This is a genomic window from Pseudomonas sp. NPDC096917 (assembly GCF_044762555.1).
Classification (GTDB): Bacteria; Pseudomonadota; Gammaproteobacteria; order Pseudomonadales; family Pseudomonadaceae; genus Aquipseudomonas.
Genome location: NZ_JBIWEO010000005.1, coordinates 360 through 58,030, shown reverse-complemented (window position 1 = coordinate 58,030; position 57,671 = coordinate 360). Strand labels below are relative to the sequence as shown.

The following is a 57,671-nucleotide window of genomic DNA, read 5'->3' as shown; positions in this document are numbered from 1 at the left end:
AGTCGGTCAGGTCGCGCTGCCAGCGGGAGATTGGCAGTTTGCTGGCCAGGTGCTGGAACAAGGCGTTGGCGATACCCAGGTTGCCTTCGGAGTTTTCGAAGTCGATTGGGTTGACCTTGTGCGGCATGGTCGAGGAGCCGATTTCGCCAGCGATGGTGCGCTGCTTGAAGTAGCCCAGCGAGATGTAGCCCCAGATATCGCGATCGAAGTCGATCAGGATGGTGTTGAAGCGCGCGATGGCGTCGAACAGCTCGGCGATGTAGTCGTGCGGTTCGATCTGCGTGGTGTACGGGTTGAAGCCCAGGCCCAGCTCATCTTCGATGAAGGCGCGGGCGTTGGCTTCCCAGTCGATCTGCGGGTAGGCCGACAGGTGAGCGTTGTAGTTGCCTACGGCGCCGTTGATTTTGCCCAGCAGCGGAACGGCGGCAACTTGAGCGATTTGACGCTCCAGGCGGTAAACCACGTTGGCCAGCTCTTTGCCCAGTGTGGTAGGCGAAGCCGGTTGGCCGTGGGTGCGGGACAGCATCGGCACGTCAGCGAAGCGGATTGCCAGCTCACGGATGGCTTCGGCAGTTTGGCGCATCAGTGGCAGCATCACGTCATCGCGGCCTTCACGCAGCATCAGGGCGTGGGACAGGTTGTTGATGTCCTCGCTGGTGCACGCAAAGTGGATGAACTCACTGACGTTGGCCAGTTCAGGCAGCTTGGCAGCCTGTTCTTTGAGCAGGTACTCAATGGCTTTTACGTCGTGGTTAGTGGTGCGCTCGATCTCTTTGACGCGTTCGGCGTGCTCCAGAGAGAAGTTTTCGGCCAGTTCATTGAGAACGGCGTTCGCTTGCGCGGAGAAGGCCGGGACTTCAGGGATGGCAGCGTGAGCGGCCAAACGCTGGAGCCAGCGAACCTCAACCAGGACGCGGGCGCGGATTAAGCCGTACTCGCTGAAAATGGGGCGCAGGGCCTGGGTTTTGCCGGCGTAGCGGCCGTCAACAGGGGAAACCGCAGTGAGCGAAGAAAGCTGCATGGGGTGTTCTCGGACAGTCGGGCAACGAAATGGGGCGCGTATCATACATGAAAAAAACGGCCGGTCCGTTGCCAACTGACCGGCGTCTTACGCGTAACGAACTTACAACGTGTGTGTGCTCAGGTGTTTGCGTTGCCGCGCATCATCGGATAAAGCTCTTTGAGCAGCTTGCGGCGGCTAAATACCAGTTGCCAGCGATGCCCGCCCAATTGGCGCCAGAGCCGCGCGGAGCGGATGCCGGCCAGCAGCAGGGCGCGAATTTTTGCCGCATTGTTCGGTTGTTGCAGGTTGCGCATGTCGCCATGCACCTGAATGCGTTGGCGCAGTGTGCTCAGGGTGTCCTGATACAACCCGCCGCATGCCGCAACCACGTTTTCATGGGCGGGACCAAAATGCTCAACCTGTGACTGGATCTGCGGCAGGCGTTTGCCGATCAACTCAAGCATGTCATCGCGCTTGGCCAGTTGACGTTCAAGGCCCAGCATCGACAGTGCATAGCGCAAGGGCTCGCGTTGCAGGGTGTTGGGGTCACGCTCAAGCGCGCCAATCAGAGCGCGATAGCCTTCGCGCAAGTTGATGTCGTCACCACCGTAGACTTCAAGTGTGTCCTTGGGGTCGCGCACCAACAAGCTGCCGAGCATGCAGGCCAGATCGGCTTCACTGATCTGGCCGGTCTTGGCGATCTTGTCGACCAGCACGGCGGCGAAAAACACGCCGCCAAGGGCAATCAGTTGCTCCTGAGTGGGGCTCATGCGTGCTTGCCCTTGCTGGTCCATGGCTCGGCCACTTCGATAACGCCGCCGCCCAGGCAGATTTCACCGTCGTAGAACACCACGGACTGGCCGGGCGTCACGGCGCGTTGCGGGTCATCGAAGGTCGCGCGGTAGCCGGTAGCGGTTTTCTCAAGGGTGCACGGCTGGTCGCTTTGGCGATACCGGACCTTGGCCGTCAGGCGCAATGGCGTGCTCAGGTCGATCGGGTTGACCCAGTAGATCTCGGAGGCGAGCAGGGCGCGTGAGAACAGCCATGGGTGATCGTTGCCTTGGCCAACGATCAGTTCGTTGTGCTCCAGGTCTTTGATCAGCACGTACCAAGGCTCGTCGCTGGCGTCTTTCAGGCCGCCAATGCCCAGGCCCTGGCGTTGACCGATGGTGTGGTACATCAGGCCGTGGTGACGGCCAATGACTTCACCTTCTGTGGTTTTGATTTCGCCCGGCTGTGCAGGCAGGTACTGCTTGAGGAAGTCGCTGAAGCGGCGTTCGCCAATGAAGCAGATACCGGTGGAGTCTTTTTTCTTGGCGGTGGCCAGGCCGTGTTTTTCGGCAATACGGCGTACTTCCGGCTTTTCCAGTTCGCCGACCGGGAACAAGGTCTTGGCGATCTGTTCGCCGCCAACGGCGTGCAGGAAGTAGCTTTGATCCTTGTTCGGATCAAGGCCCTTGAGCAGCTCTGTGCGGCCGTCCATGTCGCGACGGCGCACGTAGTGGCCGGTAGCGATCAGGTCGGCACCCAACATCAGGGCGTAGTCAAGGAACGCCTTGAACTTGATTTCGCGGTTGCACAGGATGTCCGGGTTGGGCGTACGCCCGGCCTTGTATTCGGCCAGGAAGTGCTCAAACACGTTGTCCCAGTATTCGGCGGCAAAGTTGGCGGTGTGCAGCTTGATGCCAATTTTGTCGCACACGGCCTGAGCGTCTGCCAGATCATCCATGGCGGTGCAGTAATCCGTTCCGTCGTCTTCCTCCCAGTTCTTCATGAACAGGCCTTCCACCTGATAGCCCTGCTCGATGAGCAGAACGGCGGAAACGGAAGAGTCTACACCGCCGGACATGCCGACAATGACGCGCTGTTGTTCGGGGGCGACTAAGGCTGGATCACGCATAAGGTTTCAATGAGTGTCTTGAAAAAGGACGCGATTCTATCAGGCCCGAGCGCTCAAGGCTAAACCGAAGGGCGGATTAGCGAGAGGTTGAACAATTGACCGCTCAGATAATCGTCGATGCATTGCAGGGTCAATTCGCTGCGCCAGCGCAGGCGTTGCTCTATTAACTCATCCCGGGTCAGCCAGCGCGGGCCGATGATGCCGGTGTCCAGTGTGTATTCAGGGTGATACTTGACGGCTTTGCCAGCAAAACAAACGCGCTGATACGTCACTCCATTGCTAGGCGCGGTATACAAATAAATACCGATGACCCCGGTCAGTTCTACGTCGTAGCCGGTTTCTTCGAGGGTTTCGCGAATGGCGGCTTGTATCAGGGTTTCGTTCGGGTCCAGATGCCCGGCGGGCTGATTGAGCACGGCGCGTTCACCGCTGAATTCTTCAACCATCAAAAAACGGCCGTTGTCTTCGACGACCGTAGCAACGGTGATATGGGGTTTCCATTCCATGAAGTAGATCTCGTTTTTTTGGGGGATTGTGTTCGATGCTACCTAAAATGGGTGCCAAGCCCAAAACTGTAGCCGCTGCCGAAGGCTGCGATCGGTTGCGAAGCGACCGTAAACGCCAGCAACACAGCGCCGCTTTGCGTCGGTTTTGCTGTCACAGGATTCAGGTGGCCCAAAAACACAAACCCCGGCGTCGTGGGCCGGGGTTTGTGGTGTTACGTGTTGCTCTTACACAGAGGCGATGATCGCGTTCAGTGTTGCGCTAGGGCGCATTACGGTGCTCACCTTGTCGGCATCTGCGTGGTAGTAACCACCGATGTCGACAGGCTTGCCCTGCACGGCGTTGAGTTCGGCAACAATTTTTGCCTCGTTCTCGGCCATGGCTTTTGCCACAGGGGCAAATTGGGCTTGCAGCTCTTTGTCTTCAGTCTGGGCAGCCAGGGCTTGAGCCCAGTACAGCGCCAGGTAGAAGTGGCTACCGCGGTTATCGATGTTGCCGACTTTGCGCGATGGCGATTTGTTGTTATCCAGGAATTGGCCTGTCGCCTGGTCCAGGGTCTTTGCCAGCACCAACGCTTTGGGGTTGTTGTAGGTCGTGCCCAGGTGCTCAAGGGAAGCAGCCAGTGCCAGGAACTCACCCAGTGAGTCCCAGCGCAGGAAGTTTTCTTCCAGCAGTTGCTGAACGTGCTTCGGAGCCGAACCGCCTGCACCTGTTTCGAACAGGCCGCCGCCATTCATCAGCGGTACGATCGACAGCATTTTGGCGCTGGTGCCCAGTTCCATGATCGGGAACAGGTCGGTCAGGTAGTCACGCAGTACGTTGCCGGTCACCGAGATGGTATCCAGGCCTGCACGGGTGCGCTCCAGAGTGAACTTCATGGCCTCAACCGGCGACATGATGCGAATGTCCAGGCCGCTGGTGTCGTGATCCTTCAGGTAAGCCTGAACTTTCTTGATCATCAGTGCGTCGTGGCTACGCTTTGGGTCCAGCCAGAACACGGCCGGGGTGTTGCTGGCGCGAGCGCGGTTAACGGCCAGTTTGACCCAGTCGCGGATCGGGGCGTCTTTGGCCTGGCACATGCGCCAGATGTCGCCTTCTTCTACTTTCTGTTCCATCAGCACGTTGCCGTTGTTGTCGGTTACGCGAACAACGCCAGGCGTCTTGATCTGGAAGGTTTTGTCGTGAGAGCCGTACTCTTCGGCCTTTTGCGCCATCAGGCCAACGTTCGGCACGCTGCCCATGGTGGTTGGATCGAAAGCACCATGTTTTTTGCAGTCTTCGATCGTGGCCTGGTAGATGGTTGCGTAGCAGCGATCCGGGATCACAGCCTTGGTGTCGTGCAGTTGACCGTCAGTACCCCACATTTTGCCTGAGTCGCGGATCATTGCAGGCATCGAGGCGTCGACGATCACGTCGCTCGGGACATGCAGGTTGGTGATGCCTTTGTCGGAGTTCACCATCGCCAGTGCGGGGCGATCAGCGTAGACAGCCTGGATGTCAGCTTCGATTTCAGCTTGCTTCTCGGCTGGCAGCGCCTTGATACGGGCGTACAGGTCGCCAATACCGTTGTTCAGGTTGAAGCCGATTTCTTTCAGGACGTCAGCGTGTTTTTCCAGCGCATCCTTGTAGAATTCAGCCACGATCTGGCCAAACATGATCGGGTCGGAGACCTTCATCATGGTGGCTTTCAAGTGAACCGAGAACAGTACGCCTTGTTTCTTGGCGTCTTCGATTTCGGCCGCTACGAACTGGCGCAGGGCTTTTTTGCTCATGACCGAGCAATCGATGATCTCACCCGCTTGCACGGTGGTTTTTTCTTTCAGGACGGTGGTGGTGCCGTCTTGAGCGATCAATTCGATTTTAACGCTGGTCGGGGCTTCGATCAGGGCTGCTTTTTCGCTGCCGTAGAAATCGCCTTCGCTCATGTGGGCAACGTGAGACTTGGAGTCTGCGGCCCAGGCGCCCATTTTGTGTGGGTGCTTGCGCGCGTAGTTTTTAACCGAAAGAGGAGCGCGGCGGTCAGAGTTGCCTTCGCGCAGTACCGGGTTAACGGCGCTGCCCATCACTTTGCTGTAACGCGCCTTGGTTTCTTTTTCGGCGTCAGTAGTGACAGTTTCCGGGTAGTCCGGAATGTTAAAGCCTTGCGCTTGCAGTTCTTTGATCGCGGCCTGCAATTGCGGGACCGAGGCGCTGATGTTAGGCAGCTTGATGATGTTGGCTTCAGGGGTAACGGCCAGGGCGCCCAGTTCGGCGAGGTGGTCTGCTACAGCCTTGTCACCCAATTGCTCAGGGAAGCTTGCGAGGATGCGGCCTGCCAGAGAGATGTCGCGCGTCTCAACGTCGATATCAGCGCTGGCGGTAAAGGCCTCGATGATAGGCAGCAGTGAATAGGTGGCGAGCGCCGGAGCTTCGTCGGTGAAGGTATAGATGATCTTCGAACGGTTGGGCATTTCGGATTAACTCTCTTCTTTGCTGAGCGTGCTCAGATACTCGAGATGCGCAGGGTAGGCGCTTTCGTTCACAGTGAACAATGAGCCGAAAGTCGAGGTTCTTCGCGGTGATGTGAATGCATCAGTAGAGCGTCAAGCGGTCGAGCCGGGGTAACGGCTCAGCCTTTCTAGGCCTGAAAGACTCATTCCAGTAGGTGTTTCTGGGTGACTCCATGGTCACCGGCGCAGTATACATAGGTCACTAAGGTTGCTGCGAGGGGGGCGGCGTATCACAAATCATCCATTGGTCTAAGAGCCTGCGTCAAAATGCCCTGATTTTTGGCGTTATGCCCCGTGTTTACGGGGGTTAAAGGGGGTGGTGGGGCTGGGCGTGTTTGGAATATTCTGTTTGCGCAGCGATTTCACTGGCGACGTCTGGGGCCGCATGATGCTTCCCAAAGGTGCCTTCAAGGCATGAGCCCATGAAGTGGCAGCCCAAGGGTTTGGCGCTTTTGGCTCGATGGCGCCACGCGGGTGTCGTCTTCAGGCTTTGGAGGGGACACTGATCGCTCACATGGGAGCTGATCCAAAATAAAAACGGCCGATTCATCAATCTGAGCCGGCCGTATTTTTGTAACTGGTTTTTACCTTGCAGGTTCAGACCGAGAGACTCTTGACCTCTGGCGCAGGTACCGATTTCAGGGTTTGCACCTTTGCATCGGTAATCGCTACGGCATGCAGGCCCTTGGGGCCTTGGGTTATTTCGAAGCTCACAGGTTGGCCCGCTTTCAGTGTTTTATAGCCATCCATCTGAATGGCTGAAAAATGGGCGAAGAAGTCAATTGGATGTCCTTGCTCGTCGATGCCTTCCTTGGCTTCCGTATTGATAAAGCCGAAGCCTTTGGCGTTATTGAACCATTTGACCTTGCCTTGCATACTCATCTCCCTCTGCTGCAAACAACTCCATCACTGGAGTATCATCCAGTTCACTCGCACAGAAACCATTAATTATGGTTGACTGCGCGGACCTTTATTCCCCACTGTGGGTTCTAATGGTTGTAACACCGTTTTACCGATAGTCAAGGTCACGCGGCGGCACAGTTGAAATTTGACATGCCTGCCTCCATCACTGTAATCGCTCAATGACGAACCTTTCTTTCCATGCATGCAATCAGCCAGATTCGACTAACATTCAATCAGGACCAGCCCGGTTTTGATGACGAAGACTCCGCTGGCTTGGCTGTGCAAGAGGCTAAGCCTGCGCTTCAGGCGCCGCCGATGTACAAGGTGGTTTTGTTCAACGATGACTACACACCCATGGATTTCGTTGTCGAAGTGCTTGAGGTGTTTTTTAACTTGAATCGCGAATTGGCGACCAAGGTCATGCTGGCCGTCCATACAGAAGGACGGGCCGTATGCGGCATTTTTACCCGCGACATAGCCGAGACCAAGGCCGCGCAGGTAAACCAGTACGCACGCGAAAGCCAGCATCCGCTACTCTGTGAAATCGAGAAGGACGGTTAACGCCGACCACTTGGGTATGAGGTGAAGCCATGTTAAATCGCGAGCTCGAAGTCACCCTCAATCTTGCCTTCAAGGAGGCCCGCTCAAAGCGTCATGAATTCATGACGGTCGAGCACCTCCTTTTAGCGCTCCTGGATAATGAGGCGGCCGCAACCGTTCTACGCGCCTGTGGCGCAAACCTCGACAAACTCAAGCATGATCTGCAAGAGTTTATTGATTCCACGACTCCCCTGATCCCCGTCCACGACGAAGACCGTGAAACTCAGCCAACCCTGGGCTTTCAGCGTGTTTTGCAGCGTGCCGTATTCCACGTGCAAAGCTCCGGCAAGCGTGAAGTGACGGGCGCTAACGTACTGGTTGCGATTTTCAGCGAGCAAGAAAGCCAGGCGGTGTTCCTGCTCAAGCAGCAGAGCGTTGCGCGCATTGACGTCGTTAACTTTATTGCTCACGGCATCTCCAAAGTGCCGGGCCATGGCGATCACTCCGAAAATGAGCATGAAATGCAGGATGAAGAGGGCGGTGAATCGTCGTCTTCAAGCAATCCTCTTGATGCTTATGCCAGCAACCTGAACGAGTTGGCCCGTCAGGGTCGCATTGATCCGCTGGTGGGGCGCGAAATGGAAGTTGAGCGCGTTGCTCAGATCCTGGCGCGTCGCCGCAAAAACAACCCGCTGCTGGTGGGCGAGGCAGGCGTGGGTAAAACTGCGATTGCTGAAGGCCTTGCCAAGCGTATCGTCGATAATCAAGTGCCTGACTTGCTGGCTAACAGCATCGTCTACTCCCTTGATCTCGGCGCCTTGCTGGCGGGTACCAAGTACCGCGGCGATTTCGAAAAACGCTTCAAGGCGTTGCTCGGTGAGCTCAAAAAACGCCCTCAGGCGATTTTGTTCATTGATGAAATCCACACCATCATCGGTGCGGGTGCGGCGTCTGGTGGCGTGATGGACGCTTCTAACCTGCTCAAGCCATTGTTGTCCTCGGGTGACATTCGCTGCATTGGTTCGACCACGTTCCAGGAGTTTCGCGGGATCTTCGAAAAAGACCGTGCCTTGGCACGCCGTTTCCAGAAAGTTGACGTGTCCGAGCCTTCGGTTGAAGACACCATCGGCATTCTGCGTGGCCTCAAAGGTCGCTTCGAGCAACATCATGGTATCGAATACAGTGATGAGGCTCTGCGCGCTGCGGCTGAACTGGCTTCGCGTTACATCAATGATCGGCACATGCCGGACAAGGCTATTGATGTGATCGATGAGGCGGGTGCTTACCAGCGTCTGCAACCGGTTGAAAAACGCGTCAAACGGATCGAAGTGGAGCAGGTTGAAGACATCGTGGCGAAAATCGCCCGTATTCCGCCTAAGCACGTATCGAGCTCTGATAAAGAACTGCTGCGTAACCTTGAGCGCGACCTCAAGCTGACGGTGTTTGGTCAGGATGCGGCGATTGATTCCCTGTCGACGGCCATCAAGCTGTCGCGTGCCGGGCTTAAGTCGCCTGACAAGCCTGTCGGTTCGTTCCTGTTTGCGGGCCCGACCGGTGTGGGTAAAACCGAAGCAGCCCGTCAGTTGGCCAAGGCGCTGGGCGTCGATCTGATTCGCTTTGACATGTCCGAGTACATGGAGCGCCACACCGTATCGCGTCTGATCGGTGCACCTCCAGGCTATGTGGGCTTTGATCAGGGCGGTCTGTTGACCGAAGCCATCACCAAGCAGCCGCACTGCGTATTGCTGCTTGATGAAATCGAGAAGGCACACCCGGAAGTCTTTAACCTGCTGCTGCAGGTCATGGACCACGGTACGCTGACCGATAACAACGGGCGCAAGGCTGACTTCCGTAACGTAATCATCATCATGACCACCAACGCGGGTGCTGAAACGGCTTCGCGGGCATCGATCGGGTTTACGTTCCAGGACCACGCCTCCGATGCGATGGAAGCAATCAAGAAGAGCTTCACCCCTGAGTTCCGCAACCGCCTGGACACCATCATCCAATTTGGTCGCCTCAGTCATGAGGTTATCAAGCATGTGGTGGACAAGTTCCTCACCGAGCTGCAAGCGCAGCTGGAAGACAAGCATGTACAGCTTGTGGTGACGGACGCCGCTCGCGGCTGGCTGGCTGCTGGAGGCTACGACGTGCAAATGGGCGCACGCCCAATGGCGCGTCTGATTCAGGACAAAATCAAGCGTCCGCTGGCTGAAGAAATTCTCTTTGGTGAACTGGCTGATCATGGTGGTGTAGTCAACATCGACCTGAAGGACGGCGAGTTGACCTTTGAGTTTGAAACAGCGGTTGAAATGGCTTGATGTGACAACGCAGTAAAAAAGCGCCGAAAGGCGCTTTTTTTTGCTGAGTCAAAAGTCCTTGCTCCAAGGCGCCAGGTGTTCACGCTCGCTCCTGGAAAAACCGAGTTAGCCGACCTCATCGCTGGCAAGCCAGCTCCCACCATCCGAGACGCTAGTCACAAATCGCAGACGAACAAAAACGCCCGGCAGAACCGGGCGTTTTGTATTGACTTGATTAACGAGCGCGGTAAGTGATACGCCCTTTGCTCAAGTCATAGGGCGTCAGCTCGACGCGCACTTTGTCGCCGGTAAGAATACGAATGTAGTTCTTGCGCATCTTGCCGGAAATATGCGCGGTTACGACGTGCCCATTTTCCAACTCCACACGAAACAGGGGGTTGGGCAGGGTGTCGACGACAGTGCCTTCCATTTCGAAGCTGTCTTCTTTCGACATGCAGTAAAGCCCTCGGTGTCCAATGAATGGCCCGGTGCAACTGCGCCAGGCAAAAGCGGCGTGCATTGTGCCCGAAAAATGGGGTTTAAGCCAAGGGGTTCAGTTAAGAGTGCTCCATCTCTGATTAATCAGCAGCTCAATGGGCCTGTATTCGGTCTTGTAATTCATCTTTTTGCAGTTCTTGATCCAGTACCCCAGGTACAACGCATCCAGCCCCAGGCGACTGGCTTCGGCGATCTGCCACAGAATGCCGTAGCGCCCCAGACTACGGCGCTCTTCGCCAGGTTCGTAGAAGGTATAAACCGCCGATAATCCATTGGGCAAAACATCGGTGACAGCTACTGCCAACAGGCGCCCGTCGAGCCGAAACTCGTAGAATGTCGAAAACGGCAGGTCGCGTACTAAAAATGTTGAAAATTGCTCGCGGCTCGGCGGAAACATGTCGCCATCAGCATGCCGTTGCTCGATATAGCGCTGGTAAAGATCAAAGTATTCGTCGCTGAAACTTGGCTTGGCGGCTTGCACGTGCAAGTCGGCATTGCGCTTGAAAATACGTTTTTGCTGACGGTTGGGGGTAAAGAGCGCCACGGGTATGCGCGCAGGGGTACAAGCGTCGCATTTCAAGCAATGGGGTCGGTAGAGATGGTCGCCACTGCGCCGAAAGCCCATTTCGGACAAGTCGGCGTAGACCTGCACATCCATCGGCTGGCTGGGGTCGAGGAACAGCGTAGTGGCCTGTTCTCCGGGCAGGTAGCTGCAAGCGTGAGGTTGAGTGGCAAAAAACTTCAAACGCGCCAGCTCGGTCATGATTGGCCCTCGGGAAATCTTTGAGTTGAGTGTAAGCCAGCTAGAAAAACTCGCCTACAAAACCCACTGCGCGGTCGTAGGCTGATCTAAATGTTTTTGTAGGTAATCTGAGAATTGCTGGCGGGGAATTGAGCGTGCACCCAGGCTTTCGAGGTGGCTGGTCGGCATTTGGCAGTCAATTAGCACAAATCCCCAAGCCTTCAATTGCTTGACCAGTGTGGCAAAACCAAACTTCGAGGCATTGTCGGCACGACTGAACATGGACTCGCCAAAGAATAGCTGGCCCATCGCCAGCCCATATAGGCCTCCCACCAGTTCGTCGTTATCCCAGACCTCAACCGAGTGCGCATGCCCGCGAGCGTGCAGCTCGATGTAGGCATTCTGCATTTTTTCGGTAATCCAGGTTCCTTGCGCATAGCTGCGCGGTGCGGCACAGGCTTGAATAACCCCCGCAAAGTCACGGTCAAAGCTCACTTGGTAGCGTTGCTGGCGTAACAATTTACCCAGGCTGCGTGAGACGTGCAGTTCTTCGGGGAACAGCACGGTGCGTGGGTCGGGCGACCACCAGAGAATCGGCTGGCCCTCGGAAAACCATGGGAAGCAGCCATGGCGATAGGCCTGGATCAGCCGATCTGCCGACAGGTCGCCACCTGCCGCCAGCAGCCCGTTGGGCTCGCGCATGGCCTTTGTCAGAGGAGGGAATGTCAGGGTGTCGCGTTTTAACCAGGTCAGCATGGCAATCAGTCTTACAGAAGAGGGGAGGGTGGCTGCAACTCTGTCGCGTTAATGCGGTCTCAGTCGATCTGGCCCGTGGCTGTTGTGACAGTGGTATAAGTCTTTGTCACAAAAGGCAATGCATGCTCAAATTGGCGGTTCTAGGGCCGGCGCGTGGCCTAACCGGTCGCCGCAGGCGCCAGCGTGGCATCAACGGCTTAAACCCGTACAATGGCCCGCCTGTTTGAGCTGTTCTAAACTGCACAACATTCATCGTATTCCCTGGCGGGCTGGTCATGGAGTGCGAGTCATATTACAAGGCTGTGTGCAAGGCTAGTCCAGTTTCATGTCTGAACTTGTCACCTGCTCGATTTGAGCAGTATTTTGCAGTCAATCAATAGTTGGGCGCGCCACAGGCGCAGGAAAAGACGCGTTTTGAAGAAATCCACAGCAGCACCTAAAACAGTTCCACTCTGGCGTCAGCAACTGCACTACCGGCTCAAGGAAGGTGCACTGCTTGCTATTGGCGCTTTATGCCTGTTTCTGATGATGGCCTTGCTTACCTACGGCAAGGACGATCCCGGCTGGAGCCACAACAGCCGCGTTGTGGACGTGCAGAACTTCGGCGGGCCTGCGGGCTCCTACAGCGCGGACATTCTGTTCATGGTGCTGGGCTATTTTGCCTACATTTTCCCGCTGCTGCTGGCGATCAAGGCGTATCAGATCTTCCGCGAGCGGCATCAGCCCTGGCAGTGGAGCGGCCTGCTGTTTTCGTGGCGTTTGGTGGGGCTGCTATTTCTGGTCATTTCAGGCGCCGCCTTGGCGCACATTCATTTCCACTCTGCCAGTGGCTTGCCCGCAGGCGCTGGCGGCGCACTGGGTGAAAGCCTGGGGGATCTGGCGAAAAACGCCCTGAATATCCAAGGCAGCACCTTGCTGCTGATTGCCTTGTTCCTGTTCGGTTTGACGGTATTTACCGATTTGTCGTGGTTCAAGGTCATGGACATGACCGGCAAAATTACCCTCGACCTGTTTGAACTGATTCAGGGCGCGGCCAATCGCTGGTGGTCGGAACGCAATGAGCGCAAGCAATTGGTTGCTCAATTGCGCGAGGTCGATACCCGCGTCAACGAAGTTGTGGTCCCAAGTGTTCCCGACAAGCGCGAGCAGGCCAAGGCTAAAGAGCGCCTGATCGAACGCGAGCAGGCGTTGACCAAGCACATGTCCGAGCGTGAAAAACACGTACCGGCAGTGATTACGCCCGTGCAGGCCAAAGCGCCTGAGCCGAGCAAGCGTGTCCAGAAAGAGAAGCAGGTGCCGCTGTTTGTCGACAGCGCAGTTGAAGGCACGTTGCCGCCGATTTCGATTCTCGACCCGGCTGAGAAGAAACAACTCAATTACTCCCCTGAATCCCTGGCGGCCGTTGGCCACTTGCTTGAAATCAAGCTCAAGGAGTTCGGGGTCGAGGTGACAGTTGACTCGATCCATCCTGGCCCGGTGATTACCCGTTACGAAATCCAGCCGGCTGCCGGGGTCAAGGTCAGCCGTATCGCCAACCTCGCCAAAGACCTGGCACGCTCGCTGGCCGTGACCAGTGTGCGGGTGGTTGAAGTGATCCCCGGTAAAACCACGGTGGGTATCGAGATCCCTAACGAAGATCGCCAGATCGTGCGTTTCTCCGAGGTATTGTCGACGCCTGAGTTTGATGATGCCAAGTCGCCTGTGACGTTAGCCCTGGGCCATGACATTGGCGGCAAGCCGGTCATCACCGACTTGGCGAAAATGCCGCACTTGCTGGTCGCCGGTACTACCGGTTCCGGTAAGTCGGTAGGCGTGAACGCCATGATCCTGTCGATTCTGTTCAAGTCGGGGCCGGAAGACGCCAAGCTGATCATGATCGACCCGAAAATGCTTGAGCTGTCGATCTACGAAGGCATCCCGCATTTGCTGTGCCCGGTGGTGACTGACATGAAGGATGCGGCCAACGCCTTGCGCTGGAGCGTTGCCGAGATGGAGCGCCGCTACAAGCTGATGGCTAAGATGGGCGTGCGTAACCTGGCCGGCTTCAACCAGAAGATCAAAGACGCCGAAGCCGCTGGCGAGCCGCTAAGCGACCCGCTGTACAAGCGCGAAAGCATTCATGACGAAGCGCCGCTGCTGACCAAGTTGCCGACCATCGTGGTGGTGGTCGACGAATTTGCCGACATGATGATGATCGTCGGCAAGAAGGTTGAAGAACTGATCGCCCGTATCGCCCAGAAGGCGCGGGCTGCAGGGATTCACTTGATCCTTGCGACCCAGCGCCCTTCGGTGGACGTGATCACGGGCCTGATCAAGGCCAACATTCCGACTCGTATGGCGTTCCAGGTGTCGAGCAAAATTGACTCGCGGACCATTATCGACCAGGGCGGCGCCGAACAACTGCTGGGGCACGGTGACATGCTCTACATGCCGCCCGGCACCAGCCTGCCGATTCGGGTACACGGCGCGTTCGTCTCGGACGATGAAGTACACCGTGTGGTTGAAGCGTGGAAGCAGCGTGGCACCCCGGACTACAACGAAGACATCCTGGCGGGCGTTGAAGAGCCGGGCAGTGGCTTTGACGGCGGCAGCAGTGAGGGTAGCGATGACGCTGAAACCGATGCGCTGTATGACGAGGCCGTCCAGTTTGTTCTGGAAAGCCGCCGTGCTTCGATCTCTGCGGTTCAACGCAAATTGAAGATCGGCTACAACCGCGCGGCGCGTATGATCGAGTCCATGGAAATGGCCGGGGTAGTGACCTCGATGAACACCAACGGCTCGCGCGAAGTACTGGCACCTGCCCCGATGCGCGACTGACCTGCTCGCGGACAACCCGCGAGCAGCATTCAACTAATCAATGAGGATTTTCATGCGTCTTACCAGCATGTTGTTGCTGCCAGTATTGGCTTTTTCTTCCCTTTCGGCTCATGCAGACGCAGAAAGCGTGAAACGTCTTGGCCAATTGCTCGGTGCTTCTAACACCATCACGGCACGTTTCTCACAGCTCACGCAGGATGGTAGCGGCACGCAACTGCAGGAAACAGCCGGTGAAATGTCGGTCAAGCGCCCAGGATTGTTCTATTGGCACACTGATGCTCCCAACGAGCAGACGATGATCTCCGATGGTCAGAAAGTCACCCTGTGGGACCCTGATCTTGAGCAGGCCACCATCAAGAAGCTCGACCAGCGTCTGACCCAGACGCCAGCCTTGTTGTTGTCGGGCGACGTGTCGAAAATCAGCGAGAGCTTTGACATCACCTCGGATTCAGCGGGCGAAGTCATGAACTTCACGCTTAAGCCAAAAACCAAAGACACTTTGTTTGATAGCCTGCGCCTGTCCTTTCGCGGCGGCAAAATCAATGACATGCAGCTGGTAGATAGCGTCGGCCAGCGCACCAACATCCTGTTCAATGGGGTCAAGGTCAACGAAGACATTCCGGCTTCCAAGTTCAAGTTCGACATCCCGAAAGGGGCTGATGTGATTCAGGAATAAAGCGCAAGACCTGTGGGGGCGACGACCCACAAAACCTGCCAGAGGTTTCGTAAGTAGTGATGGATCTGTTTCGAAGTGCCCCGATTGCCCAACCCTTGGCTGCCCGTTTGCGTGCAGCCAATCTGGATGAGTACGTCGGTCAGGAACACCTGCTCGCGCGCGGCAAGCCCCTGCGTGAAGCGCTGGAGCAGGGCGCATTGCATTCGATGATCTTCTGGGGCCCGCCGGGGGTGGGTAAAACCACCTTGGCGCGACTGCTCGCAGAAGTGTCGGATGCGCATTTTGAAACGGTCTCGGCAGTGCTGGCCGGGGTCAAGGAAATCCGTCAGGCGGTTGAAATCGCCAAGCAGCAAGCTGGCCAATACGGGCGCCGGACCATTCTGTTTGTCGACGAAGTGCATCGCTTCAACAAGTCTCAGCAAGATGCGTTTTTGCCCTATGTCGAAGACGGCACCTTGATCTTTATCGGCGCTACTACCGAAAACCCCTCCTTTGAGCTGAACAATGCATTGCTGTCGCGGGCGCGGGTGTACGTACTCAAAAGCCTGGACGAAGCGGCGTTGCGCAAGTTGGTACACCGTGCGTTGACCGAAGACAAAGGCCTGGGTAAGCGTGGTTTGACCCTCAGTGATGAGGGTTTTCAAATCCTGCTCCGCGCTGGCGATGGGGATGGCCGGCGTTTGCTCAACCTGCTGGAAAACGCCTCGGACCTGGCCGAAGACCACAGTGAAATCGGGGTCGACCTGCTGCACAACCTGTTGGGCGACACTCAGCGTCGTTTCGACAAGGGCGGCGAAGCGTTTTACGACCAGATCTCGGCCTTGCACAAATCGGTACGCGGTTCCAATCCGGATGGGGCGCTGTACTGGTTTGCCAGAATGATCGATGGCGGTTGCGACCCGCTGTATATCGCCCGGCGAGTGGTGCGCATGGCCAGCGAAGACATCGGTAACGCCGACCCGCGGGCCTTGAGTCTGTGTTTATCGGCCTGGGATGTGCAAGAACGTCTCGGCAGCCCGGAAGGCGAGCTGGCCGTGGCGCAAGCCATCACCTACCTGGCCTGCGCGCCCAAAAGCAATGCAGTGTACATGGGCTTCAAGGCCGCGCTGCGTAGCGCTGCCGAATACGGTTCGCTGGAAGTCCCGTTGCATTTGCGCAACGCGCCGACCAAGCTGATGAAGCAATTGGGTTATGGCGATGAGTACCGCTACGCCCACGATGAACCTGATGCTTATGCCGCCGGAGAAGACTACTACCCCGACGAACTTGAACCGTTGCAGCTCTATCAGCCTGTGCCCCGTGGGTTGGAGCTCAAGATCGGCGAGAAACTCAAGCACTTGGCCGCATTGGACCAAGCCAGCCCCAGACAGCGGAGAAAACCGTGATTCCCTTGATCGCTGCGGTATCGGTCGGCGGCATAGCAGGCACATTATTGCGATTCGCTACGGGTAATTGGATCAACGCCAATTGGCCAAAGCACTTCTATACCGCGACATTGGCCGTTAATATCGTGGGCTGCCTGCTGATTGGCGCCCTTTACGGACTATTTTTGATCCGCCCGGAAGTACCGATTGAAGTCCGTGCCGGACTGATGGTCGGTTTCCTGGGTGGCTTGACCACTTTTTCATCCTTTTCACTGGATACGGTGCGCCTGCTTGAAAGCGGGCAAGTGCCATTGGCACTGGGCTATGCGGCCCTCAGCGTATTCGGCGGGCTGCTCGCGACCTGGGCTGGCCTGTCCCTGACCAAACTTTGATAAACGAGAAACCGACATGCTCGATTCCAAACTGTTACGTACCAACCTTCAGGACGTAGCGGATCGCCTGGCATCCCGTGGCTTCAAGCTGGACGTGGCGCGCATCGACGCGCTGGAAGCCAAGCGTAAAGAAGTTCAGACCCTGACCGAGCGCCTGCAGGCTGAGCGCAATGCCATCTCTAAAAGCATTGGCCAGGCCAAGGCGCGCGGTGAAGACATTGCACCCCTGATGGCCAGTGTTGAAACCATGGGCAGTGACTTGGCCAATGGCAAGGTCGAGCTGGACGCGATCCAGACCGAGCTGGACGCGATCCTGTTGAGCCTGCCGAACCTGCCACACGAATCGGTACCGGTCGGTGCAGATGAAGACGACAACGTCGAAATTCGTCGTTGGGGCACACCTAAAACCTTTGATTTCGAGATCAAGGATCACGTAGCACTGGGCGAGCAATACGGCTGGCTGGATTTTGAAACCGCCGCCAAGCTGTCCGGCGCCCGTTTCGCCTTGTTGCGCGGGCCGATCGCTCGCCTGCACCGTGCCCTGGCGCAATTCATGATCAACCTGCACATCAACGAACACGGCTATGAAGAGGCTTACACGCCTTACCTGGTTCAAGCGCCTGCGCTGCAGGGCACTGGCCAGTTGCCTAAGTTCGAAGAAGACCTGTTCAAGATCAGCCGCGAAGGCGAAGCCGATCTGTACCTGATCCCCACGGCTGAGGTGTCGCTGACCAACATCGTGTCGGGCGAAATCGTCGATCACAAATCGCTGCCGATCAAGTTCGTGGCGCATACCCCATGCTTCCGTAGCGAAGCGGGTGCATCGGGCCGTGACACCCGCGGCATGATCCGTCAGCACCAGTTCGACAAAGTTGAAATGGTACAGATCGTTGAGCCGTCGACCTCGATGGACGCGCTGGAAGGTTTGGTGGGCAACGCTGAAAAAGTGCTGCAACTGCTTGAGTTGCCTTATCGCACCTTGGCGCTGTGCACCGGCGACATGGGTTTCAGTGCCGTTAAAACCTACGATCTGGAAGTGTGGATCCCGAGCCAGGACAAGTACCGCGAAATTTCGTCGTGCTCCAATTGCGGTGATTTCCAGGCCCGTCGCATGCAAGCGCGTTTTCGCAACCCGCAAACCGGCAAGCCTGAGCTGGTTCACACCCTCAACGGTTCCGGTCTGGCTGTAGGCCGTACCCTGGTTGCCGTGTTGGAAAACTACCAGCAAGCAGACGGTTCAATCCGTGTGCCAGAAGTGCTCAAGCCTTACATGGGCGGCATTGAGGTCATCGGCTAAATGGAGTTTCTGCCGCTGTTTCATAACCTGCGTGGCAGCCGTGTACTGGTGGTCGGTGGTGGGGAGATTGCCTTGCGCAAATCCCGGCTGCTGGCCGATGCCGGTGCGGTGTTGCGGGTCGTTGCACCCGCTATAGAGCCCCAGCTGTGCGAGTTGGTAAACAGTAGCGGCGGTGAGCAGGTGTTGCGGGGTTATGTTGAGGCTGACATTGACGGGTGTGTGCTGATCATCGCCGCCACTGACGATGAGCCGCTCAACGCCCAAGTGTCTGCGGATGCCCATCGACGTTGTGTGCCGGTCAACGTAGTGGACGCGCCAGCGCTGTGCAGCGTGATCTTTCCGGCCATCGTTGATCGTTCTCCGTTGGTGATTGCCATCTCCAGTGGTGGCGACGCGCCAGTGCTGGCACGCCTGATCCGCGCCAAGATCGAAACCTGGATTCCCTCGACCTACGGTCAGTTGGCGGGCCTTGCCGCGCGCTTTCGGACACAGGTCAAAGGCTTGTTCCCGGATGTGCAGCAGCGTCGTGGTTTCTGGGAAGACGTATTTCAGGGCCCGATTGGTGAGCGTCAACTGGCCGGGCAGGGCGCCGAAGCCGAGCGTTTGCTGCGGGCCAAGATCAACGGCGAAGCGGCTCAGACCACCGGCGAGGTTTACCTCGTGGGTGCCGGGCCGGGTGATCCAGACCTGCTGACCTTTCGTGCGCTGCGCCTGATGCAACAGGCGGATGTGGTGCTGTATGACCGTTTGGTGGCCCCGGCCATTCTGGAACTGTGCCGTCGCGATGCTGAGCGCGTCTATGTCGGCAAGCGTCGTGCTGATCACGCGGTGCCGCAAGACCAGATCAACCAGCAATTGGTGGACTTGGCCAAACAAGGCAAGCGCGTGGTGCGGCTTAAAGGTGGCGATCCGTTCATTTTTGGTCGTGGCGGCGAAGAAATCGAAGAGCTGGCCGCTCACGGGATTCCGTTCCAGGTAGTACCGGGCATTACCGCTGCCAGTGGTTGCGCAGCTTACGCCGGGATACCGTTGACACATCGCGATTACGCGCAGTCCGTGCGTTTCGTGACGGGACACTTAAAGGATGGCACCAGCAATTTGCCGTGGAACGACCTGGTTGCTCCGGCGCAAACGTTGGTGTTCTACATGGGCCTGATCGGCTTGCCGATGATCTGTGAGCAATTGATTGCCCATGGTCGTTCGGCGGATACCCCGGCGGCGCTGATTCAGCAGGGCACGACGTCTAATCAGCGTGTGTTTACAGGGACCCTGAAGGATTTGCCGACCTTGGTCGCGGAGCATGAAGTGCATGCACCTACCTTGGTGATCGTCGGCGAAGTGGTGTTGCTGCGTGAGAAACTGGCGTGGTTTGAAGGGGCGCAGTCTCAGGTCTGAATGACTGAAGGTTTTTACTGTATTTCTGAGTACCTATCCGGCCTTCGTTTTTAGCTGAAGTATGGGTTTGGTTTAGATAGCGAGCCCCATCACAGCGCCTGCGCTTGGCCGCCTGTCATGGGCCTGTGTGTAGGCGCGAGCCAGTCTCGCGATCTTTTAAAGATCAAAAGATCGCGAGGCAGGCTCGCTCCTGCAGGGGGCTTAGGGGCGTGTCAAAAGCAGGTTTGCTCTCAGACCGCTGGGCTTTTGATCTTAGGCGCCCAATTGGATGGGCACTGAGCCCCAGCTCACATGCCTTTCAACCTCTGTTATCCCCCACCAGACTCTCAACCGGCGGTACCCGTGTGTCGCTTTCCATTTGCGCATCGTGCTCCAGCTGATGGCTAAACCGATCCAGTGAACCTTGTGCAGGCTGCGCATCACTGGCAAATACCGGCGGGCTCAGCATGTAGGCACCCAGCAAACGGCTCAAGGCCGCCAGGCTATCAATGTGGGTCCGCTCGTACCCATGCGTCGCATCACAACCGAACGCCAGCAACGCACACCGAATATCATGTCCGGCCGTCACCGCCGAATGCGCATCGCTGAAGTAATAGCGGAACATGTCGCGCCGCACCGGCAACTCGTTGTTAGTCGCCAAACTCAATAAATGCCGTGACAAGTGGTAGTCATAGGGGCCGCCCGAATCCTGCATGGCCACGCTTACTGCATGCTCGCTGGAGTGCTGGCCCGGTGCGACCGGGGCAATATCTATCCCGACAAACTCACTCACATCCCACGGCAATGCGGCTGCCGCGCCGCTGCCGGTTTCCTCCGTGATGGTGAACAGCGGGTGACAGTCGATCAGCGGCTGCTCACCACTGTCAACGATGGCTTTGAGCGCCGCCAGCAACGCGGCAACCCCGGCCTTGTCGTCCAGGTGCCGTGCGCTGATATGCCCGCTTTCGGTAAATTCAGGCAATGGATCAAACGCAACGAAGTCGCCAATGTTGACCCCCAGCGAATCGCAGTCCGCGCGGGTAGCGCAGTAAGCGTCCAGGCGCAGTTCGATGTGGTCCCAGCTCACCGGTAATTCGTCCACTCTCGTATTGAATGCGTGGCCCGATGCCATTAATGGCAATACGCTTCCGCGAATCACGCCATTGTCGGTAAACAAACTGACCCGGCTGCCTTCGGCAAAACGGCTTGACCAGCACCCCACCGGCGCCAGCACCAACCGGCCGTTGTCTTTGATCGCCCGCACGCTGGCGCCAATGGTGTCCAAGTGCGCAGAGACGGCGCGATCAGGGCTGCTCTGCTGGCCTTTGAGGGTGGCGCGCAAAGTGCCGCGACGCGTCAGTTCGAACGCAATGCCCAATTCGTCCAGCCGCTCGGCAACATAGCGCACGATGGTGTCGGTAAAACCGGTCGGGCTAGGGATGGCGAGCATTTCCAGCAGAACTCGTTGCAGGTACTCGAGGTCGGGTTCAGGCAGGGTGCGATTCATAAGTACTCCTTTTTGTAGGGGCTGGCGCAGGCTGCGATCGTTTGAGGTCGATGTCGTTGTGAAGACCAACAGATCGCAGGCAGCGCCAGCGCCTACGTAATTTTGGGGTCAGGGCGCGGGCTGACTGTGGGGAAACAACAAATCAATAAAGCGCTCGGCGGTGGGCTGGGGTTCATGATTGGCCAAGCCTGCACGTTCGTTGGCTTCGATAAAGACGTAATCGGGTTGGTCGGCGGCAGGCACCATCATGTCCAGCCCAACCACCGGAATATCCAGCGCGCGAGCTGCGCGAATCGCCGCATCGGCCAGTACCGGGTGGAGGATGGCCGTGACGTCTTCAAGGCAGCCGCCGGTGTGCAAGTTAGCGGCGCGTCGCACGGCCAGTAAGTGGCCAGCGGGCAGGATGCTGTCGTACTCAAAGCCTGCGGCCTGTACGGTACGCAGAGTTTCGGCGTCGAGCGGGATGCGACTTTCGCCCTGTGTGGCCGCTTGGCGACGACGGCTTTGGGCTTCGATCAATTGCTGTACGTTGTGCTGACCATCGCCAATAACCTGCGCCGGGCGGCGGATGGCGGCGGCAACCACTTCAAAACCAATCACTACGATGCGCAGATCGTGCCCTTCGTGAAAGCTTTCGAGCAGTACCCGGCTGTCAAAGGCTTGGGCCGCCTTGACCGCTTCTTGCACGTGTTCAATGGTTTGCAGGTCGACGGCTACGCCATTGCCTTGTTCGCCATCCAGTGGTTTGACCACCACCCGGCCGTGCTCTTCCAGAAACGCCAGATTGTCATCGGCATTGCCCGCGCGTTGTTGCGTCGGCACTTTCAAGCCCGCCGCGCTCAGCACTTTGTGGGTCAGGCTTTTGTCCTGGCACAGGCTCATGCTGATGGCGCTGGTCAGGTCGCTCAGCGACTCGCGGCAACGAATGCGTCGACCCCCATGGCTGAGCGTGAATAGCCCCGCGCTGGCGTCATCAATATGCACATCAATCCCGCGCTTATAAGCTTCTTCAACCAGAATCTGCGCATAGGGATTAAGCCCCGCCTGCGGGCCCGGACCGAGAAACAGGGGCTGATTAATGCCGTTTTTACGTTTGATGGCAAACGTCGACAACGTGCGAAATCCCAGTTTGTTGTAGAGATTTTTCGCTTGCAGGTTGTCGTGCAGCACCGACAAGTCGAGATAACTCAAACCTCGGCTCATAAAGTGCTCGATCAAGTGCCGCACCAACACTTCGCCCACGCCTGGGCGCGGGCATTGCGGGTCAACGGCCAGGCACCACAGGCTGCTGCCGTTTTCGGGGTCATGAAAAGCGGTGTGATGATTCAAGCCCATGACGCTGCCAATCACCGCACCGCTGTCTTCGTCCTCGGCGAGCCAGTACACAGGGCCGCCTTTGTGCCGTACCGTGAGCAATGTTGGGTCTACAGGCAGCATGTTGCGTGCCTGATACAGCGTGTTGACCGCGCTCCAATCGGTTTCACTTTGTACGCGGCGAATGCGGAAACCACGAAACACCCGAGTCGCCGGCCGGTAATCGGTAAACCACAGGCGCAGCGTGTCCGAGGGGTCGAGAAACAACTGTTGCGGTGATTGCGCCAGTACTTGCTGGGGCGCCGCGACGTACAGCGCGATGTCGCGTTCACCTGGTTGCTCGTTCAGCAGTTCGTTGGCCAGACTGACTGGGTCGGGAAAGGTATGCCCGATCAGCACCCGCCCCCAGCCGCAGTGCACGGCCGCCGGCGTTGTGTCCAGTTCGCCGCCATCTTCGGCAAGGCGTGCTTGCAAGCGCTCATAAGAAGGTGTTTGACCACGTATCAGGCGTTGGCTGTAAGCCGTAGCAAGGGGTTTCATGGTTCAGATTCCTTGTTCGCTCAGCCACAGATTCAGCGCAGCCAGTTGCCACAGCTTGGATCCGTTCAAGGGCGTCAGCTGACTTTGCGGATTGCTCAGCAAGCGGTCGAGCATGGCAGGTTGAAACAGTCCGCGATCCTGGCTTGGATCGAGTAACAGGTCGCGAACCCAATTGAGTGTGTTGCCTTCCAGGTGCTTGAGGCCCGGGACCGGGAAGTAACCTTTTTTGCGGTCGATGACTTCGCTGGGGATGACCAGACGCGCCGCTTCTTTAAGCACTTGCTTACCGCCATCAGGCAGTTTGAAGCGGGCTGGAATTCGCGCTGACAGCTCAGCCAGGCGGTAATCCAGAAACGGCGTACGGGCTTCAAGGCCCCAGGCCATCGTCATGTTGTCGACCCGTTTGACCGGGTCATCGACCAGCATCACCGTGCTGTCCAGTCGCAGTGCTTTGTCCACGCCAGCCCTGGCGCCGGGCTGGGCAAAATGCTCGCGCACAAAATCGCCAGCGGCGTCATTGGCAGTGAGCCATTGGGGCTGAACAGTGGCCTTGTACTCGTCATAACTGCGATCAAAAAACGCTTCGCGATAGGCAGCGTACGGATCGGCGGCGCCGTCCACTTGTGGGTACCAGTGATACCCGGCAAACAACTCGTCAGCGCCCTGGCCGCTTTGTACCACTTTGCAATGTTTGGCCACCTCACGTGACAACAAGTAAAAAGCGATGCAGTCGTGGCTGACCATCGGCTCGCTCATGGCACGGAAGGCCGCAGGCAGTTGCTCGATGATTTCGTGTTCGCCAATGCGCAATTGGTGGTGACGGGTGCCGTAATGTTTGGCGATGAGGTCCGAGTACTGGAATTCATCCCCGCGCTCGCCACCTGCGTCTTCAAAGCCGATCGAAAAGGTCGACAGATCTTTTACGCCAACGTCGCGCAGCAGGCCGACCAGCAAGCTGGAATCCACCCCACCGGAAAGCAGTACACCGACATCCACCGCTGCACGCTGGCGAATGGCTACGGCTTCGCGGGTGCTGTCCAGTACTCGGTCGCGCCAGTCTTCCAGGGTCAGGTTCACTTCGTCGGCATTCGGGCCGTAGGGCAGGGTCCACCAGGTTTTTTGCTCGGTGTGGCCGTTGGCGTCGATGCGCAACCATGTGGCGGGCGCAAGTTTTTCAATCCCTGCGACCAAGGTACGTGGCGCGGGCACCACGGCGTGGAAGTTCAGATAATGATTGAGGGCCACCGGGTCGAGCACCGGGTTGATGTCGCCACCCTTGAGTAGCGCCGGCAAGGTTGAAGCAAAGCGCAAACGCTCGCCGTTCCGCGACAGGTACAGCGGCTTGACGCCCAATCGATCGCGGGCAATGAACAGGCGCTGGGTATCGCGCTCCCAGATGGCGAAGGCAAACATGCCATTGAGCTTGGGCAGCAGCGCTTCGCCCCAGGCGTGATAGCCCTTGAGGATCACTTCGGTGTCGCCTTCGGAGTAGAAGGCGTAACCGAGGTGTTCGAGTTCGGCCCTTAATTCGGGAAAGTTATAAATCGCGCCATTGAAGGCCAGTGACAGACCCAGCGTGTTATCGATCATGGGCTGCGCCGAGCCATCGGACAAATCCATGATCTTGAGGCGACGGTGGCCGAGGGCTATTGGCCCTTGGCTATGAAAACCCCAGGCATCGGGGCCACGTGGAGCGAGGTGGTGGGTGATGCGTTCGATGGCTGCCAGATCGGCAGGTTGATGATCAAAACGTAACTCGCCAGCTAATCCGCACATGGTGTGTAAATCCTTGGTTTCTGTGCATGTGTTGCTACCGGTATGGCTCGGCGCGATTGCGGCGCGCCGGGTAGCGCTTGGGCCCGGTTTTAAAGAGCGATACCGCATTTTGTGCATCGCCAGCCCGTGCGGCACGAAGCTTAAAAACCACGCGCCGCCATGAATGACCGTGGTTTATCGAGTCATTCAAGGCCCGATCGTTCAATAAAATTTACCGATGGTCATTGAGTGCAATGCCCATATTTATCTATGTCATCAGCAGGGTTTGGCAGCGTTAGGTTAGGGATTCGCTTGCACATAGACTTACAGAAGACCCGATATGACGCTAATTCTCGACAGGCCGCGGCTTAACGCACGGCACTCCACGCTCAGTGATCTTGAACCTCTGGAGCTTGTCTACAGCCACATGCCCAAATGGCTGCTGGACGCTGAGCCTGGGGTGATTGATGCCTTGAACGCGTCCATGGCCCAAAGCCGCGCTTACCATGAGCGTGTGGGCAAAAAGTTCAGTCAGTTGCAAAGTGTCGACTCTTACTGCGGTGCCTTGCTGGAGGCCGAGCTCAAGCGTGAGTTCGCGTTGCGATTCGACATCCACCTCGACCAATTGGCCGTGGTGCATGAGCGCCTGATCACCGATGACACGCTGCTGGCAACGGTGCGTCATCGTTTGGAGCATGACGAACCCAAGTCATTGTTATGGGCTGCGCTGCAGAATTTTTCGGCGGATGAAGCTCTTGCGGATGGTTTTCATGCACAGAGTCATATTCGTCTGGACGGTCATCCCGAGCACTTGAGCCCGCTCAAGCCCCATTACTTTGCGGCGGTGTGTCGCACGCTCGATCTGGGGGCCAAGTACCAGACGTACTTGCAGACGTTTCTCGGGGTGGCGCCAACGGGGGAGGCGAACCCCGACGCGACCCAGTTAGCGACCGAGTCTAACCTCAGGTTGCTCAAAATCTATGACATGCAGGTGGATGCGCACATCGCATGGCTCAAAAAAAATATCACTGAAACATCCTACAAGGCGCTGGTTGCTGTGTTGGTCCCGCCTTCGCAAACCGCAACCACAACCACGGCCAGTCTCGATGGCAAGCCTGTGGTGCTCAGTTCAATCAGCCTGCTCGATACGCCCATTGATGGGGTGGTGATTTTTTCCCCTGAAACGCTGTTGCTGCATCCCGGTAACCGGTTGATTGCTTATATCCCCAATGATCCCGTGGCCCCGTTCTTTGAATTCACTTCTCTGCAGGTGTTTACCGACGAGTTGAAACAGCGTCTCCAGGACCCGGCCTACGTCAGTTTTTTTTCGAGGTTTATTGCGTTGAGTGCGCGAGCAGCTTTCGTGAAAAAGCTCAATGAACGTCCGGTGTACCTGGGTTTGACGGCCGACGTGTTAAGCATGAGTGCGGCTCATTATTTGTGTACGGTGCAACTCAAGAACATGTTCGCCGACGCTCAACTGCTGGCAGTTCCGACTGGAGTGCTGGATGAGCGCCTGCGAGAGGAGCGCTGGCAGTTGTACAAAGGCGTGGGGTTGCTGCTGATCAATGTCGCGGCGCTGTTTGTTCCGGTGTTGGGTGATCTGATGCTGGCGGTGGCGATTGGCGACATGCTCAAGGAGGTCTACGAAGGGGTAGAAGACTGGACGCACGGCGATACGGACCATGCGCGAGAACATCTGCTCACTGTCGCCAAGGACATCGCCGTCAATGTCGCGGTTGTGGTGGGGGTCTCTGCAATCAAGGCGGCGGCAAGTCGCTTGAATGAGGCCACCAGGGTTCACTTCGAAGGGTTTGAAGCTATAAAACGCGAGGATGGCGCTGTGCGCCTGTGGAACCGTAACCTTGAGCACTATGAAAACCCGAGCGCTCACATGCACCGCTACACGGCGGATGCACGCGGTTTTTTCACCCATCAGGCCAGGCAGCACATCACGGTTGCTGCAAAGCACTACCCCGTTGAGTTTGATCGTGCGCTGCAGCAGTGGCGCATCCCCCATGCGCGAAGACCACAGGCGTTTAAACCCGCGTTGCTGCATAACGGAGACGGTGCCTGGCAGTTGGCCCATGAACTGCCTTTGGAGTGGCAAGGCAGCGCGGCCATATTAGGTCGGCTGGGGGGCGCTGCGGCGACTCTGGATGAGCGAACCCTGGAGCAGGTTCGGCAGTTGACCCATACCAGTGAGGAGATCATGCGTCGAGTGCACCTGGAAAATCTGCTCCCACCTCCTTTACTGGCAATCACCCTCAAGCGCTTCGAAATCGACAGGGCGTTGACGGCGTTTGTCGAACAGATGAGTACTCCTCAATACAACGCTGCACACTGGGCGCACTGGCAATTGAGCCTGTTGCCTTACCTGCAGAAATGGCCTGCGGGCAAAGGCTTTGTGGTGGCAGACGAGTCCGGACAGTCATTGGCGCGCTACGGCAGTACGCTTTGGCCGACAACGTCGCAGATCAATCTGACGTCGGCGGTCCTCCATGATGGCAAGCTGCTTGAAGCGGTGCTGGCAGCGTTGCCCGCAGATGAAGGCAAGGCATTGCTGAGTCATGAGTTGAGTCAGTCGCCGAAACCTGTGTCTGCATTGGCCAAAACACTTGCTGATTATCTGCAGGGCAACCGAAAAAAGGTGTTCGAGCGTTTCTACCAAGCCTTTGATGTCTCCCGCGCGCCGGAAGCCAAAACGATCGAAGCCGCCTTTCCCGGCTTGCCCAAGGCCGTGACTCAGGCGTTGGTTGAGTCTGCCAGCACCGGACAACGCCAGGTTTTACGCACGGCCAAAGTCCCGCTGAAAATGGCCGAAACAGCCCGCTTTTACTTGCGCGAGGCCAGGCTGGACCGGGCCATCGAGGGTTTTTATTTAAAAGATCAGGCCAATGCTGACACTGAACGATTGATGCTGCACTTTCTGGATCGTTTACCGGGGTGGCCAGCCGATATCCGCTGGGAAGTGCGCACAGGTTCGCTGCAGGGATCGGTCACGCGCACGGTTGGCAATACTCGCGCGCCCATCACCCCGCGAGTGCTGGTGAAAACCGAACAGGGGGTTTTACGTTATAAGCCTAGAGGATCGATTTACACCCTTGAGCCGGGAATATCGGCTGAACTGTCTGATGCCATGTTCGAGTCACTGACGCCTCTGGAGCGCGAAGGCATGGGGCTTGACGCTTTGAGGGGCAGTGATGCCTTTCACGAAGCCCTGGCTGCACAGGCGGCTAATGCGCGTCAGGAATCAGCACAGGTGTTAGGCATGCAGCCGATAAAACCCGGCTTCAAGCCACCCAGCGTGATGCCTGACGGGCAAATTGGCTATCCCTTGTGCGGCCTGGATGCGGGTGGGCATTCCAGTGCTTTGCAGCGTCGAGTTCGCGAATTGTTCCCTGAATACAGCCAGGAGCAGGTGCTGGATTGTCTCGACATGCTGGTTGAGAGTGGGGTTGAGCCTTTACGCGCATTGCGCGAACGCAAACGTGTCAGAACCTCTTTGCGCAATTGCTTGCAAACATGGATTGACTCCACGCCCTCAGAAATTCCTTTGGCGCATTCGCCTGTTGATCATGCTGAAGACCGGTATCAGGCCGCCGGCATCATCGAGCGTATCTGGCGCAGGCATCCCAGGTTCTACCCTCAGGCGGACAGTGTCGAAGGTCGCACCTTGAACCTGAGTGGTTTACGGGTGGGAAGTTTTCCTGTGCTGCCTGTCATGGCTGACTTCACTCATATTCGGGTGCTCAAGCTCAACAATATGAATTGCAAGAACACTGCGGATAGTTTTCTTGAGCATTTCAGCGGCGTTGAAGTCCTTGAAATGGACAATAACCAGATGAACACCTTGCCCCTTCCACTGGAAACGATGGCCAATTTACGTCATTTATCCCTGGCTCAAAACGAGCTGTTCATGAATGCCGCAAATCAATCGATGCTGCTGGGCCTAAGCAAGCTTGAGGTGCTTAATCTCACTGATAATTTTCTGGGGGCAGGTCTGGATCTCAGTCGTCTGAATCATTTGCGGCGTATTTATTTGCGCCGCACCTGGATAGATACCTGGCCTCAAGCCCTTGCAAGCCGCCCCCTGTTAGAAGCGGCGGACTTGCGGCAAAACCATATTGCCGAGATTCCGGAAGATATTTTTCAGACATCTCCCAGGGTCACCCGCAATATCACCTTATCGAATAACCCGTTATCAGCTGCCAGTCGACTGCGCTTGGCGCGCTTTGTCATGCAAGGTGGTAGCACCATGGGGGTCGACAGTGAAGCGTTGCTCAGTGAAGCGGCCGCTTTTGAATTCTGGACCGCAGGCATCACCAGTCATGAGCGCAGCAGGCGTGAGCTGCTGTGGAATACCCTGAGATCTGAGCCCAATAGTGAAGACTTCTTCAATGTGGTCAGCCGACTGACCACCACCGCAGATGCTCAGAATGTGCGTCAGGACCTAAGTCGTCGGGTGTGGGAAGTGATAGAAGCCGCCAATGAGAATGCTGACTTGCGTCGGGACGTAATCGACATCGCAGCGGCCCCGCGCAGTTGTACCGACAGCGTTGCCTTGAGTTTCAGCGCGTTGGAAATACAAGTGGAACTGGCCCGTATTTCAACAGACCCGACGCGTCAGGAAAGCGATTTAATTAACCTGGGCAGGCGCTTGTACCGATTGGATAAACTCACAAAAATCGCCTCTGAGCACTACACCCTGCAGTTGGCAACCGGTGTGATCGGCGCGGATGAGCTTGAGGTACTTCTGGCGTACCGCACCGGATTAGCCAAGCCTCTCAACTTGCCCGGTCAACCTCAAAGCATGATTTTTAATAACTTGGCGGGGGTCACGGCACACGACCTGAATACCGCACAGCTGCAGATCACCAGCGGCGAGGGCTCCGCTGAGTTGAACGCGTTTATCAGTACACTCGATTGCTGGAGAGCGTATTTGATTGAGCGCAACAAAGCCGATTACCTGCTCATGACTGAGCCTTTTCACGACGAATTGAATGCGCTCTTGAGGCGTTCACCAGAAATGACCAGCGGCCGTTATGTGCAGTTGGTCACCGGGATTCGCCACAGGATGGATGTCAGTGTGGATGTCTGGTGCCTGAATAAAACCAATGAATCAGTGACTGTGGGCACGGCCTCTTCTTCCCCTTCTACAGACCTTTGATCAGTGTGCGCAGCATAAATCGATTGGGATGACAGGCTTGCGCGACTGCTCGCGGCAAGGGTAAAGGCTCGTTGTTGATCCACGCCGCCAACAGTTCACCTGACAGCGGCGCGGTGATCAATCCGCGAGAGCCATGGCCACTGTTGACGTACAAGCCCTCGAGCCAAGGACATGCGGCGTCGGGTACTTGCCGAGCATCTTTACGCAATACGGCATAAGTGTGTGCAAAGGATTGCGGGTCTGCCAAGGGGCCAACAATCGGCAAGTAGTCCGGGCTGGTGCAACGAAAGGCGGCCCAACCCTGCAGGGTTTGAGGGTCAAGCTGCTCACCCAGGCGCTGTGTCAGGTCCGGGGATATTTCTTGCAGCAAGTCGAGATTGCCCTGGTGCCCGGCCGCCGTGGTGGTTAGGTCTTCATTATTAAAGTCAAAGCTGGCGCCCAGAGTATGTTCGCCGAGTCGTCCGGGGGCGATGTAGCCTTCGGCGCAGACCACTGTTTTGAGCGCGGCGCTGGCTGGGGTTTCAACCAGTTGGGTGATTTGCCCGCGGATACGCTTAAGCGGCAAGCCGCTGGCCGCCGGGAAGCGTTTGACCTCTGCAGCCCCGGCCAGAATCACCACGGGTGCACTGGCCAGTACCTGTTCGCCCTGGCGGGCCAGCCACTGGCCATCAACGTGTTCCAGTTGCAGCACATCATGGTGGGTCAGCACTTCGATATTTACGTGCAAGGCCTGGAACTGGCACAGCGCCGGCGGGTGCACCCACCCACCTTCGGGATAGAACAACCCGCCGTGTGCCAGTTCGACGCCTGCCAATGCTTGTGCTTGCGGCTGATCAAGCAGGTGCACCAGCGAGGGTGCAAAGGCCGCTGCCAACTGCGCCTGACGCTCAGCCTCCTTGGCATTGAACCCCAATTGCAGCACGCCGCACTCGTCCCAGTCGCGCCCACGCTGCAGTTGCTCCAACAGGCGACGGGTGTAACCGAAGCCGCTGACAATCAATTGCGACAATGTCGTGCCGTGGGCCGAAAGCTTCATATACAACACGCCTTGCGGGTTTCCCGAAGCTTCTTTGGCCAAGCGTTCATGGCGCTCCAGTAAACACACTTTCCACCCGCGCGTGGCCAAGCTGTGGGCGCTGGCGCAGCCGGATAATCCGCCGCCAATCACCAGGGCTCTGCGCTCGCCTTCGATCTGGGGGGGGCGGGCGAACCAGGGTTTGCTTTCGGGGAGGGCGAGCGCTTGCTCCGGCAAGCCGATAAAGCTGCCGCGCAGGATTTCCCATTTGTGACCAATACCCGGCGTTCGACGCATTTTGAAGCCTGCGTCGTTCAATGCCCGGCGAACCCAGCCCGTGCTGGTAAAGGTGCTGATGGTCGAGCCGGGGGCAGCGAGGCGCGCCAACTGGGCAAACAGTCCGGGTGTCCACATCTCAGGGTTTTTCGCTGGCGCGAACCCGTCCAGAAACCATGTGTCGATGCGCGCATCCAGCTGTGGCAATTGCTCCAGCACATCGCCGATCAACAACGTGAGGGTCACTCGACCATTGGCCAGGCTCAGGTGTTGAAAGCCCGGATGAATGGCGTAATAGGCGGCCAGCAGTTGCTCGCTCCAGGTCGCCAGCTCAGGCCAGAGGGCGAGGGCGCGCTGCAAGTCGTCGCGGGTCAACGGGTATTTTTCAACGCTGATGAAGTGCAGGCGGGCGTCAGGGTGAGCCGTCTGCTCAAATAACTGCCAGGCGCACAGAAAATTCAGCCCGGTCCCAAAACCGGTTTCGCCGATGACCCATTGGCCATTAATGGGCAACGCTGCAAAACGTTCGCGCAACGCGTTCTGCTCGATGAATACATAGCGTGTTTCTTCGAGACCCGACTTGTCGGAAAAATACACGTCATCAAACACCCGCGAGTGCGGGCGACCTTGGTCATCCCAGTCAATCTGGGCATTGGGCATTTCAGTAGTCATGTGAAGCTCGGCAACGGCAAGGCGGCCATTCTAGCTGATCGCTCACAGCGCGATTGATTGATGACCGTTTTATGAGCTTTGTTGCGACGCCGTAAAGAGCAATCGGCTAGGCTTGTCTCATCTTGCCAGGGAGCTTCCTATGTTTGAATCTGCTGAAATCGGTCATTCCATCGATAAAGAAACTTACGACAGAGAAGTTCCCGCTTTGCGTGAAGCCCTGCTTGAGGCGCAATTCGACCTGCAGCAACAGAAGCGCACGGCGGTCATTGTGCTGATCAATGGCATCGAAGGCGCGGGTAAGGGAGAAACGGTCAAGCTGCTGAATGAGTGGATGGACCCGCGTCTGATTGAAGTACGCACGTTTGACCAGCAAACCGACGAGGAGCTCGCCCACCCGCCCGCGTGGCGTTATTGGCGTCATTTGCCGGCCAAAGGTCGGATGGGCGTGTTCTTTGGTAATTGGTACAGCCAAATGCTGCAGGGGCGGGTGCACGGCGTGATCAAGAACGCGGTGCTTGATCAAGCCATTACCGGCGCCGAGCGGCTTGAAAGAATGCTGTGTGATGAAGGTGCAGTGATTTTCAAACTCTGGTTTCACTTGTCTAAAAAACAAATGAAAGCGCGCCTCAACGCGCTTAAGGACGACCCGCTGCACAGTTGGCGCATCAGCCCACTGGACTGGCAGCAGTCACAAACCTACGACAAGTTTGTGCGTTACGGCGAACGCGTGATTCGCCGTACCAGTCGTGATTACGCGCCGTGGCACATCGTTGAGGGCCTTGACCCCCATTATCGCAGTCTGACCGTGGGCAAAATCCTGCTCGAAGGTCTGCAAGCGGCACTCAACGCTCCCAAGGCGCGGGTACGTCCGATCAATGTGCCGCCGTTGCCTGAAAACCGCGATGGTCTGAGCCTGCTTGACTGTCTGGATATGACCCAGCGTCTGGAAAAGGACGACTATCAGGAGCAATTGATTACCGAACAGGCGCGTTTGTCGGGCTTGATGCGAGACAAACGCATGCGTCGGCATGCGCTGATCACCGTCTTCGAAGGTAACGACGCGGCCGGCAAGGGTGGCTCCATTCGTCGGGTGGCAGCGGCGCTCGACCCGCGCCAATACAACATTGTGCCGATCGCCGCGCCTTCCCAGGACGAGCGTGCACAACCGTACCTCTGGCGTTTTTGGCGGCAGATACCTGCGCGGGGCAAATTCACGATCTTTGACCGCTCCTGGTATGGCCGGGTGCTGGTGGAGCGGGTTGAAGACTTTTGCAGCCAGGCGGACTGGATGCGGGCTTACGGCGAGATCAATGATTTTGAAGAGCAGCTGAGGAATGCGGGAGTGATCGTCGTTAAATTCTGGTTGGCGATTGATAAACAAACTCAGCTGGAGCGTTTTCAGGAGCGTGAAACCATTCCGTTCAAGCGTTTCAAAATCACCGAAGAAGATTGGCGCAACCGCGAAAAATGGGACCTGTATCGCACTGCTGTGTGCGACATGGTTGATCGCACCAGCACCGAGATTTCACCCTGGACATTGGTCGCGGCCAATGACAAGCGCTGGGCGCGGGTCAAAGTGTTGCGCACCATCAACGAGGCGCTGGAAGCGGCCTTTGAGAAAAGCGATAAACACGCTAAAAAGCATAAGAAATAAGTCACCCCACCGGTGGAATCGCCTGTGTAGGCGCGAGCTTGCCCGCGATCTTTTGGTCTTTTAAAAGATCGCGAGTCACGCTCGCGCCTAAAGGGTTTGGGGATTAATGCTTGCCCGGACTCAGCATGTTCTGCGGGCGCACCCACTGGCTGAACTCTTCATCGGTCACGTAGCCCAACTCCAGCGCGGCTTCGCGCAAGGTCAACCCTTCGGCATAGGCCTTTTTGGCGATTTGAGCCGACTTGTCATAGCCGATATGCGGGTTGAGGGCTGTGACCAGCATCAGCCCGCGTTCCAGATGTTCAGCCATTTTTGCGGCGTCCGGTTCAAGGCCCGTTACGCAGTGCTCATTGAAATTGGTGCAGCCATCGGCCAGCAACTGAATCGACTGCAACAGGTTATGGATGATCACGGGTTTGAAGACGTTGAGCTGCAAGTGCCCCTGACTGGCGGCAAAACCGATTGCAACGTCATTGCCCATGACCTGACAGGCCAGCATCGACAAGGCTTCACATTGGGTCGGGTTCACCTTGCCGGGCATGATTGAGCTGCCCGGTTCATTGGCTGGCAGTCTGATTTCAGCCAATCCGGCGCGTGGTCCCGAGCCCAGCAAACGGAAGTCGTTGGCCAGCTTCATCAGGGTCCCGGCCAGGGTTTTCAGGGCGCCCGACAACGTGGTGAGTGGCTCATGCCCGGCCAGCGCGGCAAACTTGTTCGGCGCGGTGACAAATGGCAAGCCGGACAAGGCCGCAAGTTCTGCCGCAATGGCTTCAGCAAAACCGTGTGGGGCATTTAACCCGGTACCCACGGCAGTCCCGCCCTGGGCCAGTTCGCACACGGCCGGCAGCGAGGCGCGGATCGCCCTCTCGGCATAATCAAGTTGGGCGATATAAGCTGAAAGCTCCTGGCCGAAGGTAATGGGCGTTGCATCCATCATGTGGGTGCGGCCCGTTTTAACCAGGTTCATGTAGCGCGCCGATAATTCGGCAAGCCCGCCGGACAACTCGCTGATCGCGGGCAGCAGGTCCTGGTGAACAGCCTTGGCGGCGGCAATGTGCATGGCGGTAGGAAAACAGTCGTTAGAGCTTTGCGAGCGGTTGACGTGATCGTTCGGATGCACCGGGGACTTGCCGCCACGGCCTTTGCCTGCGAGTTCGTTGGCTCGACCGGCGATCACTTCATTGGCGTTCATGTTGCTCTGGGTGCCGCTGCCGGTTTGCCACACGGCCAGCGGAAACTGATCATCGTGCTCGCCGGCGAGAACTTCGTCTGCCGCCTGTTCAATCAGGCGTGCAATGTCGGCAGGTAGATCCCCGTTGCGATCATTAACCCGCGCCGCGGCCTTTTTGATGAGTACCAGAGCGTGCAGCACAGCCAGGGGCATTTTCTCGTTGCCGATGGCGAAGTTAATCAGCGAGCGCTGAGTCTGAGCGCCCCAATAGGCCTCATCCGGTACGTTCACTTCACCCAGGCTGTCGGTTTCGATACGGCTCATCAGGCTTGTTCTCCTTAGGGGTTGATCAGTGAGCTTAGGCGCTGATTACCCAAAGAGGTTCAAACTTTGGTTTTGGAGGCTTTTGTCGGATGGTTGAGAACCCCCTGTCAGTCTCGGGGTTGAGTGACACACTTTGTTAGGCGCAGAATGGTCGCCCCTGGGGTTCGACCTCGCTTGCTAGATAAAGGAAACTCGATGACCCGTCTTCGCGCCATCTGTACTGCAGTTGCTCTGGTATGCGCCAGCGGCCAGGTTTTTGCCGATGCAGCCAGCCACGCTGCCAGTGCTGAAACGTTCCTCAAACTGGCACACGCCGACAAACTGGGGACTCCGGTCTACATGCAAGTGCAGCAAATGTTTGCTCAGCGTTTTGAGCAGACCAAAGCGCCAGCGTCCAAGCAAGCCCTGCTGGAAACCTACCAGGCCAAAGCCAACACCGCTCTGGACAAAGCCATTGGCTGGGACAAGCTCAAGCCTGACATGGTCAAGCTGTACACCGCCAACTTCAGCGAATCGGAGCTCAACGATCTGGTGAAGTTCTACCAGTCGCCACTGGGCAAGAAAGTCCTGGAAAAAATGCCTCAGTTGACCCAGCAATCTGCCCAAATGACTCAGGCCAAGCTGGAGAGCGCCGTGCCTGTGGTCAACAAGCTGCTGGCTGACATGACTGCCGAGCTGGAGCCTAAAGCTGCCCCGGCCAAGAAGAAGTAAGCGGAGCCTGAATGGACATGCAACAACGTATCGAAACGGCGCTGAGCGCGTTGCAACCCGAGCATTTGAAAGTGCTGGATGAAAGCCACATGCACAGTCGCGGGTTGCAGACGCACTTCAAGGCGGTGGTGGTCAGCGAGCAGTTCGCCGGGCTCAATAGCGTCAAGCGTCACCAAAAGGTCTACGCCACTCTGGGTGACTTGATGGGGGAGTTCCATGCGTTGGCTCTGCACACGTATACGCCTGAAGAGTGGGCGAAAATCGGCACAGCCCCGGCCTCGCCGACGTGTGCTGGCGGTGGGCACTAACACGCGTTTTTGTTAGAATCCGCAGCGCGCCGCTTAGTCGGCGCGTTTTTTTTGGTATCCGGTTCACCCTTTGCGAGGGTAGCCACCTGGAGAGAGACAGAATGACCGCGTCAATTGTCGTAGCTGCACTGTATAAATTCGTCACCCTTGAAGATTACGTTGAACTGCGCGAACCCTTGCTCAAGGCAATGGTTGATAACGGCATCAAAGGCACCTTGCTGATTGCTGAAGAAGGCATTAACGGCACCGTTTCAGGCAGCCGCGAAGGGATTGACGGGCTGATGGCCTGGCTCAAGAACGATCCGCGCATGGTCGATATTGATCACAAGGAGTCCTACTGCGAAGATCAGCCGTTCTATCGGACCAAGGTCAAGTTGAAGAAAGAAATCGTCACCCTCGGCGTAGAAGGCGTGGACCCGAACAAAAAAGTCGGAACCTATGTCGACCCCGAGAACTGGAACGCACTGATCAGCGATCCAGAGGTGTTATTGATTGATACCCGTAACGACTACGAAGTCTCGATTGGCACGTTTGAAGGCGCGATTGATCCGAAAACCACCAGTTTTCGCGAATTTCCCGACTACATCAAAGCCAACTTCGACCCGGCCAAGCACAAGAAAGTCGCCATGTTCTGTACAGGCGGCATTCGCTGTGAAAAAGCATCGAGCTACATGCTTAGCCAGGGTTTTGACGAGGTATATCACCTTAAAGGCGGGATTCTGAAGTACCTCGAACAGGTACCGCAGGAAGAAACCAAGTGGCAAGGTGACTGCTTCGTGTTTGATAACCGTGTGACCGTACGCCATGACCTGACTGAAGGAGAGTACGATCAGTGCCATGCCTGCCGTACGCCTATCAGCATTGCGGACCGTGAGTCGGAACACTACCAGCCGGGGATCAGTTGCCCGCATTGCTGGGACAAGCTGAGCGAGAAAACCCGTCGCAGCGCGATTGACCGCCAAAAACAGATTGAACTGGCCAAGGCCCGCAATCAGCCACATCCGATTGGCCACAACTACCGCAAACCTGCCGAGGCTTAATATGTCCGCGCGCCTGCTCTATGTGATGGATCCGATGTGCTCATGGTGCTGGGGTTTTGCCCCCATCGCGCAAGCCTTGGTTGAGCAGGCGCAAGCTGCCGGTGTGGACCTGCACCTGGTGGTGGGCGGGTTGCGCACCGGCAGCGGGGCGGCGTTGGAGCCTGCCACGCGACGTTACATTCTTGAGCATTGGCAGGCGGTAGCCGAGGCTACTGGGCAAGCGTTCCGTTTTGAGGGCGCGTTGCCCGAGGGTTTTGTCTACGACTGTGAGCCCGCGTGTCGTGCTGTGGTCGCCGCGCGCAGTCTGGCACCGGAGTGCGCATGGGCGTTGCTCAAGCTCATTCAGCAGGCGTTTTATGTGCAAGGGCTGGATGTGACGCAAACACCGTTGCTGGTTGAACTTGCCGAGCAGGCCGGTTTATCGCGCATTGAGTTCGCCGCTGCATTCGATAGCGTGGAGCAACATGCCGCCACTGCCGCAGACTTCTCCTGGGTTCAGGATTTGGGCATTGCCGGGTTCCCCACCTTGCTTGCCGAGCGTAATGGCCAACTGGCATTGCTGACCAATGGCTATCAGCCGCTAGAACCTCTGTCTGATCTTTTGGGCCGCTGGCTTGAACGTGCCGCGAGTGTTTGATCCCTCTTCCAAGCCATCCACTTCCCGCGCTGCCGACCGTCTGAGCTGGGCCGAAATTCGGCGCTTGGCCCTACGTCATAAAAAAGCGTTGTGGATTGCCAACGGTGTGGCGGTATTGGCCACGTTGTGCAGCGTACCGATTCCGTTGCTGTTGCCGTTGTTGGTGGACGAAGTGTTGTTGGGGCATGGCGACGCTGCGTTGAAAGTAATGAACAACGCGTTGCCTGCCGCGTGGCAGACGTCGGTTGGCTATATCGGTCTGATGCTCTTGATGACGTTGCTGCTGCGTACTGGCGCGTTATTGTTCAACGTATTGCAGGCGCGTCTGTTTTCACGGCTGGCCAAAGACATTGTGTTTCGTATTCGGGTGCGTTTGATCGAGCGTTTAAAACGTATCTCGCTGGCCGAATATGAAAGTCTTGGGAGCGGCACTGTCACCACGCATCTGGTCACCGATCTCGACACACTCGACAAGTTTGTCGGCGAGACATTAAGCCGGTTTTTGGTGGCAATGCTTACCTTGATCGGAACGTCGGCGATTTTGCTGTGGATGCACTGGCAGTTGGCATTGCTGATCCTGTTGTTTAACCCGTTGGTGATTTACGCCACGGTGCAACTGGGCAAGCGCATCAAGCATCTCAAAAAACTCGAAAACGACAGCACGGCGCGTTTCACCCAAGCCCTGACTGAAACCCTGGATGCGATTCAAGAAGTGCGCGCGGGTAACCGCCAGGCGTTTTTCCTTGGCCGTTTGCAGCAGCGGGCGCGTGAGGTTCGGGATTTTGCCGTCGCCTCGCAATGGAAAAGCGATGCATCGAACCGCGCCAGCGGTTTGTTGTTCCAGTTCGGTATCGATATTTTCCGTGCGGCGGCGATGCTGACAGTGTTGTTCTCTGATCTGTCGATTGGCCAGATGCTGGCGGTGTTCAGCTACTTGTGGTTCATGATCGGGCCGGTCGAGCAGTTGCTGAATTTGCAATACGCCTTTTATGCGGCAGGCGGGGCGCTGACGCGTATCAACCAATTGCTGGCGCGTGCGGATGAGCCGCAGTACCCGGGGGGCGTTAACCCGTTTGCGGGGCGCGAAACAGTGGGTATCGACATTCGTGATCTGAGTTTCAGTTACGGCGAAGAGCGGGTGCTGGATCAGCTTAACCTGAGCATTGCGCCAGGCGAGAAGGTGGCAATTGTCGGTACCAGTGGCGGCGGTAAAAGCACCTTGGTGCAACTGCTGCTGGGGTTGTATACGCCGCAGTCCGGGAGCATTTCCTTTGCTGGCGTCAGTCAGCCAGAAATTGGCCTGGAGATCATTCGCGAACATGTGGCGGTAGTGTTGCAGCATCCGGCACTGTTCAACGATACGGTGCGGGCTAACTTGACCATGGGTCGTGAGCGCACCGATGAAGCCTGTTGGCGCGCCCTTGAGATCGCTCAGCTCGATGGCACTGTTTTGACCTTGCCCCAAGGCCTGGACAGCATTGTCGGGCGTTCAGGTGTGCGCTTGTCAGGTGGGCAGCGCCAGCGCCTGGCAATTGCTCGCATGGTACTGGCCGAACCCAAGATAGTGATTCTCGATGAAGCCACCAGCGCCCTCGATGCGGCCACCGAATACAACCTGCATCACGCTTTAGGAAAATTCTTGAGCGGGCGCACGACTTTGATCATTGCTCACCGTCTTTCTGCGGTAAAACAGGCAGACAGGGTGTTGGTGTTTGATGGCGGACACATTGCCGAGGAGGGCGACCACCAGCAGTTAATTGCTGAAGGCGGTCTTTATGCAAAGTTGTACGGGCATCTGCAGCAAACCTGAAGTCGAGTGACCGTAATGCCAGCCGATTGAGTTTATTGGGTGTTGACCAGCAGTACGAGTCGTTCCGAATGTCGGAAATTAGCCTAATCTGATTCGGATGCTCTTTCTTTTGAGTTCATCTGGTAGCTTGCAGCAAAGGTAACTCATGAAGCCAAAAGATACCCTCGGAACGCCGCATTTGTTGGGGATTGTCTGGCCCTTTATTGCGGTGGTGCTGTTTCAGGCGTTATTGGGCTGTGTGAGCCTCTATATGCTCTCTGCCGTGAGGGGCTATGTCGCAGGTGAAAGCTTATGGTCCAAAGGCCAAAAAGATGCGATCTACTTTCTAAGCCTGTACGCCGACAGTCGCGATCCTTCTATTTTCGAGCAATATCAGCGTTCCATTCTGGTCCCCCAGGGCGGTCATAAGCTGCGGGTTGCACTGGACCAATCGTCGCCTGACATGACGGCGGCCCGCGAAGGCATCCTGCAAGGCGGTAATAGCCCTGAAGATGTCTCCAGTCTGATTTGGTTCTATCAAAATTTTCGTAATTTCAGCTACCTGGACAAGGCCATCCAGAAATGGAGTGTGGGCGATGATTACCTGGTCAAGCTCGATAATCTGGCGCAAGAGATGCATCGGCTTATCAGCACCAACCAGATGTCAGAGGCTGACATCAAGCAGTGGAAAGCGCAGATTTATGCCATCAATGAGGCGGTGACGCCGGCCGCCAAGGCGTTTAGCGATGCTTTGGGCGAAGCGTCGCGCTTTATTTTGAAATTGCTGGTCATCATCAACCTGGCCACGGCCTTGGGGCTGATTTTTCTGGCGCTGTTGCGTACGCAAAAAATTCTCCTGCAGCGCAGTGCGTTTGCCGAAGCATTGCAGTTAGAGAAGGAGCGGGTGCAAATCACTCTGGAATCCATTGGTGATGGGGTTATCAGTACTGATGTGAATGGGGCTATTGCCTACATGAATCCGGCGGCTGAGCGGCTGACTCACTGGAAGTCCGAACAGGCGCAGGGCGTGCCACTGGGAGCGCTGTTCAAATTGCTTGATGAAGGCGCGCCGGATGATGGTTTCAAACTGATTGATCGCGTGCTTAGCGGACGGTTGGGCAACAACAGTGAGCACTCCAAGTTGATTCAGCGCATGGACGGCAGTACGGTTGCCGTCACCCTGGTGGGGGCGCCCCTCCTGCATGGGGGCAAAGTCAGCGGGGCGGTGCTGGTGCTTCATGACATGACTCAAGAGCGTCAGTACATTGCCAACTTGACCTGGCAGGCAACCCATGACGCGCTCACCGGGTTGGCTAATCGACGCGAGTTTGAGTACCGCCTGGACTTGGTGCTGCAAAATCTGGCGCGACTGCAGGGGCGGCATGCGCTGATGCTGCTGGATCTTGATCAATTCAAGCTGGTCAATGATACCTGCGGGCATGCGGCGGGTGACGAATTGCTGCGTCATATTTGTGCGCTTTTGCAGTCCGGTCTCCGTGAAGGCGACACTTTGGCGCGACTGGGCGGAGATGAATTTGGCATTTTGCTGGAAAACTGTCCGGCCGACATGGCCGAAAAAATTGCTGAAGGATTGCGTCAGACGGTGCAAAGCCTGCATTTTGCCTGGAAGGGTCGTCCGTTTCTGAACACTATCAGTATTGGCCTTGTGCATATCCATCAAGTCCCGGTGACGCTTGAGGCCTCCTTGCGTGCGGCCGACATGGCCTGCTACATGGCCAAGGAGAAGGGGCGCAATCGGGTTCAGGTTTATCACGAGGATGACTCTGAGCTGTCATTACGCTTTGGTGAAATGGCATGGGTTCAGCGGTTGCATGTTGCGTTGGAAGAAAATCGCTTTTGCCTCTACTCGCAAGCGATCGTCCCGCTGGGAGACACCCAGGAGGACAACGGTCATATTGAGATTTTGTTGCGTCTGCATGATGAAAACGGGCGCATGATCCTGCCTGACAGTTTTATCCCGGCAGCTGAGCGTTATGGCTTGATCACCTCTATTGACCGTTGGGTGGTCGAGAATGTATTCAAGATCATTTCCGAGTGCTCGGCCCAAGGGGCCGGGCGACCGATGGCCATGTGTGCCATCAACCTCTCGGGCACGACCATTGGCGATGATGATTTTCTGGCGTTTTTGCATGAACAGTTTGAATGCTATGGCGTTTCACCCAGCCAGATTTGTTTTGAAATCACGGAAACCAGCGCGATTGCCAATTTGGGCAGCGCCATTCGTTTTATAAATGATCTCAAGGCGCTGGGTTGCCATTTCTCTTTAGATGATTTTTGTGCAGGGATGTCTTCATTTGCCTACCTGAAACACCTGCCTGTCGATTTTTTAAAGATCGATGGCAGCTTTGTAAAAGACATGCTTGATGACCCAATTAATCAGGCTATGGTAGAAGTGATTAACCATATCGGGCACGTTATGGGTAAGCGTACGATTGCCGAGTTCGTCGAATCCTCGCAAATTGAACAGGCTTTAGTCGACATCGGCGTCGATTATGCGCAGGGTTATGTTGTTGAGCGCCCGCACGTGTTCACCTGTGACAGCTTATGGTATATGCCCAAGCGCCCCAGGCCTTTAGCTTTGAAGTTGCCGGGCACTTTGCGCTAAGTGTTAGTGGTATTTTGAAAATCACCTTTCAGAAGGAACCCGATAGTGATCGATGCATTCAACCGTACTGGGCCTCTTATGGAAGCGACCAGTTACCCCGAGTGGGCACAGCAACTGATCCGCGATTGCAGCGAAAGCAAGCGGCGGGTGGTTGAGCATGAAATCTACAAGCGCATGCGTGATAACACGCTCAGTGAAAAGACCTTGCGACTTTACCTGATCGGCGGCTGGCCGGTGGTCGAGCAGTTCTCTCTGTACATGGGGCACAATCTGGGCAAAACCCGTTATGGCCGCCACCCTGGCGAAGACATGGCGCGTCGCTGGTTGATTCGCAACATCAGGGTTGAGTTGAATCATGCGGATTATTGGGTGAACTGGGCGCGCGCGCATGATGTCAGCCTTGACGACATGAATGCACAGGACATTCCGGCCGAATTTCAGGCCCTCAATGATTGGTGCTGGCATAGCTGCGTGACGGATTCGCTGGCTGTGTCGATGGCGGCAACCAACTATGCCATTGAAGGGGCTGTCGGTGAGTGGGCTGCGGTCGTTTGTTCCAAAAGTATCTACGAAGAGTCCTTTCCGCAGGAAGGGCGCAAGCGCGCCATGAAATGGTTGAAGATGCACGCCCAATATGACGATGAACATCCTTGGGAGGCCCTGGAAATCATCTGCACGCTGGCGGGGATGAACCCGAGTCAGGAGCTGAAAACCGAGTTGCGCAAGGCGATTTGCAAGAGCTATGACTACAAGTACCTGTTTTTGCAGAGCTGTCTGCAATTCGAAAAAGCGCCTGTTGTGCGTGAGCACAGAGAGCTGGCAGTGAGCTGATTGGCGTGTAGGCTGATCAGAAGCTCGCAGCTTAAGGCGGCTCCTGCGGGGCGCTCAGACAGCGTCAACCGGTGTGAGGCGCATAAAAAACCGAAGGCTGCGTATGAACGCAGCCTTCGGTTTTTTTGTAGTCATGCTTTTATTGTGCGTCGAATGCCTGGCCGTTGATGCCGGTGCTGTCAGGCCCCATCAGGTACAGGTAGACCGGCATGATGGTTTCTGGCTCGGGGTTGTTCTGCGGGTTTTCGCCCGGGTAGGCCAATGCACGCATGCTGGTCCGGGTGGCACCAGGGTTGATGCTGTTGGAGCGAACGGATGAAACAGTTTCAACTTCGTCGGCCAGGGTTTGCATCAAGCCTTCGGTGGCGAATTTCGAAACGCCGTAGGCGCCCCAATAGGCGCGGCCTTTACGTCCAACGCTGCTGGATGTGAAGATCACGGATGCATCCTGTGACAGCTTGAGCAACGGCAGCAACGTGCTGGTGAGCATAAACGTTGCGTTGACGTTAACCTGCATGACGCGCATGAAGTTCTCGCCGGACAGCTGTTCAAGCGGTGTGCGGGGGCCGATGATCGAGGCGTTGTGCAGCAGGCCGTCAAGGTGGCCGAACTCGCTTTCAATCATTGCGGCCAGCTCGTCGTACTGATGGGCCAGGGCCGTTTCGAGGTTGAAAGGAATGACAGCCGGTTGTGGGTGTCCTGCAGCTTCAATGTCGTCGTAAACCTGGCTCAGGTTGGCTTCTGTCTTGCCCAGCAGCAGCACGGTGGCGCCGTGTGCAGCATAGGTTTTGGCAGCAGCGGCACCAATGCCGCGCCCCGCGCCAGTGACCAAAATGACGCGGCCCTGGAGCAGGTTGGGGCGGGCGGAATAATCAAACATAAAACACCTCAACAAAAAGCAAAAATTGCGTGCTGCGTCCGCGTGTCAGCAACTGCACATGGCGTTATCCAGCACCTTGCGCAGTTCGGCCGGGTGATCGACCACCACATCGGCGCCCCAATGGTCCGGATTGTCGTTCGGGTGGATATAGCCATAGCGCACAGCAGCCGTTTTAGTGCCCGCATCGCGGCCCGACTCGATGTCGCGCAGGTCGTCACCCACAAACAGCACGCTGGCGGGATCAAGGTCGAGCATTTTGCAGGCCAGGATCAGCGGTTCCGGGTCGGGTTTGCTGCGGCTTACGTGGTCAGGGCAGATCAGCAGGGCTGAGCGCTCGGCCAGCCCCAACTGCTCCATGATCGGCTGGGCAAAGCGCACCGGCTTGTTGGTCACGACGCCCCATAGCAAATGAGCCTTTTCGATGTCGGCCAGCAGTTCGGCCATGCCGTCAAAGAGCTTACTGTTTACGGCACAGTCACGCTGATAGCGTTCAAGAAACTCCAGGCGCAGTGCTTCAAAATCCGCAGATTCAGGGTCTATGCCAAAGGTCGCGGCGACCATGGCGCGTGCGCCGCCGGAGATTTCATCACGAATCAGCTTGTCATCAATCGGCGGCAGGTCGCGTTCGGCGCGCATGGCCTGGCAGATGGCGATAAAGTCCGGCGCGGTGTCGAGCAGAGTGCCGTCCATGTCAAAAAGAACTGCTCTTAAACGCATGTATTACTCCTCGCGAAGGGTCTGGATCATGTAGTTGACGTCTACATCGTTGGCCAGTTTGTAGTGCTTGGTCAGCGGGTTGTAGGTCAGACCGATGATGTCTTTGACGCTCAGGCCGGCTTGGCGGCTCCAGGCACCCAGCTCCGAAGGGCGGATGAACTTCTTGAAGTCATGGGTCCCGCGCGGGATCAGCTTCATGATGTATTCAGCGCCGATAATCGCGAACAAATAGGATTTCGGGTTGCGGTTGATGGTCGAAAAGAATACCTGGCCGCCGGGTTTGACCATCTGATAGCAGGCGCGGATCACGGACGCGGGATCTGGTACGTGTTCCAGCATTTCAAGGCAAGTCACTACATCGAATTGGCCGGGCATCTCAAGCGCCAGTTCTTCAGCGGTGATCTGGCGGTATTCAACGTTTACCCCGGATTCAAGCTGGTGCAGTTGCGCAACCGCCAGCGGGGCCTCGCCCATGTCGATACCCATCACGGTCGCGCCGCGTTGAGCCATGGATTCGCTGAGGATGCCGCCGCCGCACCCGACATCGAGCACTTTTTTGCCAGCCAGTTGTACGCGTTCGTCAATCCAGTTGACGCGTAACGGGTTGATGTCGTGCAGCGGCTTGAACTCGCTTTCGCGGTCCCACCAGCGATGGGCAAGCGCCTCGAATTTGGCGATCTCGGCGTGGTCGACGTTGCTCATGGGTAAATCCTCTGAAGCTGAAAAATCCTGGTAAAACTCAGGGCCTGAACCCTGAGACTTGGAATCAATGAGTATGGCTGTTTATACGCTCGCCCCAGGCTTTGGCTGTCGCGCACAGGTGCTGCTCATCCATCCGGGTCAATTGGCCATTATCGAGCAGTTGCTTGCCTGCGACCCACAGGTGCTTCACGCAATCGCGGCCGGTGGCGTAGATCAGCTGTGAGATGGGGTCATAGACGGGCTGTTGGGCCAGTCCGCTCAGATCAAAGGCCACTAGGTCGGCGGCTTTGCCGACCTCGATTGAGCCCACTTCACTTTCAAGGCCCAGGGCGCGTGCGCCGTTGAGTGTTGCCATGCGCAGTGCGCGATGTGCATCCAGTGCTGTGGCCGAACCTGCAACCGCTTTGGCCAGTAACGCTGCGGTGCGGGTTTCGCCGAGCAAGTCGAGGTCATTATTGCTGGCTGCTCCGTCGGTGCCAACCGCGACATTGACACCTGCCTGCCATAAACGCTCAACCGGGCAGAAGCCGCTGGCCAGTTTCAGGTTGGATTCGGGGCAATGAATCACGCTGGAGTTGCTTTCCACCAGCATGCTCAGGTCGTCATCACTGATCTGGGTCATGTGAACGGCCTGGAAGCGCGGGCCTAACAGGCCCAGGCGTGCGAGGCGGGCAACGGGGCGTTCGCCATGCTGTTCGACGGCCTGCTGCACTTCGAAAGCGGTTTCGTGCACGTGCATCTGGATCGCCGCATCCAGCTCGTCGGCAATCACCCGGACTTTCTCCAGGTTTTCGTCGCCTACGGTATAAGGCGCATGGGGGCCGAAGGCGATTTTGATGCGAGGGTGATATTTCAGATCGCCGAACAATTCGACTGCCTGGCGCAGGGATTCATCTGCTGAGCTGGCGCCGGGAATTGGAAAATCGAGAATTGGAATCGCGATCTGGGCGCGGATGCCGCTGGTGTGCGCACGTTCGCTGGCCACTTTCGGGAAGAAATACATGTCGCTGAAGCAGGTGATGCCGCCTTTGAGCTGCTCGGCAATGGCCAGGTCGGTGCCGTCACGAACAAATGCCTCATCGACCCATTTGGTTTCGGCCGGCCAGATGTGTTGTTCCAGCCAGGTCATCAGCGGCAGGTCGTCGGCCATACCGCGGAACAAGGTCATCGCAGCATGGCCGTGGGCATTGATCAGCCCCGGGCTGAGGAGCATGTCCGGCAGCTCGCGGGTTTCAAGGGTGGTGTGCTTCAAGGCCAGATGGCGCGGGCCAATGAACACGATGCGCCCGTCCCGGATACCAACGCCATGATCTTTGAGTACAACTGAGGCGGGTTCAACAGGCACCAGCCAGGTAGGTAGCAGCAGTAAGTCGAAGGTCAAGGTTTGGGTTGGCATCTAAAACGGCTTCCCGTGCATTATAAAAAGGAGGCGAAGTATACCCGAGCGTCTTCTGGGTGGGCTCGCTATAATCGGCGGCTTTGTATCAGGGTGATAGGGGAAGTCATGCGCGATCAGTTGTTGGCGGCAGAAAAGGTAAAGGCCATTGATTGGCGGGGTGAGGCCCTGTATCTGCTGGATCAGCGCAGCTTGCCCTTTGAAGAGAGCTGGCTGGCATTTACCGGGGTTGAAGGGGTTGCTCAGGCGATTCGCGATATGGTTGTGCGTGGTGCGCCGGCGATTGGCATTGCTGCGGCTTATGGGGTGGTGCTGGCGGCCCGTGAGCGCCAGGCAGCAGGCGGCGATTGGATCGCGGCGCTGGAGCAGGATTTTACCCTGTTGGCGAACTCGCGTCCGACCGCGGTCAACCTGTTTTGGGCGCTCAATCGCATGCGCGATCGTCTGGCGCGCAGCAAAGACAGTGCTGATCTCATGCAGGTGCTGGAAGGCGAAGCGATTGCCATCCATGAGAGTGATCGCGAGGCCAATCTGACGATGGCGCAATTGGGTGTAGATGTGATTCGTCGCCATCAGGGCAATGCTCAGACAGTGCTGACGCACTGCAATACCGGTGCGCTGGCGACCGGTGGATTTGGCACGGCGCTGGGGGTGATTCGAGGTGCCTGGATTGAAGGCATGATCGAGCATGTGTATGCCGATGAAACCCGGCCCTGGCTGCAAGGCTCGCGGCTGACCGCGTGGGAGTTGGCCAACGAAGGTATTCCAGTCACATTGAATGTTGACTCGGCGGCGGCTCACATCATGAAAACCAAGGGCGTGACCTGGGTGATCGTCGGCGCCGACCGAATTACCGCGAATGGCGATGTGGCGAACAAGATCGGCACTTATCAGTTGGCGGTCAACGCGATGCACCATGGCGTGCGCTTTATGGTAGTGGCGCCGAGCTCGACCATTGACATGGATCTGGCCAGTGGCGATGACATTCCGATTGAAGAGCGTGATGGCAGCGAGTTGCTGGAAGTCGGGGGCAAGCGTGTAGGTGCCGACGTTCAGGCGTTCAATCCGGTGTTTGATGTGACGCCTGCGGATTTGATCGACGTTATCGTGACCGAGAAGGGTATTGTTGAGCGGCCGGACGCAGCCAAAATGGCTCAGTTGATGTGTCGAAAGCGATTGCACTGAGGTTGTGATGCGCTGCAAGCAGGCTTCAAGTTGGAGGCCGGGCGGTGGGCGATGGAACCCTTCAGGCGCTTTGAACCTGGAGCTTGCGGTGTGCAATTTGGTGCTCTCGGCCCTCCTGAGCCCTCTCAGGCCCGTGGTCGAGCCAATTACTATGCTCCATGCGCATCTGGGGGATAGGTGCGTGGCGGCGATTGTGATAACATTCGGCGGTTTCCGGGGTGCCCTGCAAGGGTTGCCCTTACTGCGCAAATCCGTAGCATAACTCGTTGATTTGTCGTAAGTCGTTGCGTGGCACGTGGCCACTCGGCGGCGAGCTTCGTTCGTCCCGAATGGATGTGGCGAAGTTTCACCCGAAAAAGGAATCAGGCTTCTCATGGGCGAACTGGCCAAAGAAATCCTCCCGGTCAATATCGAAGACGAGCTGAAACAGTCCTACCTCGACTATGCAATGAGCGTAATTGTCGGGCGGGCACTGCCTGATGCACGCGATGGCTTGAAGCCCGTGCACCGGCGTGTGCTGTTTGCGATGAGCGAACTGAATAACGACTGGAACAAGCCGTACAAGAAATCTGCCCGTGTGGTCGGTGATGTAATCGGTAAGTATCACCCGCATGGTGATACCGCGGTTTACGACACCATCGTTCGAATGGCTCAGCCATTCTCCCTGCGCTACCTGCTGGTAGACGGTCAGGGTAACTTCGGTTCGGTCGACGGCGATAACGCTGCGGCCATGCGATACACCGAAGTGCGCATGACCAAGTTGGCCCACGAGCTGCTGGCCGACTTGCACAAGGAAACCGTGGATTGGGTGCCGAACTACGACGGCACGGAAATGATCCCGGCGGTCATGCCCACACGTATCCCCAACTTGTTGGTCAACGGCTCCAGCGGTATCGCTGTGGGCATGGCCACCAATATCCCGCCGCACAACCTTGGCGAAGTCATCGACGGCTGTCTGGCGTTGATCGACAACCCTGAGTTGAGCATCGATGAACTGATGCAGTTCATTCCGGGTCCGGACTTCCCGACAGCGGCGATCATCAACGGTCGTGCTGGCATCATCGAAGCCTATCGCACCGGTCGTGGCCGCATTTACATGCGTGCCCGCTCGATCATTGAAGACATCGACAAGGTCGGTGGTCGTCAGCAGATCGTGATCACCGAGTTGCCTTACCAGTTGAACAAGGCGCGTTTGATCGAAAAGATCGCCGAACTGGTTAAAGAGAAAAAGCTCGAAGGCATCACCGAGTTGCGTGACGAGTCTGACAAAGACGGTATGCGCGTGGTGATCGAACTGCGTCGTGGCGAAGTGCCGGAGGTTATTCTCAATAACCTTTATGCACAGACTCAGCTGCAAAGCGTGTTCGGTATCAACATTGTTGCCTTGATCGACGGTCGTCCACGCATTTTGAACCTCAAGGACCTGCTTGAAGCGTTCGTGCGTCACCGTCGCGAAGTTGTTACGCGCCGCACCGTTTTCGAACTGCGCAAAGCGCGTGAGCGTGGTCACATCCTTGAAGGTCAGGCGGTTGCGCTGTCCAACATCGACCCTGTGATCGCACTGATCAAGGCTTCGCCTACGCCGTCTGAAGCCAAGGAAGCGCTGATCAGCACACCTTGGGAGTCGACGGCGGTTGTGGCGATGGTTGAGCGGGCTGGCGCTGATTCGTGCCGTCCTGAAAACCTCGATCCGCAATATGGTCTGCGTGACGGCAAATACTTCCTGTCACCAGAACAGGCGCAAGCCATTCTTGAATTGCGCCTGCACCGTCTGACCGGTCTTGAGCACGAGAAGCTGCTGGCCGAATATCAAGAGATTCTGAATCAGATCGGCGAGCTGATCCGCATCCTCAATAGCGCTGTGCGCTTGATGGAGGTGATCCGTGAAGAGCTGGAAGTCATTCGTGCGGAATATGGTGATGTACGCCGTACCGAAATTCTGGATCATCGTCTCGACCTGACACTGGGCGACATGATTCCAGAAGAAGAGCGCGTGGTGACCATTTCCCATGGTGGTTATGCCAAGACCCAGCCATTGGCTGCGTACCAGGCTCAGCGTCGCGGCGGTAAAGGCAAGTCGGCCACTGGCATCAAGGATGAGGACTACATTGCTCACCTGCTGGTTGCCAATAGCCATACCACGCTGTTGCTGTTCTCCAGCAAAGGCAAGGTGTACTGGCTCAAGACCTATGAGATTCCAGAAGCTTCCCGCGCCGCGCGTGGTCGTCCTCTGGTCAATCTGTTGCCGTTGGACGATGGTGAATACATCACCACCATGTTGCCGGTAGAGGAATACACCGAGGGTCACTTCATCTTCATGGCAACCGCTAACGGCACCGTGAAGAAGACCCCGCTGGAATCGTTCAGCCGTCAACGCAGCGTTGGCTTGATCGCGCTGGAGCTGGACGAAGGCGACGTGCTGATCAGTGCGGCCATCACCGATGGCGAACGCGAAGTGATGCTGTTCTCCGACGGCGGCAAGGTCACCCGCTTCAAAGAGTCTGATGTGCGTGCGATGGGCCGTACGGCTCGTGGTGTGCGCGGCATGCGTCTGCCAGAAGGTCAGAAACTGATCTCGATGCTCATCCCTGAAGAAGGCAGCCAGATCCTCACCGCTTCGGCGCGTGGTTATGGCAAGCGTACAGCGATCAGCGAGTTCCCTGAGTATAAACGCGGTGGTCAGGGCGTCATTGCCATGGTCAGCAACGATCGTAACGGCCGTCTGGTCGGTGCAGTCCAGGTGCAGGATGGTGAAGAAATCATGCTGATTTCTGACCAGGGCACCTTGGTTCGTACGCGTGTTGACGAAGTGTCCAGCCTGGGTCGTAACACCCAGGGCGTCACCTTGATCAAGCTGGCCAGCGATGAAACCCTGGTTGGGCTTGAGCGGGTTCAGGAACCTTCGGAAGTCGAAGGCGAAGCGCTTGAAGGTGACATTGATGGCGCTGTCGAGTCTGAGGGCGATGTCATCCACGATGGCGTCGACGATGAGCAGCCGCTAGAGGCTGGCGCTGACGAAGAACAGCCGCAGGAATAAGCGGACACACAGGGGGCGGATGAAGATTCGCCCCCTTGTTGTATGTCCAGGATGAATGTAGGCGTTGCGTCGCCTCGCTGTGCTGCGCAACACCCACCGATTTATTGCATGACCCACCAAATCAGAGCGAGAGTGGATGTGAGCAAACGAGCCTATAACTTCTGCGCAGGTCCAGCTGCGCTTCCTGAAGCCGTCCTGTTGCGTGCCCAGTCCGAGTTGCTCGACTGGCATGGCAAGGGGCTCTCGGTTATGGAAATGAGCCATCGCAGCGATGAGTTCGTGTCCATTGCAACCAAGGCTGAGCAGGACCTGCGTGACCTGCTGTCTATCCCCTCGAACTACAAGGTTCTGTTTTTGCAGGGCGGCGCTAGCCAGCAGTTTGCCCAGATCCCGTTGAATCTGCTGCCTGAAAATGGCACGGCGGATTACATCGATACCGGCATTTGGTCGCAGAAGGCTATCGAAGAGGCTTCGCGTTTCGGCCATGTCAACGTTGCTGCCAGTGCCAAACATTACGATTACTTCGCCATTCCCGGTCAGAACGAGTGGAATCTGACGAAAGACGCGGCCTACGTTCATTACGCGCCCAATGAAACCATTGGCGGTCTGGAGTTCGACTGGATTCCTCAGACCGGTGATGTGCCGCTGGTTGCCGACATGTCTTCGGACATCTTGTCGCGTCCGGTCGATATTTCCCGCTTTGGTATGATCTACGCCGGTGCGCAGAAAAACATCGGTCCAAGCGGCATCGTGGTCAATATCGTCCGTGAAGACCTGCTGGGTCATGCGCGTTCGATCTGCCCGACCATGCTTGATTACAAAGTCGCGGCCGACAATGGCTCGATGTACAACACGCCGCCAACCTTGGCCTGGTATCTGTCAGGTCTGGTGTTTGAATGGCTCAAAGAGCAGGGCGGTGTTGAAGCCATCGGCAAGCTCAATGAAGTTAAAAAGCGTACGTTGTACGACTTCATTGACGCCAGTGGCTTGTACAGCAACCCGATCAATAAGACCGACCGCTCGTGGATGAACGTGCCATTCCGTCTGGCAGACGACCGTCTCGACAAACCGTTCCTGGTAGGCGCCGAGGCCCGTGGCTTGCTGAACCTCAAGGGGCATCGCTCGGTGGGTGGTATGCGCGCTTCGATCTATAACGCTGTGGACATCCATGCAGTCAATGCGCTGGTGGCTTACATGGCAGAGTTCGAGAAGGAACACGGCTAATGTCCGAACAAGAACTCAAGGCCTTGCGCCTGCGTATCGACAGTCTGGACGAGAAGGTTCTGGAGCTGATCAGTGAGCGCGCTCGCTGTGCCCAGGAAGTTGCTCGGGTCAAAATGGCCTCGCTGGCTGAAGGTGAGGTCCCTGTGTTTTACCGGCCTGAGCGTGAGGCTCAGGTGCTTAAGCGTGTGATGGAGCGTAACAAAGGGCCCTTGGGTAACGAAGAGATGGCGCGTTTGTTTCGTGAAATCATGTCTTCTTGCCTGGCGTTGGAGCAGCCACTGAAAGTGGCTTATCTGGGCCCTGAAGGCACTTTCACCCAGGCCGCGGCCATGAAGCACTTTGGCCATGCGGTTATCAGCAAGCCAATGGCTGCGATTGATGAAGTGTTCCGTGAAGTGGCGGCCGGTGCCGTCAACTTTGGTGTGGTGCCCGTGGAAAACTCCACTGAAGGCGCAGTCAATCACACCCTGGACAGCTTCCTTGAGCACGATATGGTGATTTGTGGCGAAGTTGAGCTGCGTATTCACCACCACTTGCTGGTTGGCGAAAATACCAAGACTGACAGCATTAGCCGCATTTACTCGCATGCCCAGTCGCTGGCGCAGTGCCGAAAGTGGCTGGACGCGCATTACCCGAATGTCGAGCGTATTGCGGTCTCAAGCAATGCCGAAGCCGCCAAGCGGGTCAAGGGAGAGTGGAATTCGGCCGCGATTGCGGGCGACATGGCGGCCGGTTTGTACGGCCTGACGCGACTGGCTGAAAAGATCGAAGATCGTCCGGACAACTCCACGCGCTTCTTGATGATTGGCAGCCAGGAAGTACCGCCGACCGGGGATGACAAGACCTCGATCATCGTGTCGATGAGCAACCGGCCAGGTGCGCTGCATGAGTTGTTGGTGCCGTTCCATGAGAACGGAATCGACCTCACGCGTATCGAGACGCGTCCGTCGCGTAGCGGTAAGTGGACCTATGTTTTTTTCATCGACTTTGCTGGCCATCACCGCGACCCATTGGTCAAAAGCGTGCTGGAGCAGATCAGTCAAGAAGCCGTAGCACTCAAGGTGCTGGGCTCCTACCCGAAAGCGGTTCTCTAAGGCGGTTTACATGAGCGGTGATTTCCTCGCCCTGGCACAGCCGGGCGTGCAACAACTTTCGCCATACGTCCCGGGCAAGCCCGTGGACGAGTTGGCGCGTGAGCTGGATATTGACCCGGCTACCATCGTCAAGCTGGCCAGCAACGAAAACCCCTTGGGTGCGAGTCCCAAGGCGCTGGCTGCCATTCGTGAAGAATTGGCCGAGCTGACGCGTTATCCGGACGGTAATGGTTTTGCGCTCAAAACCTTGCTGGCAGAACAGTGCGGCGTGAAACCTGATCAAGTGACGCTGGGCAATGGCTCAAACGATATTCTGGAGCTGGTAGCTCGTGCTTATTTGGCGCCCGGCCTGAATGCTGTGTTCAGTGAGCATGCGTTTGCCGTGTATCCGATTGTGACTCAAGCCGTCGGCGCGCAAGCGCGAGTAGTGCCCGCCAAAGACTGGGGGCATGACCTGCCTGCCATGCTTGAGGCGATAGATGACAACACGCGCGTTGTGTTTATTGCCAACCCGAATAACCCGACCGGTACCTGGTTTGGTGCGGATGCGCTGAACGAGTTTTTGCAGGACGTGCCTGAGCGAGTGTTGGTGGTTCTGGATGAGGCGTATATCGAATACGCTGAGGGCGGCGAGTTGCCCGATGGCCTGGAGTTCTTGTCGGCTTATCCGAATTTGCTGGTGTCGCGCACGTTCTCCAAGGCCTACGGGCTGGCTGCCTTGCGGGTTGGATACAGCCTGTCGACAGCAGTGGTGGCTGATGTGCTGAACCGCGTTCGCCAGCCTTTCAATGTCAACAGTCTGGCCCTTGCGGCTGCTTGTGCAGCCTTGCAGGATGCTGATTATCTGGCTGAGAGCCGTCGCTTGAACGAGGCGGGCATGCAGCAGTTGCAAAATGGCTTCCGTGAATTGGGGTTGGGCTGGATTCCCTCCAAGGGCAATTTTATTGCGCTGGATCTGGGACAGTTAGCAGCCCCTGTTTATCAGGGCTTATTGCGTGAAGGCGTGATTGTGCGCCCGGTGGCCAATTACGGCATGCCGAATCACTTGCGTATCACTATTGGTCTGCCAGCGGAAAATACCCGCTTGCTTGAGGCGTTGGCCAAGGTTCTTGCTCGTGGTTGATGTTATATCGCTCAAACCTGTAAAGCCCATTGTAGGGCGATTGGTTGTTGTCGGATTAGGCCTGATCGGCGGTTCCTTTGCCAAAGGCATGCGTGAAAGCGGTTTGTGCGCTGAAGTGGTTGGTGTTGATTTGAACCCGAAGTCGCGTGCCTTGGCCGTTGAGTTGGGGGTGGTGGATCGCTGCGAGGTGGATCTGGCGGCGGCCTGTGTGGGCGCTGATGTTATTCAGTTGGCGGTGCCGATTCTGGCCATGGAGAAAATGCTCGGCTTATTGGCGGGCATGGATCTGGGGCAGGCGGTGCTGACTGATGTGGGCAGTGCCAAAGGTAATGTGGTGCGTGCTGCTACGCAGGCGTTTGGCGGCATGCCGGCCCGTTTCGTGCCGGGGCATCCAATTGCCGGATCTGAACAAAGCGGTGTCGAGGCTTCAAATGCCAGCCTGTTCGAACGGCACAAGGTCATTCTGACGCCATTGGCTGAAACCGATCCTGCTGCTCTGGCGCTGGTCGATGCGCTGTGGCGCGCCCTGGGGGCCGACGTCGAGCACATGCAGGTCGAGCGTCATGACGAAGTGTTGGCTGCGACCAGTCATTTGCCGCATTTATTGGCTTTTGGTCTGGTGGACTCTCTTGCCAAGCGCAATGAGAATCTGGATATCTTTCGTTACGCTGCGGGAGGCTTTCGCGATTTCACAAGAATCGCCGGTAGCGACCCGGTAATGTGGCATGACATTTTTCTCGCGAACCGCGAGGCCGTCTTGCGCACACTCGATACATTTCGTAGCGATCTCGACGCCTTGCGCGACGCGGTCGATGCGGGGGATGGGCATCAATTGCTGGGCGTCTTTACTCGCGCCCGGGTTGCTCGCGAGCATTTCAGTAAAATTCTGGCCCGCCGGGCATATGTGGACCCTATGAACTCAAAAGATCTGATTTTCCTGGCTGAACCTGGTGGCACTGTGACAGGCCAGATCCGCGTACCAGGCGACAAATCCATTTCTCACCGTTCGATCATGCTGGGCTCTCTGGCTGAAGGCACGACTGAGGTAGAAGGGTTTCTTGAGGGTGAAGACGCTCTGGCAACGCTGCAAGCGTTCCGTGACATGGGCGTCGTCATCGAAGGCCCGCATCAAGGTCGCGTCACTATTCATGGTGTTGGCCTGCATGGCTTGAAATCGCCACCAGGGCCCATATATCTGGGTAACTCGGGCACATCAATGCGTCTGTTGTCAGGTCTTTTGGCCGCGCAGAACTTTGATACGACCCTGACGGGTGACGCCTCGCTGACCAAGCGCCCAATGAATCGCGTGGCTAATCCACTGCGTGAAATGGGTGCAGTGATTGAAACGGCTGCCGAAGGTCGTCCGCCTATGACCATTCGTGGTGGGCACGCACTTAAAGGTATGGACTACACTTTGCCAATGGCCAGCGCTCAAGTGAAGTCCTGCCTGCTGCTGGCGGGTTTGTACGCTCAAGGCAAGACCTCCGTGACCGAGCCTGCACCGACTCGCGATCATACCGAGCGAATGCTGCGTGGCTTTGGCTACCCAGTCAGTGTAGACGGCGCTACAGCGTCGGTTGAGTCGGGACACAAGCTCAAGGCGACCCATATTGAAGTGCCGGGCGATATTTCTTCGTCGGCGTTCTTCCTGGTGGCGGCGACTATTGCGGCGGGTTCGGACCTGGTGCTTGAGCATGTGGGTATTAATCCGACCCGTACGGGTGTGATCGATATTTTGCGTTTGATGGGGGCAGACATCACCCTTGAAAACCAGCGCGAAGTAGGCGGCGAGCCAGTTGCTGATCTGCGTGTGCGCGCAGCCAAGCTTAAAGGAATCGACATTCCGGAAGAACTGGTGCCACTGGCCATCGACGAATTCCCGGTACTGTTTGTAGCGGCTGCTGTTGCAGAAGGTCGTACGGTGCTGCGGGGCGCCGAAGAGTTGCGGGTCAAGGAGTCGGACCGTATTCAGGTCATGGCAGATGGTTTGCTGACGCTGGGTGTGAAGTGTGAGCCGACTCCTGACGGCATCATTATTGATGGCGGTTCAATCGGTGGTGGTGAGGTTCACGGTCATGGCGATCACCGTATTGCAATGGCTTTCAGCATTGCTTCGTTGCGTGCCACGGCGCCTATCCGGATTCACGATTGTGCCAACGTAGCGACTTCGTTTCCGAACTTCCTTGCACTGTGCAAGCAGGTGGGTATTCGCGTGGCAGAAGAGGTTCAGTCGTGATTCCTTTGGCGCCGGTGATCACCATCGATGGGCCGAGTGGTTCAGGCAAGGGGACTGTTGCAGGTCGTCTTGCCGAGCATTTGGGTTGGAAGTTGCTGGATTCTGGCGCCTTGTACCGTTTGTTGGCGTTTGCAGCTGTCAATCATGGTGTGGCGCTGGATAACGAAGGTCTGTTGAGCCAATTGGCGGCACATCTTGACGTGCAGTTCGTCGGGGCGACGGAAGGCAAGTCGGCGCGAATCGTGCTCGAGGGTGACGACGTAACGCTGGCTATCCGCAATGAAGATATTGCCGCCGGTGCATCGAAAGTCGCGGCCTTACCCGCGGTTCGTGAGGCTTTGCTGCAACGTCAGCGGGCTTTTCAGGAATTTCCGGGGCTTGTCGCCGACGGTCGTGACATGGGCACGGTGGTTTTTCCCGATGCGCCGCTCAAGGTATTTCTCACGGCTAGCGCCGAGGAGCGGGCCCGCCGCCGTTACTTGCAGTTGAAGGCCAAGGGGGATGATGTTAGTCTCCCGCGTCTGTTGGATGAGATACGTGCCCGTGATGAACGTGACACGCAGCGTGCAATAGCCCCGCTTAAGCCGGCGGCTGATGCAATACAGCTAGACTCTACGGAGTTGTCCATCGAGCAGGTGTTAGAACGCATCATGAGTGAAATCGCGCTTCGCGATATTGCTGGATGACCAAGAGCGCGTGCAGGAGACCAGAAATAGTCCTGCATGCCTTCTTTTATATGAACGTAACCCACATTGTCTGGAATGTGGCAGATGGGCGTATTCCTTCGCCCTTGATCAACAGGAATTAAAATGAGCGAAAGCTTTGCAGAACTCTTTGAAGAAAGCCTAAAAACCCTGAATCTTCAGGCTGGCTCGATCATCACCGCTATCATCGTTGATATCGATTACCAAGCTGGTTGGGTTACCGTTCACGCTGGTTTGAAGTCTGAAGGCCTCATCCCGCTGGAGCAGTTCCACAACGACGCTGGCGAGCTGAACATCAACATCGGTGATGAAGTTCACGTTGCGCTGGACGCGGTCGAAGACGGCTTTGGCGAAACCAAGCTGTCCCGTGAAAAAGCTAAGCGCGCTGAATGCTGGATCGTTCTGGAAGCAGCCTTCGCAGCTGAAGAAGTGGTCAAGGGCGTTATCAACGGTAAGGTTAAAGGCGGCTTCACTGTCG

43 protein-coding genes (1 of these 43 only partly in view) are annotated in these 57,671 nt (G+C 56.9%); 25 read left to right on the top strand and 18 right to left on the bottom strand.

From position 1 onward, the window contains the following. From purB to ACIQYF_RS07490, 6 genes are all read right to left on the bottom strand, one after another. Positions 1-1,021, bottom strand: the 5' portion of a protein-coding gene (gene purB, locus ACIQYF_RS07515) for an adenylosuccinate lyase (protein ID WP_402858907.1). 350 nt of this gene lie to the left of the window's left edge; only the first 1,021 of its 1,371 coding nucleotides appear in the window; it begins with the start codon at positions 1,019-1,021; its stop codon lies beyond the left edge, outside the window. A gap of 119 nt (positions 1,022-1,140) precedes the next feature. Then, positions 1,141-1,773 carry a high frequency lysogenization protein HflD gene (gene hflD / locus ACIQYF_RS07510; protein ID WP_402858904.1) on the bottom strand — a complete coding sequence of 211 codons (633 nt, stop codon included), beginning with the start codon at positions 1,771-1,773 and terminating at the stop codon, positions 1,141-1,143. Beyond that, the gene (gene mnmA / locus ACIQYF_RS07505) at positions 1,770-2,903 is read right to left on the bottom strand and encodes a tRNA 2-thiouridine(34) synthase MnmA (RefSeq protein WP_402858901.1); all 1,134 of its coding nucleotides are present in this window, start codon (positions 2,901-2,903) and stop codon (positions 1,770-1,772) included. The genes hflD and mnmA overlap by 4 nt, the downstream gene beginning before the upstream one ends. Before the next feature lie 59 nt (positions 2,904-2,962). Continuing rightward, positions 2,963-3,409 (bottom strand): NUDIX hydrolase, encoded by a 447-nt coding sequence (locus tag ACIQYF_RS07500; RefSeq protein ID WP_402858898.1) that lies wholly within the window; start codon positions 3,407-3,409, stop codon positions 2,963-2,965. Positions 3,410-3,634: 225 nt separating this feature from the next. Further along, positions 3,635-5,857, bottom strand: coding sequence for an NADP-dependent isocitrate dehydrogenase (locus ACIQYF_RS07495; RefSeq protein ID WP_402858895.1), 2,223 nt, complete (start codon positions 5,855-5,857; stop codon positions 3,635-3,637). A 636-nt stretch (positions 5,858-6,493) separates the two neighbouring features. Beyond that, on the bottom strand, positions 6,494-6,772 hold the full coding sequence (locus tag ACIQYF_RS07490) for a cold shock domain-containing protein (protein ID WP_402858892.1): 279 nt from the start codon (positions 6,770-6,772) through the stop codon (positions 6,494-6,496). A gap of 225 nt (positions 6,773-6,997) precedes the next feature. Here ACIQYF_RS07490 and clpS point away from each other — a divergent pair, with 225 nt between their 5' ends. After that, positions 6,998-7,360: an ATP-dependent Clp protease adapter ClpS gene (gene clpS, locus ACIQYF_RS07485; RefSeq protein ID WP_019412085.1), complete on the top strand. Its 363-nt coding sequence runs from the start codon at positions 6,998-7,000 to the stop codon at positions 7,358-7,360. 29 nt (positions 7,361-7,389) lie between these two features. Next, positions 7,390-9,660 carry an ATP-dependent Clp protease ATP-binding subunit ClpA gene (gene clpA, locus ACIQYF_RS07480; RefSeq protein ID WP_402858888.1) on the top strand — a complete coding sequence of 757 codons (2,271 nt, stop codon included), beginning with the start codon at positions 7,390-7,392 and terminating at the stop codon, positions 9,658-9,660. Between the two features lie 214 nt (positions 9,661-9,874). Here clpA and infA read toward each other — a convergent pair whose 3' ends face one another. The 3 genes from infA to aat all read right to left on the bottom strand — a co-directional run bounded on the left by infA (position 9,875) and on the right by aat (position 11,635). Further along, positions 9,875-10,093 (bottom strand): translation initiation factor IF-1, encoded by a 219-nt coding sequence (infA, locus tag ACIQYF_RS07475; protein WP_402858885.1) that lies wholly within the window; start codon positions 10,091-10,093, stop codon positions 9,875-9,877. 99 nt (positions 10,094-10,192) lie between these two features. Continuing rightward, on the bottom strand, positions 10,193-10,900 hold the full coding sequence (locus ACIQYF_RS07470) for an arginyltransferase (protein ID WP_402858882.1): 708 nt from the start codon (positions 10,898-10,900) through the stop codon (positions 10,193-10,195). A gap of 54 nt (positions 10,901-10,954) precedes the next feature. Beyond that, positions 10,955-11,635, bottom strand: coding sequence for a leucyl/phenylalanyl-tRNA--protein transferase (aat, locus tag ACIQYF_RS07465; protein ID WP_402858879.1), 681 nt, complete (start codon positions 11,633-11,635; stop codon positions 10,955-10,957). A 414-nt stretch (positions 11,636-12,049) separates the two neighbouring features. Here aat and ACIQYF_RS07460 point away from each other — a divergent pair, with 414 nt between their 5' ends. Genes ACIQYF_RS07460 through cysG form a run of 6 tightly spaced genes read left to right on the top strand, consistent with a single transcriptional unit; the run spans position 12,050 to position 19,576 of the window. Continuing rightward, complete coding sequence (locus ACIQYF_RS07460; RefSeq protein ID WP_402858876.1) at positions 12,050-14,452, top strand: DNA translocase FtsK; 2,403 nt, start codon at positions 12,050-12,052, stop codon at positions 14,450-14,452. A 52-nt stretch (positions 14,453-14,504) separates the two neighbouring features. Further along, on the top strand, positions 14,505-15,128 hold the full coding sequence (gene lolA / locus ACIQYF_RS07455) for an outer membrane lipoprotein chaperone LolA (RefSeq protein WP_402858873.1): 624 nt from the start codon (positions 14,505-14,507) through the stop codon (positions 15,126-15,128). 59 nt (positions 15,129-15,187) lie between these two features. Further along, complete coding sequence (locus ACIQYF_RS07450; RefSeq protein ID WP_402858870.1) at positions 15,188-16,513, top strand: replication-associated recombination protein A; 1,326 nt, start codon at positions 15,188-15,190, stop codon at positions 16,511-16,513. Then, complete coding sequence (crcB, locus tag ACIQYF_RS07445) at positions 16,510-16,884, top strand: fluoride efflux transporter CrcB (RefSeq protein ID WP_402858867.1); 375 nt, start codon at positions 16,510-16,512, stop codon at positions 16,882-16,884. The genes ACIQYF_RS07450 and crcB overlap by 4 nt, the downstream gene beginning before the upstream one ends. A 16-nt stretch (positions 16,885-16,900) precedes the next feature. Beyond that, entirely contained in the window at positions 16,901-18,181 is a 1,281-nt protein-coding gene (gene serS / locus ACIQYF_RS07440; protein WP_402858864.1) for a serine--tRNA ligase, read from the top strand. After that, complete coding sequence (cysG, locus tag ACIQYF_RS07435) at positions 18,182-19,576, top strand: siroheme synthase CysG (RefSeq protein WP_402858861.1); 1,395 nt, start codon at positions 18,182-18,184, stop codon at positions 19,574-19,576. 298 nt (positions 19,577-19,874) lie between these two features. Here the strand turns inward: cysG and ACIQYF_RS07430 are convergent, their stop codons facing one another. The 3 genes from ACIQYF_RS07430 to ACIQYF_RS07420 all read right to left on the bottom strand — a co-directional run bounded on the left by ACIQYF_RS07430 (position 19,875) and on the right by ACIQYF_RS07420 (position 24,692). Then, positions 19,875-21,062, bottom strand: a complete 1,188-nt coding sequence (locus ACIQYF_RS07430) for an osmoprotectant NAGGN system M42 family peptidase (protein WP_402858858.1) — start codon at positions 21,060-21,062, stop codon at positions 19,875-19,877. Positions 21,063-21,170: 108 nt separating this feature from the next. Beyond that, positions 21,171-22,916 (bottom strand): N-acetylglutaminylglutamine synthetase, encoded by a 1,746-nt coding sequence (gene ngg / locus ACIQYF_RS07425; RefSeq protein ID WP_402858855.1) that lies wholly within the window; start codon positions 22,914-22,916, stop codon positions 21,171-21,173. Positions 22,917-22,919: 3 nt separating this feature from the next. Beyond that, on the bottom strand, positions 22,920-24,692 hold the full coding sequence (locus tag ACIQYF_RS07420; protein WP_402858852.1) for an N-acetylglutaminylglutamine amidotransferase: 1,773 nt from the start codon (positions 24,690-24,692) through the stop codon (positions 22,920-22,922). Between the two features lie 319 nt (positions 24,693-25,011). Between ACIQYF_RS07420 and ACIQYF_RS07415 the strand changes: the two genes are divergently transcribed. After that, positions 25,012-29,841 carry an NEL-type E3 ubiquitin ligase domain-containing protein gene (locus ACIQYF_RS07415; protein WP_402858849.1) on the top strand — a complete coding sequence of 1,610 codons (4,830 nt, stop codon included), beginning with the start codon at positions 25,012-25,014 and terminating at the stop codon, positions 29,839-29,841. On the opposite strand, the gene mnmC is transcribed toward ACIQYF_RS07415, so the two are convergent. After that, entirely contained in the window at positions 29,828-31,804 is a 1,977-nt protein-coding gene (mnmC, locus tag ACIQYF_RS07410; RefSeq protein ID WP_402858846.1) for a bifunctional tRNA (5-methylaminomethyl-2-thiouridine)(34)-methyltransferase MnmD/FAD-dependent 5-carboxymethylaminomethyl-2-thiouridine(34) oxidoreductase MnmC, read from the bottom strand. The two genes, ACIQYF_RS07415 and mnmC, sit on opposite strands and share 14 nt — an antisense overlap. Positions 31,805-31,943: 139 nt before the next feature. Between mnmC and pap the strand changes: the two genes are divergently transcribed. After that, positions 31,944-33,458: a polyphosphate:AMP phosphotransferase gene (pap, locus tag ACIQYF_RS07405; protein ID WP_402858843.1), complete on the top strand. Its 1,515-nt coding sequence runs from the start codon at positions 31,944-31,946 to the stop codon at positions 33,456-33,458. A 103-nt stretch (positions 33,459-33,561) separates the two neighbouring features. Here the strand turns inward: pap and ACIQYF_RS07400 are convergent, their stop codons facing one another. Beyond that, the gene (locus ACIQYF_RS07400) at positions 33,562-34,953 is read right to left on the bottom strand and encodes a class II fumarate hydratase (protein ID WP_402858840.1); all 1,392 of its coding nucleotides are present in this window, start codon (positions 34,951-34,953) and stop codon (positions 33,562-33,564) included. A gap of 195 nt (positions 34,954-35,148) precedes the next feature. Between ACIQYF_RS07400 and ACIQYF_RS07395 the strand changes: the two genes are divergently transcribed. From ACIQYF_RS07395 to ACIQYF_RS07365, 7 genes are all read left to right on the top strand, one after another. After that, a complete protein-coding gene (locus tag ACIQYF_RS07395; protein WP_402858837.1) occupies positions 35,149-35,664 on the top strand; it encodes a DUF2059 domain-containing protein in 516 nt (171 codons plus the stop codon). 11 nt (positions 35,665-35,675) lie between these two features. Further along, positions 35,676-35,972, top strand: a complete 297-nt coding sequence (locus ACIQYF_RS07390; protein ID WP_402858834.1) for a BolA family protein — start codon at positions 35,676-35,678, stop codon at positions 35,970-35,972. Positions 35,973-36,073: 101 nt separating this feature from the next. Further along, on the top strand, positions 36,074-37,012 hold the full coding sequence (locus ACIQYF_RS07385) for a rhodanese-related sulfurtransferase (protein WP_402858831.1): 939 nt from the start codon (positions 36,074-36,076) through the stop codon (positions 37,010-37,012). Position 37,013: 1 nt separating this feature from the next. Then, entirely contained in the window at positions 37,014-37,649 is a 636-nt protein-coding gene (locus ACIQYF_RS07380; RefSeq protein WP_402858828.1) for a DsbA family protein, read from the top strand. Then, the gene (locus ACIQYF_RS07375; protein WP_402858825.1) at positions 37,642-39,459 is read left to right on the top strand and encodes an ABC transporter ATP-binding protein; all 1,818 of its coding nucleotides are present in this window, start codon (positions 37,642-37,644) and stop codon (positions 39,457-39,459) included. Before ACIQYF_RS07380 ends, ACIQYF_RS07375 begins: the two co-directional genes overlap by 8 nt. Positions 39,460-39,604: 145 nt before the next feature. Next, positions 39,605-42,064: an EAL domain-containing protein gene (locus tag ACIQYF_RS07370; protein ID WP_402858822.1), complete on the top strand. Its 2,460-nt coding sequence runs from the start codon at positions 39,605-39,607 to the stop codon at positions 42,062-42,064. A gap of 45 nt (positions 42,065-42,109) precedes the next feature. After that, positions 42,110-42,895: a TenA family transcriptional regulator gene (locus ACIQYF_RS07365; protein ID WP_402858819.1), complete on the top strand. Its 786-nt coding sequence runs from the start codon at positions 42,110-42,112 to the stop codon at positions 42,893-42,895. A gap of 139 nt (positions 42,896-43,034) precedes the next feature. Here ACIQYF_RS07365 and ACIQYF_RS07360 read toward each other — a convergent pair whose 3' ends face one another. The 4 genes from ACIQYF_RS07360 to ACIQYF_RS07345 all read right to left on the bottom strand — a co-directional run bounded on the left by ACIQYF_RS07360 (position 43,035) and on the right by ACIQYF_RS07345 (position 46,590). Next, positions 43,035-43,775, bottom strand: coding sequence for a YciK family oxidoreductase (locus ACIQYF_RS07360; RefSeq protein WP_402858816.1), 741 nt, complete (start codon positions 43,773-43,775; stop codon positions 43,035-43,037). A gap of 45 nt (positions 43,776-43,820) precedes the next feature. Beyond that, positions 43,821-44,492 (bottom strand): N-acetylmuramic acid 6-phosphate phosphatase MupP, encoded by a 672-nt coding sequence (mupP, locus tag ACIQYF_RS07355; protein ID WP_402858813.1) that lies wholly within the window; start codon positions 44,490-44,492, stop codon positions 43,821-43,823. A 3-nt stretch (positions 44,493-44,495) separates the two neighbouring features. Beyond that, positions 44,496-45,194 carry a bifunctional 2-polyprenyl-6-hydroxyphenol methylase/3-demethylubiquinol 3-O-methyltransferase UbiG gene (gene ubiG / locus ACIQYF_RS07350; RefSeq protein WP_402858810.1) on the bottom strand — a complete coding sequence of 233 codons (699 nt, stop codon included), beginning with the start codon at positions 45,192-45,194 and terminating at the stop codon, positions 44,496-44,498. 64 nt (positions 45,195-45,258) lie between these two features. Next, positions 45,259-46,590: a TRZ/ATZ family hydrolase gene (locus ACIQYF_RS07345; protein ID WP_402858807.1), complete on the bottom strand. Its 1,332-nt coding sequence runs from the start codon at positions 46,588-46,590 to the stop codon at positions 45,259-45,261. Positions 46,591-46,698: 108 nt separating this feature from the next. Here ACIQYF_RS07345 and mtnA point away from each other — a divergent pair, with 108 nt between their 5' ends. The 8 genes from mtnA to ACIQYF_RS07305 form a co-directional block, all read left to right on the top strand. Then, positions 46,699-47,775: an S-methyl-5-thioribose-1-phosphate isomerase gene (mtnA, locus tag ACIQYF_RS07340; protein WP_402858804.1), complete on the top strand. Its 1,077-nt coding sequence runs from the start codon at positions 46,699-46,701 to the stop codon at positions 47,773-47,775. 373 nt (positions 47,776-48,148) lie between these two features. Continuing rightward, complete coding sequence (gene gyrA, locus ACIQYF_RS07335) at positions 48,149-50,812, top strand: DNA gyrase subunit A (protein WP_402858801.1); 2,664 nt, start codon at positions 48,149-48,151, stop codon at positions 50,810-50,812. Between the two features lie 138 nt (positions 50,813-50,950). Next, the gene (gene serC, locus ACIQYF_RS07330; RefSeq protein ID WP_402858798.1) at positions 50,951-52,036 is read left to right on the top strand and encodes a 3-phosphoserine/phosphohydroxythreonine transaminase; all 1,086 of its coding nucleotides are present in this window, start codon (positions 50,951-50,953) and stop codon (positions 52,034-52,036) included. Further along, positions 52,036-53,130 (top strand): prephenate dehydratase, encoded by a 1,095-nt coding sequence (pheA, locus tag ACIQYF_RS07325; RefSeq protein WP_016780245.1) that lies wholly within the window; start codon positions 52,036-52,038, stop codon positions 53,128-53,130. The genes serC and pheA overlap by 1 nt, the downstream gene beginning before the upstream one ends. A gap of 10 nt (positions 53,131-53,140) precedes the next feature. Continuing rightward, positions 53,141-54,253, top strand: coding sequence for a histidinol-phosphate transaminase (gene hisC / locus ACIQYF_RS07320; RefSeq protein ID WP_402858793.1), 1,113 nt, complete (start codon positions 53,141-53,143; stop codon positions 54,251-54,253). A gap of 28 nt (positions 54,254-54,281) precedes the next feature. Then, positions 54,282-56,489: a bifunctional prephenate dehydrogenase/3-phosphoshikimate 1-carboxyvinyltransferase gene (locus tag ACIQYF_RS07315; protein WP_402859382.1), complete on the top strand. Its 2,208-nt coding sequence runs from the start codon at positions 54,282-54,284 to the stop codon at positions 56,487-56,489. Next, entirely contained in the window at positions 56,486-57,175 is a 690-nt protein-coding gene (cmk, locus tag ACIQYF_RS07310; protein ID WP_402858790.1) for a (d)CMP kinase, read from the top strand. The genes ACIQYF_RS07315 and cmk overlap by 4 nt, the downstream gene beginning before the upstream one ends. 123 nt (positions 57,176-57,298) lie before the next feature. Next, a partial coding sequence (locus tag ACIQYF_RS07305; RefSeq protein WP_401093736.1) for a S1 RNA-binding domain-containing protein occupies positions 57,299-57,671 on the top strand: 373 nt, incomplete at its 3' end.

What these genes read in the sequence shown, in the direction of transcription:
- ACIQYF_RS07430 (WP_402858858.1), bottom strand. Translation starts at nt 21,062, where the DNA reads ATGAATCGCACCCTGCCTGAACCCGACCTCGAGTACCTGCAACGAGTT.
- cysG (WP_402858861.1), top strand. Translation starts at nt 18,182, where the DNA reads ATGGAGTTTCTGCCGCTGTTTCATAACCTGCGTGGCAGCCGTGTACTG.
- ACIQYF_RS07395 (WP_402858837.1), top strand. Translation starts at nt 35,149, where the DNA reads ATGACCCGTCTTCGCGCCATCTGTACTGCAGTTGCTCTGGTATGCGCC.
- serS (WP_402858864.1), top strand. Translation starts at nt 16,901, where the DNA reads ATGCTCGATTCCAAACTGTTACGTACCAACCTTCAGGACGTAGCGGAT.
- clpA (WP_402858888.1), top strand. Translation starts at nt 7,390, where the DNA reads ATGTTAAATCGCGAGCTCGAAGTCACCCTCAATCTTGCCTTCAAGGAG.
- ACIQYF_RS07370 (WP_402858822.1), top strand. Translation starts at nt 39,605, where the DNA reads ATGAAGCCAAAAGATACCCTCGGAACGCCGCATTTGTTGGGGATTGTC.
- ACIQYF_RS07385 (WP_402858831.1), top strand. Translation starts at nt 36,074, where the DNA reads ATGACCGCGTCAATTGTCGTAGCTGCACTGTATAAATTCGTCACCCTT.
- ngg (WP_402858855.1), bottom strand. Translation starts at nt 22,916, where the DNA reads ATGAAACCCCTTGCTACGGCTTACAGCCAACGCCTGATACGTGGTCAA.
- ubiG (WP_402858810.1), bottom strand. Translation starts at nt 45,194, where the DNA reads ATGAGCAACGTCGACCACGCCGAGATCGCCAAATTCGAGGCGCTTGCC.
- clpS (WP_019412085.1), top strand. Translation starts at nt 6,998, where the DNA reads ATGCATGCAATCAGCCAGATTCGACTAACATTCAATCAGGACCAGCCC.
- ACIQYF_RS07420 (WP_402858852.1), bottom strand. Translation starts at nt 24,692, where the DNA reads ATGTGCGGATTAGCTGGCGAGTTACGTTTTGATCATCAACCTGCCGAT.
- ACIQYF_RS07450 (WP_402858870.1), top strand. Translation starts at nt 15,188, where the DNA reads ATGGATCTGTTTCGAAGTGCCCCGATTGCCCAACCCTTGGCTGCCCGT.
- ACIQYF_RS07360 (WP_402858816.1), bottom strand. Translation starts at nt 43,775, where the DNA reads ATGTTTGATTATTCCGCCCGCCCCAACCTGCTCCAGGGCCGCGTCATT.
- mtnA (WP_402858804.1), top strand. Translation starts at nt 46,699, where the DNA reads ATGCGCGATCAGTTGTTGGCGGCAGAAAAGGTAAAGGCCATTGATTGG.
- ACIQYF_RS07380 (WP_402858828.1), top strand. Translation starts at nt 37,014, where the DNA reads ATGTCCGCGCGCCTGCTCTATGTGATGGATCCGATGTGCTCATGGTGC.
- ACIQYF_RS07345 (WP_402858807.1), bottom strand. Translation starts at nt 46,590, where the DNA reads ATGCCAACCCAAACCTTGACCTTCGACTTACTGCTGCTACCTACCTGG.
- pheA (WP_016780245.1), top strand. Translation starts at nt 52,036, where the DNA reads ATGTCCGAACAAGAACTCAAGGCCTTGCGCCTGCGTATCGACAGTCTG.
- mnmC (WP_402858846.1), bottom strand. Translation starts at nt 31,804, where the DNA reads ATGACTACTGAAATGCCCAATGCCCAGATTGACTGGGATGACCAAGGT.
- ACIQYF_RS07495 (WP_402858895.1), bottom strand. Translation starts at nt 5,857, where the DNA reads ATGCCCAACCGTTCGAAGATCATCTATACCTTCACCGACGAAGCTCCG.
- ACIQYF_RS07500 (WP_402858898.1), bottom strand. Translation starts at nt 3,409, where the DNA reads ATGGAATGGAAACCCCATATCACCGTTGCTACGGTCGTCGAAGACAAC.
- ACIQYF_RS07470 (WP_402858882.1), bottom strand. Translation starts at nt 10,900, where the DNA reads ATGACCGAGCTGGCGCGTTTGAAGTTTTTTGCCACTCAACCTCACGCT.
- ACIQYF_RS07490 (WP_402858892.1), bottom strand. Translation starts at nt 6,772, where the DNA reads ATGCAAGGCAAGGTCAAATGGTTCAATAACGCCAAAGGCTTCGGCTTT.
- gyrA (WP_402858801.1), top strand. Translation starts at nt 48,149, where the DNA reads ATGGGCGAACTGGCCAAAGAAATCCTCCCGGTCAATATCGAAGACGAG.
- lolA (WP_402858873.1), top strand. Translation starts at nt 14,505, where the DNA reads ATGCGTCTTACCAGCATGTTGTTGCTGCCAGTATTGGCTTTTTCTTCC.
- ACIQYF_RS07390 (WP_402858834.1), top strand. Translation starts at nt 35,676, where the DNA reads ATGGACATGCAACAACGTATCGAAACGGCGCTGAGCGCGTTGCAACCC.
- mupP (WP_402858813.1), bottom strand. Translation starts at nt 44,492, where the DNA reads ATGCGTTTAAGAGCAGTTCTTTTTGACATGGACGGCACTCTGCTCGAC.
- aat (WP_402858879.1), bottom strand. Translation starts at nt 11,635, where the DNA reads ATGCTGACCTGGTTAAAACGCGACACCCTGACATTCCCTCCTCTGACA.
- hisC (WP_402858793.1), top strand. Translation starts at nt 53,141, where the DNA reads ATGAGCGGTGATTTCCTCGCCCTGGCACAGCCGGGCGTGCAACAACTT.
- hflD (WP_402858904.1), bottom strand. Translation starts at nt 1,773, where the DNA reads ATGAGCCCCACTCAGGAGCAACTGATTGCCCTTGGCGGCGTGTTTTTC.
- mnmA (WP_402858901.1), bottom strand. Translation starts at nt 2,903, where the DNA reads ATGCGTGATCCAGCCTTAGTCGCCCCCGAACAACAGCGCGTCATTGTC.
- pap (WP_402858843.1), top strand. Translation starts at nt 31,944, where the DNA reads ATGTTTGAATCTGCTGAAATCGGTCATTCCATCGATAAAGAAACTTAC.
- ACIQYF_RS07400 (WP_402858840.1), bottom strand. Translation starts at nt 34,953, where the DNA reads ATGAGCCGTATCGAAACCGACAGCCTGGGTGAAGTGAACGTACCGGAT.
- infA (WP_402858885.1), bottom strand. Translation starts at nt 10,093, where the DNA reads ATGTCGAAAGAAGACAGCTTCGAAATGGAAGGCACTGTCGTCGACACC.
- ACIQYF_RS07415 (WP_402858849.1), top strand. Translation starts at nt 25,012, where the DNA reads ATGACGCTAATTCTCGACAGGCCGCGGCTTAACGCACGGCACTCCACG.